Annotated in this window: 47 protein-coding genes and 1 pseudogene (1 of these 48 running past the window's edge); 11 read left to right on the top strand and 37 right to left on the bottom strand. The window is 36.2% G+C overall.

Annotated features, from left to right (window positions below; translation table 11 throughout):
- Positions 1-312 carry the start of a hypothetical protein gene (locus tag VB798_RS08180; RefSeq protein ID WP_323257795.1) on the bottom strand. The gene continues 585 nt to the left of window position 1, outside the view, so the window shows 312 of its 897 coding nt (coding positions 1-312); it begins with the start codon at positions 310-312; its stop codon lies beyond the left edge, outside the window.
- A gap of 105 nt (positions 313-417) precedes the next feature.
- Positions 418-1,680, bottom strand: coding sequence for a YdcF family protein (locus VB798_RS08175; protein ID WP_323257793.1), 1,263 nt, complete (start codon positions 1,678-1,680; stop codon positions 418-420).
- A gap of 424 nt (positions 1,681-2,104) precedes the next feature.
- On the opposite strand from VB798_RS08175, the gene VB798_RS08170 reads away from it, so the two are divergent.
- The 3 genes from VB798_RS08170 to VB798_RS08160 all read left to right on the top strand — a co-directional run bounded on the left by VB798_RS08170 (position 2,105) and on the right by VB798_RS08160 (position 6,196).
- Entirely contained in the window at positions 2,105-2,728 is a 624-nt protein-coding gene (locus tag VB798_RS08170) for a murein L,D-transpeptidase catalytic domain family protein (protein ID WP_323257791.1), read from the top strand.
- A 233-nt stretch (positions 2,729-2,961) separates the two neighbouring features.
- Entirely contained in the window at positions 2,962-4,641 is a 1,680-nt protein-coding gene (locus VB798_RS08165; RefSeq protein ID WP_323257789.1) for a L,D-transpeptidase family protein, read from the top strand.
- Between the two features lie 829 nt (positions 4,642-5,470).
- Positions 5,471-6,196 (top strand): hypothetical protein, encoded by a 726-nt coding sequence (locus tag VB798_RS08160; RefSeq protein WP_323257787.1) that lies wholly within the window; start codon positions 5,471-5,473, stop codon positions 6,194-6,196.
- 158 nt (positions 6,197-6,354) lie between these two features.
- Here VB798_RS08160 and VB798_RS08155 read toward each other — a convergent pair whose 3' ends face one another.
- The 9 genes from VB798_RS08155 to VB798_RS08115 form a co-directional block, all read right to left on the bottom strand.
- A complete protein-coding gene (locus tag VB798_RS08155; protein WP_323257785.1) occupies positions 6,355-6,621 on the bottom strand; it encodes a hypothetical protein in 267 nt (88 codons plus the stop codon).
- A gap of 300 nt (positions 6,622-6,921) precedes the next feature.
- On the bottom strand, positions 6,922-8,196 hold the full coding sequence (locus VB798_RS08150) for an MFS transporter (RefSeq protein ID WP_323257783.1): 1,275 nt from the start codon (positions 8,194-8,196) through the stop codon (positions 6,922-6,924).
- 19 nt (positions 8,197-8,215) lie between these two features.
- Positions 8,216-9,247, bottom strand: coding sequence for a glycoside hydrolase family 43 protein (locus VB798_RS08145; protein ID WP_323257781.1), 1,032 nt, complete (start codon positions 9,245-9,247; stop codon positions 8,216-8,218).
- A 284-nt stretch (positions 9,248-9,531) separates the two neighbouring features.
- The gene (locus tag VB798_RS08140) at positions 9,532-10,281 is read right to left on the bottom strand and encodes an SDR family NAD(P)-dependent oxidoreductase (RefSeq protein ID WP_323257779.1); all 750 of its coding nucleotides are present in this window, start codon (positions 10,279-10,281) and stop codon (positions 9,532-9,534) included.
- Positions 10,282-10,511: 230 nt separating this feature from the next.
- Positions 10,512-12,620: an alpha-glucuronidase family glycosyl hydrolase gene (locus tag VB798_RS08135; RefSeq protein WP_323257777.1), complete on the bottom strand. Its 2,109-nt coding sequence runs from the start codon at positions 12,618-12,620 to the stop codon at positions 10,512-10,514.
- Positions 12,621-12,663: 43 nt separating this feature from the next.
- Positions 12,664-13,872, bottom strand: a complete 1,209-nt coding sequence (gene uxuA / locus VB798_RS08130) for a mannonate dehydratase (RefSeq protein ID WP_323257775.1) — start codon at positions 13,870-13,872, stop codon at positions 12,664-12,666.
- Positions 13,873-14,077: 205 nt separating this feature from the next.
- Positions 14,078-15,238, bottom strand: coding sequence for a Gfo/Idh/MocA family protein (locus tag VB798_RS08125; protein WP_323257773.1), 1,161 nt, complete (start codon positions 15,236-15,238; stop codon positions 14,078-14,080).
- A gap of 15 nt (positions 15,239-15,253) precedes the next feature.
- On the bottom strand, positions 15,254-16,636 hold the full coding sequence (locus VB798_RS08120) for a putative oxidoreductase C-terminal domain-containing protein (RefSeq protein ID WP_323257771.1): 1,383 nt from the start codon (positions 16,634-16,636) through the stop codon (positions 15,254-15,256).
- A gap of 190 nt (positions 16,637-16,826) precedes the next feature.
- Positions 16,827-18,224, bottom strand: coding sequence for a Gfo/Idh/MocA family protein (locus tag VB798_RS08115; RefSeq protein WP_323257769.1), 1,398 nt, complete (start codon positions 18,222-18,224; stop codon positions 16,827-16,829).
- A gap of 408 nt (positions 18,225-18,632) precedes the next feature.
- On the opposite strand from VB798_RS08115, the gene VB798_RS08110 reads away from it, so the two are divergent.
- The 6 genes from VB798_RS08110 (at position 18,633) to VB798_RS08085 (ending at position 24,219) form a co-directional block, all read left to right on the top strand.
- Entirely contained in the window at positions 18,633-19,661 is a 1,029-nt protein-coding gene (locus tag VB798_RS08110) for a LacI family DNA-binding transcriptional regulator (protein WP_323257767.1), read from the top strand.
- Between the two features lie 65 nt (positions 19,662-19,726).
- Complete coding sequence (locus VB798_RS08105) at positions 19,727-21,451, top strand: GMC family oxidoreductase (protein WP_323257765.1); 1,725 nt, start codon at positions 19,727-19,729, stop codon at positions 21,449-21,451.
- A 4-nt stretch (positions 21,452-21,455) separates the two neighbouring features.
- Positions 21,456-22,052, top strand: coding sequence for a gluconate 2-dehydrogenase subunit 3 family protein (locus VB798_RS08100; protein WP_323257763.1), 597 nt, complete (start codon positions 21,456-21,458; stop codon positions 22,050-22,052).
- A gap of 75 nt (positions 22,053-22,127) precedes the next feature.
- A complete protein-coding gene (locus VB798_RS08095) occupies positions 22,128-22,460 on the top strand; it encodes an L-rhamnose mutarotase (RefSeq protein WP_323257761.1) in 333 nt (110 codons plus the stop codon).
- Positions 22,461-22,617: 157 nt separating this feature from the next.
- A complete protein-coding gene (locus VB798_RS08090) occupies positions 22,618-23,529 on the top strand; it encodes an NAD(P)/FAD-dependent oxidoreductase (RefSeq protein WP_323257760.1) in 912 nt (303 codons plus the stop codon).
- Between the two features lie 63 nt (positions 23,530-23,592).
- A complete protein-coding gene (locus tag VB798_RS08085; RefSeq protein WP_323257759.1) occupies positions 23,593-24,219 on the top strand; it encodes a class I SAM-dependent methyltransferase in 627 nt (208 codons plus the stop codon).
- A 112-nt stretch (positions 24,220-24,331) separates the two neighbouring features.
- Here the strand turns inward: VB798_RS08085 and VB798_RS08080 are convergent, their stop codons facing one another.
- A complete protein-coding gene (locus VB798_RS08080; RefSeq protein WP_323257757.1) occupies positions 24,332-25,228 on the bottom strand; it encodes an SDR family oxidoreductase in 897 nt (298 codons plus the stop codon).
- Between the two features lie 214 nt (positions 25,229-25,442).
- Between VB798_RS08080 and VB798_RS08075 the strand changes: the two genes are divergently transcribed.
- Entirely contained in the window at positions 25,443-25,778 is a 336-nt protein-coding gene (locus tag VB798_RS08075) for a winged helix-turn-helix transcriptional regulator (protein WP_323257756.1), read from the top strand.
- Positions 25,779-25,944: 166 nt separating this feature from the next.
- Here VB798_RS08075 and VB798_RS08070 read toward each other — a convergent pair whose 3' ends face one another.
- The 7 genes and pseudogenes from VB798_RS08070 to VB798_RS08040 all read right to left on the bottom strand — a co-directional run bounded on the left by VB798_RS08070 (position 25,945) and on the right by VB798_RS08040 (position 32,899).
- Complete coding sequence (locus tag VB798_RS08070; protein WP_323257754.1) at positions 25,945-26,703, bottom strand: cyclase family protein; 759 nt, start codon at positions 26,701-26,703, stop codon at positions 25,945-25,947.
- Positions 26,704-26,833: 130 nt separating this feature from the next.
- Positions 26,834-27,739 carry a fumarylacetoacetate hydrolase family protein gene (locus tag VB798_RS08065; RefSeq protein WP_323257752.1) on the bottom strand — a complete coding sequence of 302 codons (906 nt, stop codon included), beginning with the start codon at positions 27,737-27,739 and terminating at the stop codon, positions 26,834-26,836.
- A 128-nt stretch (positions 27,740-27,867) separates the two neighbouring features.
- A complete protein-coding gene (locus VB798_RS08060; protein ID WP_323257750.1) occupies positions 27,868-28,998 on the bottom strand; it encodes an FAD-dependent monooxygenase in 1,131 nt (376 codons plus the stop codon).
- A gap of 214 nt (positions 28,999-29,212) precedes the next feature.
- Positions 29,213-30,325 (bottom strand): alpha/beta hydrolase family protein, encoded by a 1,113-nt coding sequence (locus tag VB798_RS08055; RefSeq protein WP_323257748.1) that lies wholly within the window; start codon positions 30,323-30,325, stop codon positions 29,213-29,215.
- A 245-nt stretch (positions 30,326-30,570) separates the two neighbouring features.
- Positions 30,571-30,939 (bottom strand): annotated as a pseudogene (locus VB798_RS08050) (four helix bundle protein).
- A gap of 110 nt (positions 30,940-31,049) precedes the next feature.
- Positions 31,050-32,030, bottom strand: coding sequence for a catechol 1,2-dioxygenase (locus VB798_RS08045; protein ID WP_323257746.1), 981 nt, complete (start codon positions 32,028-32,030; stop codon positions 31,050-31,052).
- Between the two features lie 101 nt (positions 32,031-32,131).
- Complete coding sequence (locus VB798_RS08040) at positions 32,132-32,899, bottom strand: SDR family NAD(P)-dependent oxidoreductase (RefSeq protein ID WP_323257744.1); 768 nt, start codon at positions 32,897-32,899, stop codon at positions 32,132-32,134.
- 22 nt (positions 32,900-32,921) lie between these two features.
- On the opposite strand from VB798_RS08040, the gene VB798_RS08035 reads away from it, so the two are divergent.
- On the top strand, positions 32,922-33,527 hold the full coding sequence (locus VB798_RS08035) for a Uma2 family endonuclease (RefSeq protein WP_323257742.1): 606 nt from the start codon (positions 32,922-32,924) through the stop codon (positions 33,525-33,527).
- Between the two features lie 2 nt (positions 33,528-33,529).
- Here the strand turns inward: VB798_RS08035 and VB798_RS08030 are convergent, their stop codons facing one another.
- The 18 genes from VB798_RS08030 to VB798_RS07945 form a co-directional block, all read right to left on the bottom strand.
- Positions 33,530-34,300 (bottom strand): SDR family NAD(P)-dependent oxidoreductase, encoded by a 771-nt coding sequence (locus VB798_RS08030; protein WP_323257740.1) that lies wholly within the window; start codon positions 34,298-34,300, stop codon positions 33,530-33,532.
- Entirely contained in the window at positions 34,297-35,460 is a 1,164-nt protein-coding gene (locus VB798_RS08025) for an SMP-30/gluconolactonase/LRE family protein (RefSeq protein WP_323257738.1), read from the bottom strand. The genes VB798_RS08030 and VB798_RS08025 overlap by 4 nt, the downstream gene beginning before the upstream one ends.
- 169 nt (positions 35,461-35,629) lie before the next feature.
- Positions 35,630-35,926: an antibiotic biosynthesis monooxygenase family protein gene (locus VB798_RS08020; protein WP_323257737.1), complete on the bottom strand. Its 297-nt coding sequence runs from the start codon at positions 35,924-35,926 to the stop codon at positions 35,630-35,632.
- A gap of 171 nt (positions 35,927-36,097) precedes the next feature.
- Positions 36,098-36,835: an SDR family NAD(P)-dependent oxidoreductase gene (locus VB798_RS08015; RefSeq protein ID WP_323257735.1), complete on the bottom strand. Its 738-nt coding sequence runs from the start codon at positions 36,833-36,835 to the stop codon at positions 36,098-36,100.
- Positions 36,836-37,046: 211 nt separating this feature from the next.
- Complete coding sequence (hisD, locus tag VB798_RS08010; protein ID WP_323257733.1) at positions 37,047-38,324, bottom strand: histidinol dehydrogenase; 1,278 nt, start codon at positions 38,322-38,324, stop codon at positions 37,047-37,049.
- Between the two features lie 227 nt (positions 38,325-38,551).
- The gene (locus VB798_RS08005) at positions 38,552-40,840 is read right to left on the bottom strand and encodes an NADP-dependent malic enzyme (protein ID WP_323257731.1); all 2,289 of its coding nucleotides are present in this window, start codon (positions 40,838-40,840) and stop codon (positions 38,552-38,554) included.
- Positions 40,841-40,932: 92 nt separating this feature from the next.
- Positions 40,933-42,357, bottom strand: coding sequence for a glycoside hydrolase family 1 protein (locus VB798_RS08000; protein WP_323257729.1), 1,425 nt, complete (start codon positions 42,355-42,357; stop codon positions 40,933-40,935).
- Positions 42,358-42,544: 187 nt separating this feature from the next.
- Positions 42,545-44,572, bottom strand: coding sequence for a glycoside hydrolase family 3 protein (locus VB798_RS07995; protein WP_323257727.1), 2,028 nt, complete (start codon positions 44,570-44,572; stop codon positions 42,545-42,547).
- Positions 44,573-44,922: 350 nt separating this feature from the next.
- Entirely contained in the window at positions 44,923-47,241 is a 2,319-nt protein-coding gene (locus tag VB798_RS07990; RefSeq protein ID WP_323257725.1) for a glycoside hydrolase family 3 protein, read from the bottom strand.
- 217 nt (positions 47,242-47,458) lie between these two features.
- Entirely contained in the window at positions 47,459-48,643 is a 1,185-nt protein-coding gene (locus tag VB798_RS07985) for an MFS transporter (RefSeq protein WP_323257723.1), read from the bottom strand.
- A gap of 73 nt (positions 48,644-48,716) precedes the next feature.
- Positions 48,717-51,563: a TonB-dependent receptor gene (locus tag VB798_RS07980; RefSeq protein ID WP_323257721.1), complete on the bottom strand. Its 2,847-nt coding sequence runs from the start codon at positions 51,561-51,563 to the stop codon at positions 48,717-48,719.
- A gap of 131 nt (positions 51,564-51,694) precedes the next feature.
- Positions 51,695-52,603 (bottom strand): helix-turn-helix domain-containing protein, encoded by a 909-nt coding sequence (locus VB798_RS07975; RefSeq protein WP_323257719.1) that lies wholly within the window; start codon positions 52,601-52,603, stop codon positions 51,695-51,697.
- A 136-nt stretch (positions 52,604-52,739) separates the two neighbouring features.
- Entirely contained in the window at positions 52,740-53,618 is an 879-nt protein-coding gene (locus VB798_RS07970; protein WP_323257716.1) for an AraC family transcriptional regulator, read from the bottom strand.
- A gap of 152 nt (positions 53,619-53,770) precedes the next feature.
- Positions 53,771-54,259 (bottom strand): DUF6691 family protein, encoded by a 489-nt coding sequence (locus VB798_RS07965; RefSeq protein ID WP_323257714.1) that lies wholly within the window; start codon positions 54,257-54,259, stop codon positions 53,771-53,773.
- Between the two features lie 4 nt (positions 54,260-54,263).
- Positions 54,264-54,830 carry a YeeE/YedE family protein gene (locus VB798_RS07960; RefSeq protein WP_323257712.1) on the bottom strand — a complete coding sequence of 189 codons (567 nt, stop codon included), beginning with the start codon at positions 54,828-54,830 and terminating at the stop codon, positions 54,264-54,266.
- Positions 54,831-54,848: 18 nt separating this feature from the next.
- Positions 54,849-56,261, bottom strand: a complete 1,413-nt coding sequence (locus tag VB798_RS07955) for an MBL fold metallo-hydrolase (protein ID WP_323257710.1) — start codon at positions 56,259-56,261, stop codon at positions 54,849-54,851.
- A 60-nt stretch (positions 56,262-56,321) separates the two neighbouring features.
- Positions 56,322-56,960 (bottom strand): DUF1275 family protein, encoded by a 639-nt coding sequence (locus tag VB798_RS07950; protein ID WP_323257708.1) that lies wholly within the window; start codon positions 56,958-56,960, stop codon positions 56,322-56,324.
- Positions 56,961-57,012: 52 nt separating this feature from the next.
- The gene (locus tag VB798_RS07945; protein ID WP_323257707.1) at positions 57,013-57,339 is read right to left on the bottom strand and encodes an ArsR/SmtB family transcription factor; all 327 of its coding nucleotides are present in this window, start codon (positions 57,337-57,339) and stop codon (positions 57,013-57,015) included.
- Between the last annotated feature and the right edge of the window lie 332 nt (positions 57,340-57,671).

Raw genomic sequence — 57,671 nt, 5'->3', positions numbered from 1 at the left:
ATGAAATGCAATGCCCGTTGGATGATTAATCACATCTTTTCCCGCCAAACTCAACTGCATTTCTTTGCCAGTATATATCAGTGAATCATTGTTCAAGACATATTCACGAATCATTCCTACTTCACGGTCGCCATAAATAAAGGCTTTTTCGTTTTGAATACTGATGCCTTGCCCAGCACCAAGAGAATCAATCGAAAACTCTTTTTTTAGCCTAAACTCAAGGTCTTTAACAGTAACTTGTTGTGATAAAAAACAAAAACTCAAAATACCTGAGAGGACAAGTCCGCTCATTTCAATGATAGTTTTTTTCATGAGTAAGTTGTTAGTTGTGAATTTCTAATTGTGAATTGCGAATGAGTAAATTGTGAGTTTTTATTTACATTTTTAATTCACAATTAACTAACTCACAACTAACATTTATGGATCAAGTGGTTCAAGTGCGTTGATTTGAAGTGCTTCAATAAGCGGATAAAATTCGGCTTCGGTTTCAGACAAGCGTTTGCCTTTTCGGTAAGGCACATGGTTTAATTCTTTCTCGCAACGTTTATCCAAATTCAATTCTTGGATATACATACTTTGTGATTTGGAAGTAGAAGTAATACAAGCTTTGTCGAAAGGAATTCCATAACGGAAAATCAAACGAGCCGTATTACGCATATTGGTTGTTGTATGGCGGGCGTGTGGTTCTACAATAATGGCATTGGCTGGTACTTTAAGTTTTTCAACCATGAATTTTTTCATTTCAATGGCTTCATTAAATTTCGTTTTATAAGGATGAACATTTCCGCCAGAAACCACCACAAAAGGGGCTAATCCTTCAAAATAACGTAAAGCAGCCACTCTGCAACGCAACATTCCTCCTGCACTTAAAGTTACTTCTGGCTCTTCTGGACCAGCACCTGGTACAAGAATTACTGAGTATGGAAAGGCTTTCCAATTAATTGTTTTGATTCTATCGAATGCTAATTTATTGACCGTAGAAGCCATTGGCTCAAAATCAGCTACTTGTTCACGCTCATTGATTTCTAATGCCAACAAAGCAGCAGTAATCGATGGCACAAAAAACAAATTGGCTTTTTTACTTTCTTCATGAACTGTTTTATGCAAATCCCCAACTAATTGTGGATAGCTTTTATGAGTAACTTTAAAACTGATGGAATCTATGTTTGGATAATTTGGTTTTTGTCCAGCAACATAAACCCCAATCGTGAAATTAATTCCACGGGCATCTTGCTCCCAAGCTTTGATTAATTGCTCTTTTGGAGTAAGTTTTTGCGCTAAAATATAAGTGCCTGAAGGAATTAAATGTTCTGAAACCAATTTCCCCAAAGCATTATTTTCTTCATATAGTACTCCCAAACGATTACCGATTTCCTCAATTTCAGTTTCAGAAAACTGCATACTTTCACTGAGACAGCTAACTTTATTTTGACATTGTTTTGAGGCATTATCCAAAGCTTCTATTTTTTTTGCTGTAATACTTTTCAAAGTAGCATCATTGCTCAAAAGATGTTTGACTTCTGGTAAATTTTGAAATAAAGTAAGGAGATAATAATTTTTAGATTGGACAAAACTTTTGCCTTTAATGATGGCATAATTGGCTTTCGCATTTTGTGCTTGAGATTGGGAGACAATTCCCGAAATCAGCCAAAAAAGGAATAAAAAGTATATTTTTTTCATCAATTGTATATTTCAACAAACAAGTACTCCTTCCACAAAAAAAGAGGATACTTATTCATTATTGGATAAAAGTTTAGTGAATGAAGGCGTCTATTTTTATTAGACTTGTTTGATTGTATCTTTGAGTTGATTTTCAACTCGGAAGGTGTTCATGAAAAATTAAACTTTGCTGAAGCGTTTTTCTGACACAAAAGTACATTGACTGTTTAACCTGAAAATAATTCTAATAATATCAGTTTGTTAACAAAAAGCTCTGTTTAGAATCATTTTATGATAATTTTGTATTAATTATTGCCAGTATGCTAATTCAGCATATTTGAGTTGAGGGAAGTCTAGGTTTTAATAAAGATTTCTCTGACGAATTGCAATGAAAACCGAGGCGAAGCTGTTAGTATAGAAACAAAACACAAGGCAATAAAATAATATGACTTTCACTTTCCACGCAATTGTACTCTTGCTAAATCTTTGTTTAGCAAAACCAATTCCCACAAAAACGGCTGTTGTACTGGATGAAACGCAGACACTTTATGCCGATTGCCAGTTAAATGGAGTGGTAAGCTACAATGCTTTCAAAGAATCTGTTGATGGTTATCAAACTTTTCATCCATCAAAACCCATCGTTACCATTGTAGATTTTTCTCTACCTTCCAACGTGGAACGCTTTTTTGTGATTGATTTATCAAAAAAGAAATTATTGTTCTCTTCTTTGGTGGCACATGGTAAAAAATCTGGCGAAAATCTGGCTCGTTCTTTTTCAAATAAAATAGATTCACATCAAAGTAGTCTTGGCTTTTATTTGGTTGGGAATAAAATCACGAGTCCAAAACATGGTCTCGCATTACTTTTATATGGTTTACAAAAAGGAATTAACGATAATGCTCGTCGACGAGAAATCATCATTCATGGTGCATCGTATGTCAGCTCAACTTTTATTCAGAAATTTGGTCGTTTAGGCAGAAGTTACGGTTGTCCTGCTTTACCAAATGATTTGATTCCAAAAGTAATTCCAGTATTGGCAAACGGTAGTTTGCTTTATATTCATTCTTAAAGTAAGTAAAAAGAAGTTATCAGTTAATAGTATATCTGTTATCTGTAAATTCTCAAAATCAAACAGTTACTTATCAAATATGCTTATAAAGTAATGTCTATTTAATCTTTCTTTATACTTAAGTAATCGTGCAATATAAGTTTAGATTTACAAATTGCCCAATAAGTTGATATTCAGATACTTAATCTCATAATTCAGCATTCGCAATTCAGCACTCATACTTATATACTCCTATGAAAACAATTAAAAAAACATATCCTTTATTTTTGAGCTTATTCTGTGCTTTATTTTTCCTGATAATCATTCAGAGTTGTAATAAAGAGAAAAGGAAAAAGAGAGGTATTTTGCCAGATTCAAGCATTTATCAATCACAGAACTATAATGATTTAGTATTAGATTCTGCTTCTATTACTGCTTTTCTTAAAACTTTCCCTGTGTCAGATACCATTCAAGAAGAAATTCATGAATTTTATACAAGAAGGAACTACCAATTGGCATGGATTACTAAAAATGGATTAACAAATTCTGTTTCTATTTTTTATAATCAATTGCAGGCTTATCAAAAAGATTTTGATGATAACAGCTTTGATAATGCCCAAATGGAAAACTTAATATTAGCGGCTCAGGCTGATGAAAAAAAGTTTCAAACTCAAAAAAGCGAAGTACAACAATTAGAATTATTATTGACTGCCACTTTTTTTAAATATGCCGAAAAAGCATACAATGGCATCACCAAAAATCCATTCGATTTAGAATGGTTTATTCCCCGAAAAAAGAAAAACTATCAAACTTTACTGGATTCACTTGTATCGCTTTCTAAAGGTGAAAAAATACAAGAACCTGTTAATCAATACTATATTCGTTTAAAAAAGAAGCTCCGAGAATATCGTGACATTCAACAAAAAGGCGGTTGGCAACAAATAGTTGCTAACAAAAAAGTAATCGCACTTGGCGATAGCGACTCTTGTATTGTCAATGTAAAAAAACATTTATTACTCACTGGCGACCTCCAAGAAAATGATGGAAGCATGGCTTTTACAGATTCGTTGGCAAAAGCAGTAAAAAGGTTTCAGTTTAGAATGGGTTTATCCAAAAATGGAGAATTAGACCTTGCTACTATCAAAGAATTGAATCAGCCTGTTGAAGCCAGAATCAAACAAATCATGATTAATATGGAACGCCTCAGATGGGTTCCTGTTGAACTAGAAAAAGATTATTTGTTGATAAACATTCCAGAATTCAGATTACATGTTTTTGAAAATGGCAAACAAGCTTGGGCGATGAATGTGGTCGTTGGAAAAACCGCTACACAAACAAGTATTTTTAAAGGACATTTATCGACCATTGTTTTAAATCCATACTGGGGAATTCCGACGAGTATTGTAAAGAATGAAATATTACAGAAACTCAAACGAAATGCAGATTATTTGTCTGATAATAACATGGAAGTACTTTCAGGCAATACGGTGGTGAATCCGAATAAAATCAATTGGAAAAAATATAAAGACAATGAAAATGTGCCTTTTACTTTCCGACAAAAACCCGGAGACGACAACGCACTTGGAAAAATAAAGTTTTTGTTCCCTAACAATTTCAGTATTTATCTACACGATACACCATCAAAAGGATTGTTCAATGAATCGAAAAGAGCTTTTAGTCATGGTTGTATCAGAGTAGCCGAACCCAACCGATTAGCCCTTTATTTATTAAGAAAAGATTCTACTTGGAATGAGAATCGAGTTAATAAAATTCTAAAAACTGATAAAGAATACGGCATTCGTGTTCGTCCGACTGTACCCGTTTACATCGTTTATTTTACTACTTGGGTTGACAGCGCTGGACAAATCAATTTCAGAAAAGATTTATACGATTTAGATACGAAGCTTTCGAAAGAGATTTTTGGGAGTATGTAAGCGATGCCTTTATAACAGCATTTTATCTGGATAATTGTTTGCTCGCTTGGAGTTTTGAAAACACAAGTCCAAGTGAGGAAAATCTAAGTAATAGCTCGCTTCAATTGAGCTCCAATACAGAAAATCTGAGTAATAGCTCGCTTCAATTGAGCTCCAATACAGAAAATCTGAATAACAGCTCGCTTCAATTGAGTTACAACACAGAAAATCCGAGTAACAGCTCACTACAATTGAGTTCCAATACAGAAAATCTGAATAACAGCTCGCTTCAATTTAGTTACAACACAGAAAATCTGAGTAACAGCTCTCTTTGATTGAGTTCTAATACAGAAAATCTAAGTAATAGCTCCATCTAGTAGTAGTTTAAGCGAAGTGTTCCTACGACCCCAAAAGTAAAAAAAAGCCTCACGCTCGGTCTGGTCGTTAGGTTAGCGAAGCGTTCTTACGACCATAATTGCTCCCGAGAGTGTTCACTGAACCTCATCTCGTTCAAGACTGTGTCTTGGACGTTTTTTTTAATTCAGTTTCAAACTGAATTAAAGTTTAGCACAAGTGACGCTTTGCTTAACACTTGCGCTAGTTGGGGCTTAAAGGTTTAGACATTGAAACGATTTCAGAGTTTGCAGATGTTTCAATAGAATTTGTGCATTCGGTTCAGCAACAACTTTCTGGAAGCTAACGTAACGTATAAAATTTATAAAAATTTACGATACATTCAACAAAAGCCCTAAATTGGGCTTTTGTGCTTTCTAAGACTTTCTTCATAAATAATACTCGACGAGTGGTCATAACTAACGACAACCTTAATTTTTAAATCTGACAACTTTTTATGGGTTTTTTGTATTCAAGTAACGACAAAGAAATTTACGCAATAAGAAGGAAAATTTTTACAGAGAAAGGACTTCCATTGTTGTTCAATATTGGTTTTGAAAAATCGCCATTTTCTGGGGCTTGCTTTGGAAGGTACAATAACCAACTTCATAGCTATGATTTGTGTAGGTTGACTGAAGATTCAATGTTACAAAAGATAACTGTACATATCAGCAGAAGCGATAGGTGGATTCAAATTAGTCTGAATATTTTTCAGTTAGATAAAACGATTAACTCTTTACTACAATTAAATAGTGTTGATGGGATTAAGTATAGTCTCCCCCCTAATAGTATTTCTAACATGCAACTAAATGTTGACGATTTCAAAGGAATTCCTTTATTGAATTATGATTTTATGTTTAGGAGTCATAAACTCGCTCATTTTTGGACAAAGAGAGGATTTGAAAAAAGTTTAAGAAAACTTGAATTCAGAATAGTAGAAGATTTGAGCAATTTTGAAAAATATATTGACAGATGGCACAAAATGTATAATCCATTAAATACTACAATTGAAGGTAATATTATTGGATTTGAAAAAATGACAATTAATGAAAGACTTGAAGCTACACGTTTAACTAAAAGGTTCAATGACACAAAATACAAGAACAATGCCGAAGCTATGTATATTTTAAAGTGGTTAGATGTTGATGATTTGACTATACAAAATATTTTAGGATTGAAGTAAGTTAGTAATTAACACTCGGTCTGGTCGTAGGTTAAGCGAAGCGTTCCAACGACCAGATAAAGCCAAAGTTGTGTTTAAAAAAGTCGCCCGAAATATCCAAAAAACTGTCCAAGAAGCGATAAAACTCAATCTAAAAAATTGCTTGAAATGTCTAATTATCAACTTTGATTCCTACTTTTCAATTCTTCTTTGATTGTCTTGATGCTGTTATAATTTATAAACAAGATAGGCGAAAGTGAAAGTGCAACAGCAATAAGGCTTACTCCTATGAATCCTTGTGTAATTGCCAATAAGGTAGCCATAATTAGTAACACAGTAAGTAAACCCGCTAGTACGCCTGTTACCATTGTTGTAGCTTTTTTCTTTTTGATTAAGTCCTCAGCCGATAAATCACTAAAATTTTCCTTTGCTATTTTTATTGCCATTTTTTTCTCTGTTTTGATTGTTATTGTTTTTATGCTTACCGCCAACTACTAAATATACGAATGTTTGCGGTTTTTTCTAAAATTAAATATTTGTTACAAATAAAGAGCTAAACTGTTTTTAAACTACTTATTTTCAATTAAATACCCAATTCATCCGTTCCAGTAATCAGTTTCTCGGTCTGATCGTTGGTTAAGCGAAGCGTTCCAACGACCAGATGGTCTGCTACCCCAGGAAACTACCCAAAAATAAAAGCTATCAATCGTCGATTGATAGCTTTTATTTTTAACATTAACTCTTACTTACAAATCCACCTTCTGCATTTTCGGAGTAAGTAAATGAATTATTCCCCAAGCCAACAAATAAGCAAATCCGCAAACTAAAAAGATGATATTATAGCCGCCGTTAAGGTCGCCCAATAATTTATATTTATCTAAAATAATTCCGATAAAGTAGGGAAACAAAACGCCACCTAATGAGCCTGCCATGCCACCAATGCCTACGACTGAACTAATGGCTTTTTTCGGAAACATATCTGAAACGATAGTGAAAATGTTCGCACTCCAAGCCTGATGAGCCGAAGCTGCCAAGCTTATCAAAAATACTGCTACCCAAATATCAGACGCATAACGAGCCAACATAATTGGTGTTACGGCAATCGCAAAAATCAACATGGCAGTTTTTCTAGCTTTGAAAACCGTCCAGCCTTTCTTGATAAAATAACCCGACAAATAACCGCCTCCGATACTTCCAATAGTTGTACAAGTATATAAAACAGCAAGATGTAAACTTGGCTTTTTTAAATCTAAAGCAAAAGTTGAAGAAAAATAAGAAGGCAACCAGAATAAAAAAAACCACCAGATTGGGTCGGTCAAGAATTTCCCAACTACAAAAGCCCACGTTTGTTTGTATTGAAACAATTGAAGCCAAGGAACAGAAGCACCTGTAATTTCTTCTTCGTTATCGCTATGAATATGTTGAAATTCTGCTGCTGAAAGATTTTTCTTACGAGCAGGCAATTCATAAATAAACCACCAAAAAAGTAACCAAACAAAACCAATTGCACCAGTAATGATAAATGCTTCTTCCCAACCGTAAGCACCCAAAATCCACGGTACCATAATCGGTGCGACCACCGCCCCAATGTTTGCTCCAGAATTAAAAATCCCTGTGGCCAAAGCTCTTTCTTTTTTAGGAAACCATTCCGCTACTGATTTAATGGCAGCAGGGAAATTACCCGCTTCGCCAAACCCTAATGAAGCTCTAGCAATACTAAAGCCTAAAGTAGTTTTAGCCGCAGCATGAAAAATAGCAGCGATACTCCAAATAATAATGGAAATTGTATAGCCTAATTTCGTGCCGATTTTATCAATAATTCTTCCAAAAATCAATAAACCAATAGCATAAGCTGCCGTAAATGCCATTACTACTTTAGAATAATCACTTTCTGTCCAAGATAATTCTTTTTCGAGTGTTGGTTTCAACAAGCCAATTACTTGTCTGTCAAGATAATTGATGGTTGTGGCAAAGAATAATAAGGCGACAATCGTCCAACGGTAAGTACCTGAATTTTTCATAGTTAATCGTTAAAAAGAATCATTTATATGCGGTGATTGTCTGAATACTTCCATCTGAATTGTGTTTTAATTCCGTCACTTTTACATTTCTTAAATGTGTTTTTCCAGAAAGTTGTACATCATGATAGAACAAGTACCATTTTCCTTCTACTTCAACAATTGAATGGTGATTTGTCCAGCCCTCAACAGGATTCAAGACTACCCCTTGATAAGTAAAAGGGCCATAAGGATTATTTCCCGTGGCATAATTGATAAGATGCGTATCGCCCGTTGAATAAGAAAAATAATATTTCCCTTTATATTTATGAACCCAAGAAGCTTCAAAAAAACGTTTGGAATTATCACCTGCTAACAATACTTTCCCATTTTTATCAAGGATTTTTACGTCTTTTGCTTCTTCTGCAAAGCTTAACATGTCTTTACTTAATTTCGCAATTTTGGGTGCTAAAGCTGGCTGATTATCATTTTGCAATTTCCCTTTTGGGTCATAAGATCCTGTTTTCCAGCGTTGTAGTTGTCCACCCCAAATTCCACCGAAATACATATAAAAATTTCCATCTGTATCTTTAAACACACTTGGGTCGATACTAAAGCTTCCTTTGATAGGCTCTTTCTCCGCTTTAAATGGACCTACAGGACTTTTGCTTGTGGCTACACCCATTCTGAAAACATCTTTTTTGTCTTTCACAGGAAAGTACAAATAATAAGTACCATTTTTGAATGCTGCATCTGGCGCCCATAATTGGCGACCAGCCCAAGGAATATTTTTAATATCTAAAGCTACACCGTGATCAGTTACTTTTCCTCCAATTTTATCCATTGATAAAATATGATAATCTTTCATATCAAAATGCCCCCCTTCATCATCTTGTGGCACACCCGATTCAATATCATGTGATGGATAAATATAAATTTTGCCATTGAATACATGTGCAGAAGGATCGGCAGTGTAAATATGCGAAACCAAAGGTTTAGAAATAGGCTTTTTACTTTGTGCAAACACAGCCAATGAAGTGGCAAGAAATAAAGCAGTTAAAAATTGTTTTTTCATGGAAATTAACATTAGGAGTGTTGAAAATTCAAAGCTATTCAGCTACGAATTTTCCAGATGGATTCAAATTATTTAAGACAAATTTATAATAATATCCATCTTTTTCAAGATTATTACAATAAAATCATAGAACACATCGGAACACCTGATTGACTTAGGCTTTCATTAAGATGCGACTAAAGTCACACCCTAATGAAAGTAAGATTTGAGCCATCGTTTTTATACCTGAAAACTTTTACTCATTTACTTAAAGTTGTACTTATCTAAAGCTTATGGACTAAAGCCTAAAACCCAATTGAATTACCACCATCTACAGGAAGAGAAGCACCAGTAATATACTTTGCTTCATCAGACGATAAAAATACTGCCGCCATGCCAATATCTTCTGGCTGACCAAAATAGCCCATTGGCGTTCTGTCGAGGGCTTTGTGTTTTCTAGCAGGGTCGGAATTCATGGCAGTTTTTGACATTGCCGTTTCGATAAACCCCGGTGCAATCGCATTTACACGAACATTTTCGGTAGAAAATTCCATTGCCAGAGCTTTCACCATGCCTTCAACGCCACATTTTGAAGCCGTGTAAGCGACTACTCTGTCGATGCCATAATAGGCAGCCATTGAGGAAATCATCAAAATTGAACCGCTTTTTCGTGGAAGCATTCGTTTAGCACAAGCACGAGTCAGGGCAAAAACGGCATTCAAATTGGTATTAACAACTCTACTAAATTCTTCGTCTGTTACTTCTACCGCAAATTTTTTCATATTAATTCCAGCATTATTGACCAAAATATCAATCGCTCCAATTTGTGATTCAATTTGTTCAACTAAATCTTCTAAATGCTCTAATGCCGTTACGTCGTTGACAAAGTAAAAGGCATTTTCGCCCAATTCTGCCACGGCATCTTTTAGCATTTGTTCACGTCTGCCAGTGATGACCACTTTCGCTCCTGCTTTAATCATGCACTGAGCAATGGCAAAACCAATTCCACTTCCGCCCCCAGTAATTAGGGCAATTTTTCCTTGTAATGAAAACATAATTTTATTTAAGCTGTAAGCTATGAGTTGTGAGCCATCAGCTTTTTAATGTTATTGTAAATCTAAAGTATTTAAGGACATATTTTTGACACAGAGTTTAGCAGAGCTTTGTCTTTGTAAGAGTTCCACAGAGTGTTGTATGGTAATATTTCTCTATGAAACTCTTTATATTCTCTGTGTTACTCTGTGTCAAGCTCTCGACTCAAAGCTCATCGCTCACAGCTAAAAAGCTACCTCAACTGATAAATCTCCACCAATTTTTTTACTTCTTCCAAACTCCTTTCTGGTTTCGGGAATTGGGCAGGAATTGGCATTTTTGAATATTGTTGGAAGTACAAAACACAAGCATCTCTCCACCAAATGGCTTCTCTTTCTTGTACTGCCAAACGACCTGCAACGTCTTCAAAAATCTCTTTATCAATATTGGGTTTCTCGGAATTCCATTCTTTACGCATGTCTTTTACAGATTGTAAACCTGTATAATAGCGAGTACAGAGTTCATCCCAAAGTGTATTTCCTGTTGATAATTTCGTTTTCCAGCCTACGTGATGAAACCATAATAAATACGACAATGGCGTTTTGGCTGGGTCATTCCATTGATTTTGTACTTCTTGCGTATAAAGTAAAAGTGCTTCAGAGCCTTTTTTTGTTCTGTCGAAACCAATCCCCAAAGTATCAGCACGATGATAATATGCCGAAGCCCAATCGGGACGGTCGCTTTTCATCAACCAAGGTTCTGGGCCAAAGTGAATGCCTTGTCCCATGATGTGATGTAAACCCAAAGGAGTGGTGAAATTCACATAATTTTCACGAGATTCTGTTAAAATTTTTGTAACCGTTTTAACTGTTTTTGGCTCGTGACTCAATGTCATTTTCACCCATTCATCGGCAATTTGTTCAGATGATAATTCATGATTCCAAGCCAAACGACCAAAAGCATACCAATTGGCTTGCGACATAAAATGTCCTGTCCAATTTCTATCCGAACCCGTATTAGCAACACCAGCGATTGCCGTTAAATGATAATCGTGTAAAGAGCCATCTACCACTTTTGCTACCGTCGAACCTTTTCCATTCACATAAGTATCTGATTCTAAGCACTCTTTAAACAATGGAGCTAAATACACTAAGTTGGTAGTAAAACCCAAGTACTCTTGCGTAATCTGAAATTCCATTGCCAAAGGCGTTTTGGGCATTGCTCCAAAAAGCGGATGAAAAGGCTCACGAGGCTGAAAATCAATCGGACCATTTTTTACTTGAACGATTACTTTTTTATCAAACTGTCCATCCAAAGGTTTGAAATCATTGTAAGCTTCTTTGTAGCGGTCGCCTTTAGGGTCATCTTTCGAACTTGGTTTATAAACAAATGCTCGCCAAATCACTACGCCAGAGTATGGTTTCAGGGCTTCTGCCAACATATTGGCTCCGTCGGCATGAGTTCTACCAAAATCTTGTGGGCCGGGTTCGCCTTCTGAGTTGGCTTTTACCAAGTATCCTCCAAAATCTGGAATAATGCTATAAATTTCATTGGTTTTAGCTTGCCACCAAGCACGTACTTGTGAGTCGAGCGGGTCGGAAGTTTTTGTTCCTTTGAGAATTTTCGGAGCAGCAAAATTGATAGATAAAAATACTTTGATGCCATAAGGACGAAAAACATCTGCCAAAGCTTTTACTTTCAACAAATACTCTTTTGTCATAAATCTTGCACTGGCATTTACATTATTTACCACAGTGGCGTTGATACCAATTGAAGCATTCGCTCGAGCATAATCTTTATAACGTGGGTCGATATTTTCAGGCAATTCATACCATTTCCACAGAGAAGAACCTGCATAACCTCTTTCGATTGTTCCGAGCGGATTATCCCAATGATTCAACATTCTATATTGAATTTTAGGATTACTTACTATCGAAATATTCGATAAAGATTTTCCTGTTTGAATACTTCTCAGCAATTCAAAAGTACCGTACAAAATTCCTTTTTCAGTATTAGCATTGATGACGATATTACCATTTTGACTTGTAATCGAATAGCCTTCTTCATTCAAATCTTTGTTGAGAGACAATTGAAAAACTATTCCTCCAGTACTTTTTGAAGAAGCAATTACAGGAACAGATTTTCCTAATAAGCCTTTTAAACCCGATTGCAATTCAATGGAAGCCGTTTTTACGATTTCAAGTTGAGAATTTACAACGATAAATTTTGTCAGACGAGCATAGCTTTCTCGTTCTTGCTGATTCTTAATTAAATCATATTTCAGCCACAAACGATAGCCATCATCTGCAAAGGTTTTTATGCTTAGAAAAAGCAACAAAAGGCAAATTATTTTTTTGAACATTTTAGATAAATTTTCTTGAAACAAATACTGATGACATAAAACCTTACTCCAAACTTCGCTCAATTCCCAATTGTAAACCTCTTAATTCAGCTAAACCTTTCAATCGACCAATGGCTGAGTAACCCGGATAAGATTTACTTTTCCCTGTTTTGTCCAAATCATCCAGCATTAAATGTCCGTGGTCTGGTCGCATCGGAATTGAAATTACGCCTTCGTTTTTTGCTTTTCTTCGCTTCTGTTCCAACACAATTGCCTTCACTACTTCGTACATATCCACATCGCCAGTCAAATGTGCGGCTTCATGAAAATTGAGTGGATTTTCTTCTCTTTTGGTTGTACGTAAATGAATAAAATGAATGCGTTCGCCAAAGCGTTGAATCATTTTTGGTAAATCATTGTCTTCTCGCACGCCCAAAGAACCCGTACAAAAAGTAATACCATTTGCCACCACATCACAAGCATCCATGAGTTGTGCCAAATCATTTTCTGTACTTACTACTCTGGGTAAACCTAACAAAGATTTTGGTGGGTCGTCGGGATGAATACATAAATTCACGCCTAATTCCTGAGCAAATGGAGCAATTTGTTGCACGAAATAATACAAATTGGCTCGCAGTTCTGCATCACCAATATGTTTGTAATTATCTAATAAAGCTTGAAAATTACTGAGTTCAAAAGCTTCTTCCGAACCGGGTAAACCCAATAAAACAGTATTCGTCAACGAAGCAATTTCTTCGGCAGTCATTCGTTCAAACTTCTGTAAAGCAGATGCTTGTACTTCTTCTGTATAATCTAAAGGTGCATTGAGTCTCTTCAGAATATATAAATCAAAAAGAGCAAAATCTTCCCAAACAAAACGCAAGGCTTTTGAGCCATCAGGCATTTCATAATTTAGGTTTGTCCGTGACCAATCAAGTACGGGCATGAAATTATAACACACCGTTTTGATTCCACAAGTCGCCAAATTTCGGAGTGAAATCTTGTAATTTTCAATATAAATTTCTCTTGAAGGCAATCCTTTTTTGATGTCTTCGTGAACTGGCAAACTTTCTACAACCGCCCAACTAAGGGGAGTATATCTATCATTATCCGCTTCAATAATTTGAATACGCTCTTTGATTTTTTCAATCGTCCATATTTCCCCAACAGGAATTTGGTGCAAGGCTGAAACTACACCCGTACAACCTGCTTGGCGAATGTGCATCAAAGAAACTGGGTCGTTGGGACCAAACCAACGCATTGTGTGCATCATAGGAGTTGTGAATTTTGAATGATGAATTATTTTAATCTGATTGCTGGACAATTTTCTTACACAGAGATAAGCAGAGTCTTTATTATAATCTCAGTGAAACTCAATAAAAACTCTATGGCTCTCTGTGTCTTTCATAAAACGTCCATTAATCAGCATCATAAATTTTTAATAAAAAAGCTCGAAGCTCATGGCTCAAAGCTGATAGCTAAACCAAAATGCGAGCAAACTTTTGTGCTTTTATTGATAATTTCGTTGCTAAAAAGCAGTGTTCTTGGGTCATTGCAGTTTCTGTACGGTTCACAATATCGTTTACTAATTGTTCACCATAAGGCAATACTTCATTGCTACAGTCGATGTATTTGGTTTCTTTGTTGTTCACCAAGTATAAATTATTGCCATGATCACGACTGGCAATATCAATATTTTTACGGATTTCAATATAACCTTCTGTTCCAAGAATCGTCAAGCGACCGTCGCCCCAAGTTTTTAAGCCGTCTGGTGAAAACCAATCTACTCTTACATAACCTGTTCCTTCATTTCCACGCAAAACCATATCGCCAAAATCTTCAAACTGAGGATATTGTTTGTGGGTATAATTCGCTACTTGCGAACTTACAACTTCCGCTTTAGTTGAACCTGTAAAGAATAAAAATTGGTCGCACTGATGAGAACCAATGTCGCAAAGGATGCCACCAAATTGTTTTTTATCAAAAAACCAAGCAGGTCTCGACGCAAGATTGATTCTATGTGGCCCCATGCCAATCGTTTGAATTACTTTGCCAATAGCTCCTGCTTTTACCAATTCTCCAGCCTTTACAGTAGCCTTATTTTCAAAGCGTTCACTGAACATAATAGAATAAATTCTCTTAGTCTCTTTTTGTACTTTTCTTACTTCTGCTAATTGCTCAAGTGTAGTAATACCCGGTTTATCCGACATAAAGTCTTTTCCGTGTTTCATTACTCTAATACCCAAAGGAGCTCTTTCGCTGGCAATCGCAGAACTTAAAACCAAGTGAATTGATTTATCTTCCAAAATTTCTGCTTCGCTTGATGCCTGTTTTGCATTAGGATATTTTTTGGCAAAATTGCTTAATAAATCAGCCTCTTTAGCAAAGAATGAAACCAATTCTCCGCCACCACGAATTACGGCTTCTACTTGTCCATAAATGTGAGTATGATTCATCCCAATCACCGAAAATTTGATTTTTGGAGCAATATTTTGATGAATATATGGAGCAATAATTGTTTGATTTTTTGTTGTTCCTGCGATAATTTCTTGTGAAATACTTGGTAATAATACCAAACCAGTGGCTGACGTAATTGTATTTTTAAGAAAATCTCTACGTTTATTTTGTTCGTTCTTCATCGTTAAAATACGGTTTTATCTAGTTGATTTACTTTTTTTAGCAATTTCCAATGCTTTAGTTGTGGTATAATATTTTGAAATCATATTGGGAACTTCCCAAGCTGGCAATTTACCCACTTTCAAAAATTCTAAGTATTTTTCAGTTACTCTTCCAAAATGTGCTTCATGTCCTTCTTTGTACTTTTCTGGGATAATTACTTCCCAGCCTTTTGTATTTTTTTTCACCGAAACACCCGCAAAATCTTTTTGTAATTCTGCTATAGCTTTTTGAATTTCTGCTTCATAATTGCCAGAAACATTCACAGGCTCGATGTATAAAGTAGGTTTGAAAGCTTGTTCCGCTCCTTGACGAATGATAAGATTTGCTTTCGTACCACGCATGATTGAATAATGCATATCGCCACCACCTTCGGGAGCTTTATAAGCCCAAATCACAGAAGCTTTGGCATGAACACCTTTTAGCTGATAATTGATTTCGCCGTTGGCATAGATTTTCAATGTAGTATCATTGGCTAAATCTTTCTTTAAAAAAGTTGGAAATCCATCTGTTTTGGTGATGGTTTTAAACTGATTTAAAGTCATATCAGTCGTCCAACGCTTGGCATTGATGATTTTGATGTCTTTTTTGTAGTCAATTACTTGTTCAGGAAAACATTCCCATTGAATCAAATCGACCAAATGCGTCGTAACGTCCACAATTCCTTCGCCTTGCTGGGCTACGTCCATAAACCAATTAGGTCTTGTGAGTACACTTCCAGAAACGTATTTATAGAAATGATGTACACTTTCTTTGGTTACGGCAGGATTATCTGGCGTACCTTTTTCAAGTTTTCCAAAAACCGATGGAATCAATGAAAAAGCTCTTTGCAACATCGTACTGATTTCATAACGCTCCGTCATAATATCATAAAGCAGTACTTTCTTTTCAGATGCTTTTTTAAACGTTGCTTGTAGCTTGGCAAAATCTTTTGAAGCAATAATCATCGGTTTATCTGAAAGTACATTGAAACCCGCTCCGACTGATTTAGCCAAATAATCTGCCTTAATTCTGTTATTTCCAGCAATTACAACTACATTTCCTTTTTTTTCTGCCAGCATTTTTTCCAGATAATCATTGCCTGCATAGATTTTTTCATGCCAATCCGTCGGCTTATCAGCTCTTGAATTGTAGGAATTAATTCTATCTAAATGATAATGAAGGTCGTTGCCTACTGGCGCATAAACATGCACCGTTGAACTTACTTCAGGGTACATATTTTTTTGGACCAATGCTGCATGAAAGTGTCCTGGGTCAAGTGTGATGAGGTTTACTGTCTGTTTCTGACTTTGTGCAAAAACAGTAGAAGACAAACCTAATCCAATACTTAACAGTGTTTTATTGATATGAATAAATTTCATGGTATTTTTTTTAGCTGTGAGCTATGAGCCGTGAGCTATGAGCTTTTTTTATTTGCTTTATTAATTGATTTTGGGTCAATTATACACAGAGTTTAACAGAGTTTTTAATGAGTATCACAGAGTATTTTCGCTAATCTCTGTGATACTCTGTGTCTTATTCCGAAATCTGAAATCCGACACCCGAAATCCGTTATATCTTTATCGCATAAGGTTTTCTTTGTTCTCTGGCTAATAATAAATTCGCTTCTGGGTCATTAATAAATCTTTCTTGTTTCGGATTCCAGAATAATTTACGATTCAATTTCATAGCAGCGTGATGCAACAAACAAGCCGAACATGAACGATGCCCAACTTCGGCAGGTGCAATCGGTTCTTTTCTGGAAACAACACTTTCCAACCAGTTTCCATGATGGTCTTTACTGACTGGCAAGTGAATTTCGTTTTCACCAATCACTGAAGTAATGATTTTCGAGTCGCTGGCATCAAGGGCTTTAGCAGCCATTTGTTTGGCAATTGGGTCGCTGGCTGTAACAGAAGAATCACCTCTTGAAACAAAAATCCAGCCTTCTGTTCCTTCAAATTTTATTCCGTTTGGCAATTCGTTACTTACTACCATTCTTACACCATTTTCATACATGGCTTCCGTCGTGAAAATACCGTGAACATTCCAAAGTCCTTTTTTAGGAAAATCCGCTTTTCCCCAAATTTCAATTGGTCCCGTATGTTCTGTATTCATTGCCCAGTGCGCACAGTCGATATGATGCGAACCCCAACCTGTAATCATCCCCGCTCCAAATTGTTCGCAACGCAACCAACCCGGACGGTCGAAGCCTACTTGTGGATGTACTCTTTTTTCGGTATAATATACTTCGGGCGTTATGCCGAGCCACATATCATAATTTAAGTTTTTCGGAATTGGCATCTGCGCTTCTTCATCGCCAGACGGGTCGCCCGGCAAGCCTACATAAACTGTTTTCAAAGTACCGATTCTGCCATTTCTCACCAATTCAGCAGCATATCTAAATTGATTAGACGAACGCTGTTGCGAACCTACTTGTACGATTCTTCTCGATTTTTTTACAGCATCCGCCATCATTCTTCCTTCTGCAATAGTCAAAGAAGCTGGCTTTTGCATATAAACATCTTTCTTCGCACCAACAGCATGAATCACAATCGGAGCGTGCCAGTGGTCAGGCGTACTTACCAAAACGGCATCAATATCTTTATTCAATAATAATTCTCGGTAATCTGTATAAGTTTTTACCCCGTCAAAGTCTTTTCCTGATTTTTTGGTATAATACTCATTCACTAATTTTTTTGCTAAATCAGCACGATTGCCGTCCACATCGCAAACCGCCATAATTTGGGCATTATCGTGTTTCCAAACACCTGGCATATCATGTCCTCTGGAAATTCTTCCAGTTCCAATCGCCCCAATATTGATTCGATTACTTGGAGCATTTTTCCCAAATACTGAAGCAGGAACAATCGTTGGAAAACCTGCAATTACGGTACTTGCCAAGGTTCCTTTGATACCTAAATCAAGAAATTGTCTTCTTGATATGATGTTTTTCTCTTCTTGTGACATAGCATTTATCAAAATTTAAAATAATTTTCATAGTCTTCTTTTCAAAAAGTATCTTCATGACAGAGTTCTACTTATCTGAATCGTAAATAATTTTGAAATGACGATGTAAAGATGAAAATTAATTTTTATTATGCAATCGGTTGCATTAATTTTTTTACAATTATTATTTGAAATATATTATTATTACAACTAATAAAATTAACTTAAATTGCCTATAATAAACGCTTTAGCCATTTATTTTAACAAACAGGTTAAGTAAGGGTAAAGCTTAATAAACATTTATAAATGCAATTATTCTAATTGTTGCATAAAATTGTTTTATACTTGTAACATAATTATTCAATCTAAAACTCAGATAAACATATTTTCTAATTTCTAGAATATGATGCTGATTATAAAACTTATATCATGGGCAAAGAAATAACCATTTATGACATTGCTAGTCAGCTACAATTATCTCCCGCAACTGTTAGTAGAGCTTTAAATAATCATCCAGCCATTAATGAAAAAACAAAGGTTTTGATTAATGCAAAAGCAGAAGAATTGGGTTATCGTTCAAATAAATTTGCCAGTAATTTGCGTAAGCAAAAAACCAATACTATTGGTGTAATTGTACCGAGATTGAACAGTTATATCATGTCAACCGTCATTGCGGGCATGGAAAAAGTTGCCAATGATGAAGGTTTTAATTTAATCATTAGTCAATCTTTAGAATCTCAAAGAAAAGAAATCGCCAATACTAAAACCATGTTTAATAGTCGTGTAGATGGCTTGTTGGTTTCAGTAGCTTTTGATACCGATTCTTTTGAACACTTTCAGCCTTTCTTGAAAAAGAAGATTCCCTTAATTTTCTTCGACCGTATTTTTGAAAACAGCGATTGCCCCAATATCGTCATTGATAATGCCAAAGGCGGTTATGAAGCCACGAAACACCTGATTGAACAGGGTTTTAAAAATATCATACACATTACGGGTAATTTAAAAAGAAACGTGTACTCCGACCGTTTGAAAGGCTATCAACAAGCCCTTTCTGAATTTGAAATACCTTTCAAATCTGATAATGTTTGGGTTACAGCTTTGAGTCTTGAAGCTGGGAAAGAAGTAGCTCATCGCATAAAAGCCCTTCCTATTAAACCTGACGCACTTTTCGTTTCCAGTGATTTGTGTGCCGTAAGTTGTATCGCTACTTTAAAAGAATTGAATATTACAGTGCCAAATGATATTGCCGTGGTTGGCTTTAATAATGACCCTGTATCCCAAGTAATTTCTCCGAAACTCACTACAATTCATTATCCCGCTAAAGAAATGGGAGAAATGGCGGTAAAAAGTATGATTAATCACCTGAAAGGTAATTTTAATTTGGATGCAACCAATACCATTACTTTACGCTCTGAGCTGATTGTACGAGAGTCAAGTTTGTTTTTGACACATTCTTGATAAGGCAAATTGCATTTCTAAAAAATAAATTCGACCTTAGAGGAATACAATTTAATAATTAATTTATGCCAAATCTTAACACAAAAATCAATAAAGATTATAGCTATGATGCCATCGTGATTGGCTCTGGCATGAGTGGCGGTTGGGCTGCCAAAGAACTTTCTGAAAAAGGCTTGAAAACCTTAGTCCTTGAAAAAGGAAGAATGGTCAATCATGTGGAAGATTATCCAACCATGATGTTAGACCATTGGGAATTTGCCCATCGTGGCGGACTTAGTTATGAAGACCAGCAAAAACAGCATATTCAAATTAGAAGTGGTTTTGTGGGTGAATCGGTAAAACACTTTTTCACCAACGATATTGATAACCCTTACCAAGAAAAACAACGTTTCGACTGGATTCGAGGAAATCATGTTGGCGGTCGCTCGCTTACTTGGGGAAAACACGTGTATCGTTGGAGTGATTTAGATTTTGAAGCCAATGCCAAAGAAGGCATCGGAATAGATTGGCCCATTCGCTACAAAGATTTAGCTCCGTGGTACTCGTATGTAGAAAAGTTTGTAGGCGTAAGTGGTGAAAAATTAGGTTTAGACCATTTGCCCGACGGCGAATTCCTTCCTCCTATCGAACTGAATTGTTTGGAAAAACACTTTAGAAAAGAAGTAGCACAAAAATTCAACGGTCGCCCAGTAACCACAGGGCGAGTTGCCCACCTCACCGAACCACAGCCACAACATTTAGCATTAGGGCGTGGGAAATGCCAAAATCGTAATCGTTGTTCAAGAGGATGTCCATTTGGAGCATACTTTAGTAGTAATTCTGCTACTTTACCAGCGGCAAACAATACAGGAAACTTCGCTATTCGTCCAAATTCTATCGTTCATTCTATCATTTATGATGAAAAAACACAAAGAGCCACAGGAGTAAGAGTCATTGACAGTGAATCAAAAGAAGAAATTATTTTCAAAGCAAAAATCATTTTTAGTTGTGCTTCCACCTTGGCGACGACACAAATTTTGATGAATTCTAAATCCAATCGTTTCCCCAATGGCATGGGAAATGATAGCGGAGAATTAGGACATAATTTGATGGATCATCATTACAGAACTGGCGCAATGGGTTCGCATGAAGGTTTTGAAGACCAATATTATAAAGGAAGAAAACCAACGGGCTTGTTTATTCCAAGATTTGTGAATTTGGATGAGGCTTCTAAAAATCCAAATTTCGTGCGTGGCTACGATTATCAGGGAGCAGGTGCTGGCAGAGGAAGCTGGGGAAGAGGCGTAAACGAAGAAGGCGTTGGGGCAAGTTTTAAAGAATCGCTTTTCAAACCGGGCGGATGGGGAATGGCTTTGATGGGCTTTGGGGAAGTACTGCCATATCACGAAAACAAAGTAACACTAGACCCAGAAAAAACTGATAAATGGGGCATTCCACAATTAGTTTTTGATGCAGGTTTGAAAGAAAACGAAATGAAAATGCGTGAACAAATCAGAATAGATGCCGCTGAAATGTTGGAAAAAGCGGGATTCAAAAATGTAAAAACCTTTGATAATGCAGGCGGTTTGGGCGTTGGCGTTCACGAAATGGGAACAGCCCGCATGGGTCGTGACCCAAAAACTTCTGTACTGAATGGCAATAATCAAATTCATGGAGTTCCTAATGTTTTTGTAACGGATGGAGCTTGTATGACGTCTTCTTCTTGTGTAAATCCTTCTATTACTTATATGGCATTGACCGCACGAGCTGTTGATTTTGCCGTAAGTGAGTTGAACCGTAAAAATTTGTAGCTTTATGAACCGCAGAGAAGTCCTTAAAAATACTACTTTATTTCTGGGTTACAGCCTGTCGGCTGGCGCCTTGTCAGAGCTTTTTATTGCTTGTCAAAAAGAAGCTCAATTGAATTGGCAACCCGTTTTTCTTACCAACAATCAAGCAAATTTGATTGCTGAAATTGCCGAAACGATTTTACCCAAAACAGAAACGCCCGGAGCAAAAGAATTGGGCGTCCCTCAGTTTATCGATAAAATGTTGAAAGAAATGCTTTCGGAAACAGACCAAAAGGCTTTTCTTGAAGACTTAGAAAAGTTCAATGAAGCTTGTGAAGAAGCCAATAAAAAGTCTTTTATTGAATGTAATCAACAAGAACGAGAAGCCTTTTTACTGAAAGCCGACAAAGAAGCTGGTAAGCTTCCGCCTTCGGCTTGGGGTATTACTTTGGTCGCAAAACCCGACCCTGTAGCTTTCTTTAGAAGGTTGAAAAGCCTTACTCTTTTGGGCTATTATACCTCTGAAAAAGTAGGGAAAGAAATCCTTTCTTATGACCCAATTCCCGGAGAATTTATTGCTTGTATGCCTTTGAGCCAAGTAGGCAATGCTTGGAATGAGTAAGATTCAGCCAACAAAAGAGTATTCCATTACTTTTTTTACTTTTGGGTATATCATTTAAAAAATATAAAATAAGCAATGAAGAGATTTTGCCTTGCGCTTGACTTAGTAGATGACCCAAGCCTTATCGCTGAATATGAAGCCTATCATCAAAATATTTGGGAAGAAATCAGAGCGAGTATTTTAGGTGCTGGAATTATTGATATGGAAATCTATAGAATCATGAACCGATTATTTATGATTATGGAAACCGAAGACGATTTTTCATTCACTAAAAAAGGAGAAATGGATGCCAGTAATCCAAAAGTACAAGAATGGGAAACCCTGATGTGGAAATATCAATCAGCATTACCCATCGCCAAAGAAGGTGAAAAATGGCTTTTGATGGATAGGATTTTTAAGTTGGCATAATCATTTTTAATAACGCTTAATCCTGTAAGGTTTTAAAAAACTTTACAGGATTTTTTATGCTCTTTTTTCCAAAAAGCAATCATATATTTATTTTATTATGCAACAATGTTGCATAAATACCCTACTTTTGTTCTATAAAAAGATAAAACACACTTATATGACAAAGGAAAATCAATTTGACGTAATTATTATTGGAGGGAGTTATGCAGGGCTTTCAGCGGGTATGGCTTTGGGGCGTGCGCTTAGAAAAGTTTTAATCATAGATGGCGGAAAGCCTTGTAATATCCAAACACCACATTCTCACAATGTCATTACACTGGATGGAGAAAGTCCAAGTGCTATTACCGAAAAAGCTAAAAACCAAGTATTAGCCTACAAAACCGTTACTTTTTTAAAAGGATTGGCAACAAAAGCAAGTAGAACGAATGATGGAACATTTGAATTACTAACAGCTGAAGGAGAGACTTTTATCGCTAAAAAGCTTTTGTTTGCCACAGGTGTTTCGGACATCATGCCTGATATAAAAGGCTTTTCGGAATGCTGGGGTATTTCGATTTTACATTGTCCGTACTGTCATGGTTATGAAGTAAAAGAACAAAATACCGGTATTTTGGGCAATGGTGAAATAAGTTTTGAATTCAGTAAACTCATCAGTAATTGGACAAAACAACTTACTCTTTTCACAAATGGCAAAGCGACTTTAACTGAAGAGCAAAATCAAAAACTTTCGGCACATCGCATTAATATTGTGGAAGATGAAATCGATAGTTTTGAACATGAAAATGGTGTAATTAAACAGATTGTTTTCAAAAATGGCACGAAACAAAGTATAGTAGCACTTTATGCTAGAATCCCGTTTGAGCAACATTGTAAAATTCCTGAAACAATGGGTTGTACTTTGACAGAACAAGGTCATATACAAATAGATGATTTTCAAAAAACAAGTATTGCAGGAATCTTTGCCGCTGGTGATAATACCACGATGTTTAGGTCGGTAAGTAATGCCATCGGAGCAGGAAGTAAGGCTGGCGCTTTGATTAATCATGAATTAATTAATGAAGCATTTTAGGTGATTAAAATCTGTGAGATTAGCCTTATTTGAAAAAAATGATAGCCCTTTTAGAAAAATATCATGATAAATGAAAAAGAAAAACCAGAATTTTGGGAAGTCAATTTTATTGAAAAGCATGAAATGTGGGGTTTTGAGCCTTCTAATTCTGCTATATTAGTAAAGGATTTCTTTGATCAAAATTCAGTAAAAACCATACTTATCCCCGGCATTGGATACGGTCGGAATGCTCAAATCTTTAAAGATAACGGAATCGCCGTAACAGGAATAGAAATATCTAAAACAGCTATTGAAATGGCAAGAAAACATTATGGCTCAGATATGACTATTTATCATGGTTCTGTAACTGATATGCCATTTGATAATTGTCAATATGATGGCATATTTTGCTATGCTTTAATTCACCTATTGGATGATAAAGAGCGAGAAAAGCTAATCCGTGACTGCTATAACCAACTAACAGATAATGGCTACATGGTTTTTACAGTTATTTCAAAAGAAGCGCCTACTTATCGCAAAGGCAAATTCATCAGCAAAGACCGCTACGAAATATTTGAAGGAGTGCAAATGTATTTTTATGATATTGCCTCAATCAACGACGAATTTAGTAAAGCTGGATTATTTGAAATCACTGAGGTTAGCGAGAATTTTCCATTCTATTTAATTAAATGCAAGAAAGGCAGTAGCTAGAAAACTATATTTATACTTGTATAAAATATAGCTTTTGAAACTGAAATATTTATAAAGTCAAAGCCAAAGGCTTGAAACCCTAAGTAACTTTGACTTTACAAACTTTAAGTTATTAGTTTAAAAAATATACCTTATTATTCTTCGTCCATTGTGCTAATGAAGTCATTTGAACAGGAAGTTTTTCTAATACTTCACTCATATTAGGATTGAATTTTGGTGGAAATTCTGTTGCGTTTTGAAGACCTTCATAATAAGAAGCAACACCTTTTGCACCAGCCTCACCTACAAATGGTTTAAGTATATCGCCAAATTCTTTGGCAGGTTGTGTATAATACACTATTTTTTCACCTAAACCTTTAGAAAACTGTTCCGCTAAATCATTTCCTTTTAGGTTTTCTAATCCACTAATCTGGAAAGAATCTGCTTTAAGTTTGTCATTGTAAATTGCTTCAACAACAAAAGCACTTACATCTCTGGAAGCTATCCAACCAATAGGCATTGCTTCTGGAGTAGGGTAAGCCAACTTCTTTTCGTTTTTCACAAAAGGTGCACAAAATGGTCCAAGCATATTTTCCATATAAATAGTGGGTTGGATGATTACATAATTCAATCCACTATTTTTTAAATAATCACTAATGTCCAATTTCACATCTTCACCGGGTATTCCAATTTTTTGGGGTGCTAGCCAGCCACTTGTGTTCCATACGATTTTTTTGACACCATTTGTCTTAGCTGCATCAATCACATTTTTGGCATATTGTAAGCCATCAAAAGGATTGGGTAAAGAAACAGGAACCATAAAAGCTATCGCATCTATACCTTTGGTGATTTCCTGCATTATATTTGCATCATTCATATTTGCCAAAATAGGCATTGCCCCTGCTTGTTTTAATTTTTCAAAACTTGTTGCAGAAGTTGTTGTAGCAATTACTTCTGCTCCTTTTTTTTTACCTTCTAATATTACATTGAATTGTTGTGAACCTGTGGCTCCGAATACTAAAATTTTCATTTTTATTCCGTTTTTAAATGTTATTGAATTGATTTTTCAGAACACTGAATTGTTATTTACACTTTGATAGCTATTTCCCCTTTTTTTCTGGTTGTGATATATTTCTTATTTAATTCAAAAATTATTTGTACAAAAGTATCTATCTACTTACTTTTGTACAAGTACTTACCTTAAAGTAAAGTACCTACTAAAAAGTTAGAATAGTTGAATATCAATGAATAAAAAATCTAAAATAATTTCGCCTTGTGATGAAAAATGTCCTGTGAGAGCCTCTTTAACTCTGCTAAGTGGTAAGTGGACTTTGTTAATATTGTTTCAAATCAACGAAAATGTGATACGATATGGCGAGCTAAAAAGGGCTATTCCAGGCATTAGCGAAAAAATGTTGATACAAGAACTGAATATGCTTGTAGAAAATAAATTAGTCAGCAAAAAAGTCTATCCTGAAATTCCACCAAAAGTTGAGTATAGTCTGACTGAATTAGGATTGAAAACTTTACCTGTTGTAGATAAATTGGCTGAATTCGGTTTAGAGAATTTAGTTTCATGAACGCCCTCTTTGATACCGCTAAGTCTTTGATTTTATGAAGTAAAAGGAAATGAAAATAAATGTAGCGACAATCCTTGCGGTTGTCGTTTTGTGTTTAATATTTCGGTCAAAAAGCAAACAGTCGTTCGTAAAATACAAACGACTGTTATTATTCTATACATAAACTCTATTCAAATATCGCTACAGCTCTTGTCCAGCCAGCACTGGCAGCTTGTATTTTAGCAGGAAAACAAGCCACTTTGAAACCGAAAGGTGGCAATTGTTCAAGGTTTGCCAATTTCTCTATCTGACAATATTCTTTTTCAATTCCTACATAATGTGCTTGCCAAATCACTCCGTCTCTTGGATTAGCTTTATAGTCCTCTACTTGTAGATGCAAAGGAATATCCCATCCCCAGCCGTCTGTTCCCATTACTTTAATGCCTTGGTCGATAAGCCAATGTGTTGCTTTAGCAGATGCTCCCACGTGGATTTTCACAAAATCAGGATGATGCAAACGCTTATCGGCATCGCAACGAATCAAGACAATATCAAAAGGTTTTAAAGTATAGTTAATGGAAGCCAATTTTTCTATCAAATCTTCGGGCTCAAACATATAGCCATCAGGTTTATCAGTAAAATCTAACACTACGCCATCACGATAAAACCAATCTAAAGGCATTTCATCAATAGTTCTCGATGGCTTTCCTTCACAAGTTGGATAATAATGATAGGGAGCATCCACGTGCGTTCCGCAGTGACTTGTTACCGTTAAAAATTCTCCTGCTGGACCATTTCCATTGATAAAAACATCTCCTTGAATTCCTTCAAAGAGTTTTCCACCCATTTTCTTTGCTCCTTCTTTATGGTCTTCATACACAATTTTGGTAGGAAGTGGCTCTTTTATGTCTTCAGAAATGGTTACTGAAAGGTCTATTATTTTCATTTGAATAAACTATTTAAAACATTTATGCTTAATAATGAATGAATTATACAGACAAGATTTAACCCAATAAAAGACACAGATTTTTAAAATCTGTGTCTAAGTACTATTAAATCATTGTGTATTTTGAATACTAAATCACTTTATTTCTTAAAACGCCAATTCCTTCTATTTCTAACTCCACTATATCACCCGGCTCAAGCGGACGATGAACGGTAAAATTATTTTCAATCAAACTACCCCAGCCTACTGTTCCCGAGCCTAAAATATCACCCGGCATCATGGTTACATTATTTTCAGAAGCACGTTCAATCATTTGTCCGAAAGTATAATAAACAGTATTATAATTACCATCGCATACTTGAACACCATTGATTTTGGATGTCATTCGTAAATTGAAACGACCATTTTCACCCATATACTGCTCCATTTCGTCTTTGGTTACGATACATGGCCCAATAGCATTGGCGAAATCTTTGCCTTTGTGTGGCCCAAGTGGAATCATCATTTCACGACGCTGAATAGCTCTTGCCGTCCAGTCGTTGAAAACAGTATAACCAAAAATATAGTCTTGAGCTTCTTCTGCTTTGATGTCCTTGCCTTTTTTACCGATAATACAAGCGATTTCTAATTCAATGTCCATTTTGGTTTCTCCTTCTGGACGCTTGATTTCATCATCTGGACCATAAATGCCATGATGATTGGTAAAATAAAAAATCGGCATTTCGTACCATTCTTGTCCGATAGTATGTCCGAATGATTTTGAAGCATTCAACATGTGCATTTCAAAACCGATATAATCTCTAAAACTTCTCGGATTAGGAAGTGGAGCTAAAAGCTGTACTTCTGATAATGGATAATGTGGCAGTACTTCGCCCAAAGACTTAATTACCTCGAAGTATTCTTCGTGATGATCGATAAACGTAAGCATATCTGTTGGCAATTTTATACTTGCCAAATTCATATCCACCACACCATCGCCTTGAAGCCAACCTGTACGGCTTTCGCTATTTGTATTTTTGAAAGTTACTAATTTCATGTTTTAGCTGTCAGCTGTCAGCCATGAGCTAACAGCTTTTAAATGAATCTATGAATGATGTTCTATCTCTACTATTTCAAATTATTAAAAAAGCTCAAGGCTCAAAGCTGATAGCTTTCAGCTAAATCCTAAATCGGCTCTGTTAATGCCATTCCTGTTTTACCCATCAACATTCCCATATTTGCTCCCTCAGGAAGAGCTTGGTCGTTGTATTCAAGTAATTCCCAAGCACCTAATGTTTCAGATACATCAACTACCATTTTGCAACGTTCATAACGACGTTTCATGTAGCGTTCAAAGACATCAGTAAGCTCTCCCTCTTTTTGTAATTCCTCAACTAATACAACGGCATCTTCAATCGCCAACGCTGCCCCTGAACCCAACTGAGGAATAGTTGTATGAGCTGCATCTCCCAAGACAACCACGCTGTTTTTATACCAAGGTGCTGGCATTTTGAGTGTTTCTAATACTCGATAATTAACCAATTTAGCGTCGGTAACTTGTGGTATTAATTCCTGAACAAGTGGAACAGGATAAGCCGACATATACGTTTTTAGCTTTTCAACCAATTGATTTTCAGGAATCAACGGATTATCCCCCTCAGCAGAATTTAAGAATATGTAACAAGTATCGGCTGTCATAGGAATGACACCCATTTTATGTTTTTTATTAAAGAAGATATAACCCGTATCTAAATTAGCAGGACGCTTAAAGGCATATCGCCACACAGACAAGCCAACATAGCTCAATTTAAAGTCACCAAAAATAAGCTTACGTACTTTTGAGTTTACCCCATCAGCCGCAATCACAACATCATAGCTATCCTTTGTACCATCGGTGAACGTAACATGAGCAGCATTTGGCTGGTTATCAATGGATTCTACCGTTACTCCCATGCGGTATTTTAAACCAACTTTCTGAGCTTCTTCAAATAATACATCGTGTAAAATTTTACGAGATATTCCATTATGGCTCGGAAATTTACCGATTGGTGGAGTACCAGCTTCACCGATTTGAATCCCATGCGGCAAGCACAATTTTACTTTTCCATAAGGAGAACCCCTTCGCATTGCTTCATCCGCCACACCGATGGAATCTAAAGCTCTTAAAGCATTGGCTTGTTGTATGATACCTACTCCATAAACATTAAATTCTTTATGTAGCTCTATTAAATCTACCTCAAAACCAGCTTTTTTTAAACCTATAGCAACAGACTGCCCACCAATGCCAGCCCCTACTACTAAAATTTTCTTTACCATCTTTTTGATATTTATAAGATTGTTTTTGGACATGTATCAGGTATGAAACCGTACAGCAAGCATTAAGTGGGCAGTTTAATTTTAAAACGCTTAGCAATCAGATTTTACAAGAATAGCTTCAGTAATCTGATTAAGATGACTAAAACGCCTTAAATACCTTTATTTTATCTGAAAGCTGATGCCCGAAAACTAAGTCAGCTGGGTTACTTAATACTTAAGCCTTAATTTTCTTAGCTATCCAGTCGTACATATTAAATGATTTTGTAAAATCATCTACAGAGCAGTGAGCCGAACCACTTTCATCTTTTGGCACAATTTCCAAGACGTGTTCGCAAGTAAGTGCCTCATTTACTTTGTAAGCATTTTCTACGAAATTCTGACGGTCGTCCTCTCCATGCAAAATATAGGTAGGACATTGAATTTTCTCAGCAACGCCCTCCAATGTAAAGTTTTTCAATTTTTCACGAGCCTCTGTCATATTATCTGCACCCACAATGTGCTGTACAATTTCAGCTAAAGGGTGGTTGTCAGGACGATTTTTCCAAATATCATAATACGACCAAACCGCCCCAAAAATCATACAGACCTTAAAACGTGGCTCAAATGCTGCACAACGAGCAGCCATATATCCACCCATTGAAACTGCTCCAATACCTACACGAGAAGTATCAACGTGTTCACCAAGATTTTCTATGATATAATCTAAAACAGCTGTTCCGGGGACATTGTAGTCATAACGAGTATGCAAATGGTTCAATCTAAGTGCAGCTCCTTGTCCAGGGCCATCCACCGCCAACATAGCAATACCACGTTCGTTGAGGTGTTGTGCAATACCAAAATATAACTCTTCTGCCAAACTATCCAGCCCGCCAAACATCACCATCACTGGAGGATTTACAACACCACTTGGTTTAAATAAATAAGCAGGTAAGAAAGAACCTTCAAAAGGGATTTCTAATTGCAATGGTTTCTCATCAAACAAATGAATCGCTTTAATGAAAGCATCACGGCATTTTAAGTAATAAGGAATTTTACGTTCATCATGTAAAGTCATAAAAAACTCACTTGTACGTAAATAATTGAAAGCCCTCAAATAAGTTCTACGAGCAGAGACACTATGCCCTTCTTTTGCATAATTTTCGGCTAATTCATAGACTTTATCACCCATTTTAACCCAAGCTTTATTGAAACTTTCACGGTTAGCAGGGTCAATTTCACTTGCTACTTGTAATATTTCTGCAAATTCTCCTCCCCCATAATGAGCCTGCGTTAACGCACGGTTCACTTGGTAAGAAGGCATATATTGATTAGGGAAGTAATGCCACATTTTAATTATGAGTTATAAATTAATAATTATGAATTAAATGAGTACGAATACCAAATAATCTTTGGGTTTCAATTTTTATAAGGTTATTCTTTCGTAGATTCCCTAAAGAGTGATTCGAAGAATCAGCCAAATTTTATACCTATAAATTGAATTCTACCCAATGTTTTTCAATCATTCGTACAGTTGTAAGTTGTAATTATGAATTGTTTTGAAAGATTTGTAAACGAATTATTCATTCATTTGAGTTATTTTTCTTTCTTTTTCTTCATGGTAATGACAATACTTTTTAAGATTTTTAGGATTTCTAAAGCTTCTGAATAAATTGATTGAAAAGCACTCTCACTCAAGTATTCACTTTCCTTTAGTAATTCCAACCAGTAAAGTGTTTCGTCACATTCTTTTTGTGCAATACTTAATTTATGAATAAAGTCTGCTTCTCATTCAGCATTATGAGCTTCTCTCACATTTGCTCCTATCGAAGTACTTGCTTTTAGAAACTGCTTTGAAATGACAAATTCCTTATGAGTATCTGTTAAATATTTATAAACTTTGACAGACCTAACAGCAAACTGAAAAGACTTTACTTTGATTACACTTTCTTTCTTTAGTTCCATGATATTCAAATTGATAGATTATGAGCCATTTATATTAAAGATAAAATCTTATTAAGTTTGAGCAAAACAAGACTCTATTTTAAAATTCATAACTCATAATTCATATCTACCTAAATATCCACCGGTTTATCCAACCCACCAACTTTACCTTTTGCCATTTCAGCAAATGGGTTAGTTAAGCCCCAAGCGTCGTTTGGATTGTCTTTTAAGTAATGTACATCTGGCCCGTGGTCTGGTGCGAAAACTAATCTTGCACAAGCATAAATTTCTAACAATACGCCTGTGTGAGGCTCCATGATATAGAAGAAAAACCCTTCATCTGCTTTGTGACGGGTAGGCGCTCCCCAAACACTTTTATATCCTTTTTCCGTGAACCAATCTAAAGCCAATAATACTTCTTCACGACTGTCAAGATTATAACAAAGATGGTTTACAACGCCTTGACCAGGTTCTAAATTCGGGTCAGAGAAAATCGCAATATCATGCGAAAGATTCCCCAAAGTCCACAAGCCACCGATTGGAGGAATATTATCATCTAAACGAATTTCGTCAGGGTTTTTAAAGCCCATTGCTTGCCAGAAAGCCTTCTCTTTGGCATACTGGAATTTAGCAACCAAGTAAGTAAAGTGGTCAATTCTACGTGGATTCGCCCCTTTTCTACGATTACTTGCATATCTATCAGCGTAAATACTACCTTTTTCGCCCTTTTCTCTCAACCATGTTACATCCCAAAAAACCTCGTGTTTATGTCCGTCGGGCGACTGGAATTTAAAAGCTTTTCCTCTTCCTAAATCAGCTTCCAACCAACCTCTCCCTGAACCGATACTTTCTAAGTAAGCAACACAATCGTCAAATGCTTCTGCACTGTCTGCTCTCCAACCGATACCACCCAAACCTTTTACATCCGAACGAGTAATTTTGAGCGTATGGAAGAAATAATCTCCCCAAGCTCTTAAATAAACAGAGTTTTCATCCTCGCCAGTTTTGTCCATCCCGACAATATCTGTGTAGAATCGAACAGTTTCTTCCAAGTTTGTACTGAGCAATTCAACATAAGCCAATTGCGATAAATAATGCGGATTCTTTGCCATTCTAATATTTGTATTATTTTAATATTATTTGTTAAAATTACTTAATGATAGCTTACATTTATGAATCAAAAACAGGCTAATCACATTCAAAATCAATCATTTTATGCAAAAGCACCACCATCAACAGGCAAAGCGTGACCCGTCATAAAGCTGGCTTCGTCTGAACACAGCCACATTGCCACATCTGCTACTTCCGAAGGCTGTCCCATGCGTTTCATTGCTTGGTAATTTTTGGCTGCTTCCAAGGCTTCGGGGTTATAAGCCAACTTCCTTCTACCTTCCATAATCATCGGCGTTTCGATGGCAGTTGGACAAATAGCGTTGATTCTGATGTTTTTGGTAGCATATTCGATCGCTGCCGTTTTTACTAAACCCACTACTCCATGCTTAGAAGTAGCATAAGGAGAATTGTTTGGCTGACCACGTAAACCTGCTGCCGAGGCAATCGAAACAATATTTCCGCCACCTTGTTTTAGCATCTCTTCTAATAAAAATTTGATACAATACCACGTACCAATAAGGTTTACATGGATTTGATTCAACCATTCATCTTCGGGATATTCGTGCGTTGGCAAGGAAAGTCGTCCAGCAATTCCTGCTGAAAGTACAGCACAATCAATCCGACCAAACTTTTCAATTGACTGATTGATAAGGCTTTGTACTTCTGCTCTTTCTGCGATATTACATTTTACAAAAATGGCTTCCGCTCCCAGTGCTACAAGTTCAGAAACAGTAGCTATACCTGCCGTTTCGTTGACATCCGATACAATCACTTTTGCCCCTGATTCAGCAAAAGCCACAGCCGTTGCTTTACCAATACCCGAAGAAGCCCCAGTAACCAAGCATACTTTATTTTGAAATTTTTTCATTATTTTTGTCAAAAATGATGTTATGGAAGCCGTATTAAACTACTCTGATTTAGATACTGTTAATGGTATTTACTCGTATGCCGACTATTTAAGTTGGCGGTTTGAACAAGCTGTTGAATTGATAAAAGGTAAAATTTTACCAATGTCTGCTCCAAGCAGAAAACATCAAGCGATTTCGAGAGAACTCAACGGGCTTTTTTATACACATTTCAAAAGCCATGCTTGTCAATTCTACGCCGCCCCTTTTGATGTTCGTTTGTACGATAAACAAAAATCAGAATTGGCAAACAAAGATGTATTGACCGTGGTACAACCTGATATTTGTATCATTTGCGACCTTGAAAAATTGGATGATAAAGGTTGTTTGGGTTCACCTGATTTGGTCATTGAAATTCTTTCTCCCGGCAATTCTTCTAAAGAAATGAAACTAAAAAAGGCTCTTTATGAAGAAAATGGCATCAGAGAGTACTGGATTATAGACCCTGAACACGAAACTGCTTTTCAATTCCATTTATTAGAAAATGGCCTGTACAGTCCCGCTTCGATTTATGCCAGTGATGATACTTTTGAAAGCGTCATTTTCCCCAATCTTTTTGTGGATTTGAACGAAATTTTTAGCAATGTTTAGTCTTAGTTTCCATCGCTAATCGTTGTTCCTCCATCCACAATAATATTCTGACCCGTTATAAATCCACCCGCTTTTGAAGCCAGAAGAAGTGCAACGCCTGCTACTTCTTCTACTTTTCCAATCCTTCGTAAGGGAGTAAGTAATACTCTTCTTTCCATCACTTCATTATTGGAAGTCAGTGGTTTGGCAAAAGTAGTATCAATCACCCCCGGCGAAATGGCATTTACTCTGATGTTGTCAGGACCAAATTCTACGGCAAGATTACGAGCCAATTGAGCCAATCCTGCTTTTGAAATGCCATACATTCCCAAAGATTTATTACCTCGAACACCCGCAATACTTGCCAGAAAAATGATTGAACCTTCTTTGCGTTGTTGCATCTGAGCAATCACCAACTTACTTAGATAAATGGTACTTTGTAAGTTGATTTGCATGGTTTTTTCAAAAATGTCTGCACTCATTTCTAAAAAAGACCCTGCCAATGCTACGCCTACACAACTCACCAAAATATCAATTTTGCTAAACTTTAGTATTGTTTCTTCAAAAAGGAAATCTATTTCTGCTTTCACTGCAACATCGCATGGAATAGCGATTGCTCTAATATTTCTTTGTAAAAAATCCTCACAAGTATCTTCGCAAGCCTTTTTGTCGTTGCTCGAAATGATAACAGTAGCCCCATGTAAACCCAAGAGTTCGGCAATGGCTCTGCCCATGCCACTGCTCGAACCTGTGACAAGGGCTACTTTTCCTTTTAAATCAAATAAATCTTTCATCGCCAGTGAATCATTTTTTGTCCTGCAACTGGACTTTGGAAATAAGGTACTCTTGTTCCTCGCAAACTTCCTAAATACACCGTTTTCATATCTTTTCCTCCAAAACTTAAACTCGCCATCCACGGACAGAGTGTCCCTTGTACCGAAGCCAATATTTCTCCCGTCAAAGTTCTGTTTTCGTAATGTTCAAAAAGAAGTTTTTTAGTAGCTGGATTGCTGTCGTCCAACAAAATCAATTCTTCACCTTCGGGTGTAATCGCCGCTAATTGGTCTGTAAAAATCAAGGTTGTCCAAAGATTTCCATAAGTATCAAAAGCAAAACCATCTGGGAAACCGCTCAACCGGGCATATACTTCTCTTCCGTACAAATCCCCATTTTCTTTCACTCTTAATCTTGAAATTTGGTGTGCCGTACTTTCTACCACATACAACCATTCTTCGGTATCATCAAAACGGATTTCGTTTGTTCCACAAAAACCTTCGGCAACAATTCTTACACCTTTTTCGTCTATCAAAGCTATATAACCATCTGTTGCTCTGCTATTTAATTGTTCAGTCCACGGATTTGTACGAGTGGTTACTGTAAACCAAATTCTTCCTTTTGAATCTCTGAGTGGGAAATTGGCTTTTCCCAAAGCTTTTCCTTCAATCTCCGTTACCAATGTCGTCAGCTTGCCTTCTGGTGTCATCATTTCGATGTGGTCAGTTCCCCAATTGGCAATGATAAAATTACCTTTAACATCAAAACACAAACCGTTTGGTAATGAACCTTGAGCCTGCACATAACGACTGTTGTAGGATTGTAGATTTGGGATTTCCGATATTGGATTTGTTTGATTTGACAACTTTTTAAAAGTTGTCAAATCATCAGATTCTTTAAATGGCGTAATCAATTTCTGACTTCCGTCAGGATTTATTTTCATTACTCCGCCTCTGGCATCTGCCGTCCAAATAGTACCGTTTGGTTCGGTCAGAATACATTCTGGACGTTGAAGGTCATGTCCAAGAAATTGAATCTCTTCACGGTTAACCTTCCAGTTTTTAATCGGATTTATATTTCTATGTTGAATATACATTAATAAATATTCTAATAATTTATACAACAAAACTACGTTAGGATAATAATTTTTGTTAATCAAAATAAAGCCAATAGTATTCAATAACAATACATTTTAACTAATTTAAGATTTTTTAGTACATTTCTATATTCAACTTGTTTCGAATTTGCCTAGATTAAGGATTTCAGAAAAATTGACTTGAAAAAATTGAAGACACAAAAAAATGCTGTCAGAATTATCTCCAACAGCATTTCACACTATTAACCTACTATTATCCTATATTTTTGATTGAAAAATGTTGTACAAAAGGCGGATTTTCAAAGAATGGACCAATCAAAGCACGCCATTCTGTGAATAATTCTGAAGTTCTAAAACCAACGGTATGGTCTTCAAGCGTTTGCCAATAAATCATTAACGTATAACGATTGTGCTGTTCGATACAATGTTGAACATCAATCTTTTGAAAACCTTTCGACTGACTAATTACTTGTATTGCTTTGGCTAAATTTGCTTCAAATTCAGCATTGTTATCAGCCTTAATATCAATTGTTGCGAGTTCTAAAATCATATTCTAAATAAGAGTGATTGGTAAATAGTGATTGGCGACTATGATTTTAACTAATTAATTACCACTATTTACAAAAATATTTATTTGAATTATATTCTTAACTTTAAACCAAAAATTGTAATTCCAAATTGATAATTTCTAAACTCATAATTCATATTTCATAACTCATCATTACAAAAGCCTTCCTCCATCTACAGGAATTATACTTCCCGTAGTAAAAGTAAGATGCGTTGTTAAAACAAAAATCGTATTGGCCACATCTTCAGCAATCGCCAAGCGACCTAAAGGCGTTTTGTCGATTTGAGTTTGTAAATATTGAGGGTCGATATTTTTGGTGTATTCGCCCAAAACCCAACCCGGAGAAACCGAAACAACTCGAATGTTGGGTGCTAAAGCCCGAGCCAAAGAACGAGTAATGCTATCAATCGCCGCTTTGGAGGCACAATAAGCAACATTACTTCCAATTCCTGAAATCGCAGCTACCGAAGAAATATTCACCACCAAAGCTTCTTTACTTTTCAATAACAAAGCTTTGCAAGCTCGAATCATAGCGAAAGTACCACGTACATTGGTTTCGAAAATTCGGTCAATCCATTCATCCGTCAAACCGTCTAAATCATCGTGTGCTACGGGTGTTGTAATACCTGCATTGTTCACCAAAACGTCTAATTTTCCATACTCACTTTTAATGAAAGAAGACAATTCCGACAAACGCTTTGCATCATTCACAGGAGCATGAAAAACGGAATGTCCCACTCCTACCAGCGAATTACAAAGCTTTTCAGCCTTTTCAAGATTTCCGTTATAAGTAATAATAACAGCGTAACCAGCCTCAGCAAATTTTCTACAAATTGCCGAACCAATACCTCCTGCTCCACCTGTTACTAAAACTGTTTTATTATTTGTCATTGAAATATGTAATGATTGTTAATCTTGTTAATACACTATCATCTGATTGCTGGACGTTTTTTTCACAGAGTTTAACAGAGCTTTTATTGAGTTTCACAGAGTATCTTTTCAATATTTCTCTGTGAAGCTCTTTGTATTCTCTGTGTTCCTCTGTGTCATTTATAAGATTGCCAACAGACTAAATTTCAACATCCGAAATCCGATCTCGAAATCATTTCCCATATCTTCTTACTCTTAAATCGGCTTGTTCTTGGTGTCCTGCAAAGTTTTCAATCGCACATAATCTTGAGCAGTATTCGCCAATTAAAGCACTGGCTTCATCCGTTTTAATTTCTTGATAAGTACAAGTTTTCAAGAATTTTCCAACCCACAGACCGCCTGTATAACGAGCTGCCTCTTTCGTTGGTAAAGTATGGTTTGTACCGATTACTTTATCGCCAAAAGCTACGTTGGTTCTTGCTCCTAAAAACAAACCACCATAATTGGTCATTTTTTCCAAGAACTCACGAGGGTTTTCCGTCATTACTTGTACGTGTTCGCTGGCGATGCGGTCGGCTTCTGCAATTAATTCTTCTACGGTATCTACTAAAATTACTTGTCCGTAATCTCTCCAAGAAACACTCGCAATATCAGCCGTTGGCAATACTTTTAGTTGTCTCTGGATTTCCTCTTCAATACCATAAGCAATTGTTTTACTGGTAGTTAAAAGTACAGCTGGTGAAGTTGGGCCATGTTCTGCTTGTCCTAAAAGGTCAGTAGCACACATTTCTACGTCACAAGTATCGTCGGCAATTACTAAAGTTTCTGTCGGACCAGCGAATAAATCAATTCCTACTTTTCCGAATAATTGTCGCTTCGCTTCGGCAACATAAGCATTTCCCGGACCAACCAGCATATCTACTGAAGCAACGGTTTCAGTTCCCAAAGCCATCATCGCAATTGCCTGAACACCGCCCAATAAATACATTTCATCAGCACCAGCCAAATACATTGCGGCAATAGTTGCTTTCGGAATTTCGCCGTTGATGGGTGGTGTACAAGCAATTACTCTTTTTACGCCTGCGACTTTTGCCGTCAGGACGCTCATGTGTGCCGACGCAACCATAGGGTAACGACCACCTGGCACATAACAACCTACTGAATTTACAGGAATATTTTTGTGTCCCAAGAAAACCCCTGGCAAGGTTTCTACTTCAACATCCTTGATGGCTTCACGTTGAATTTGGGCAAAATTTCTGATTTGCGTTTGAGCAAATTTGATGTCATTAATTACTTGTTCGGGTAAACTCGCCACAATAGCCTCAGCTTCTTCTGCACTAATTCTGAATTTTTCGGGCGACCATTTATCCAATTTTTTAGAATATTCTCTCACGGCTTTATCGCCATTTTGAGCCACATTTTCCAACATGGATTCTACCAAAGCACGTACTTTTAAGTCGGCTTCTTTACTTTCGGCATAAGTAATGCCTTTCTTAATTTGCTGTATCATTCTATTATTTCTTTCAAATTGATTGAAAGCAGATTGTTTAGGGATAAATCTTCAATAAAAACCTTTTTCTTTCCTCCTATTTTTAATACAACAAATTTATGGTTAAATTATATTTTAGTGTTATTCAAAAAGAAGCCAATATTGTTCAAAATCAATACAATTCTGTATGAATCTAAAATAATTATACAGAATTGTATTCATTAGGTTTTTTATCTTGCACAAAACGATTATTTGTTCGTTTGAGCGTCTACGACCGAAATCGCAATCATATTCATAATTTCACGAGTTGTACTTCCCAGTTGAAGTACATGAACTGGCTTTTTGAGTCCTAATAAAACGGGACCAATTTTCTCAATATCAGCCACTTCTTTTACTAAGTTATAGGCAATGTTAGAAGCAGAAAGATTTGGGAAAAGTAAAATATTTGCTCCGCCATTGACCAAATCACAGAAAGGATGATTTTCTTTCAACAATTCAGTATCAAAAGGTAAATGTGCTTGCATTTCGCCATCAACAATCATTTCTGGATGTTTCGCTTTCAACATGGCTACGGCTTTTCGCATTTTAATAGCATCTTCGCCATCAGCACTACCAAAATTTGAATAAGTTAGTAAAGCGATTCTCGGTTTAATGTTGAATTTTTCCACTTCTTTCGCCGCCAATTCTGCAATTTCTACAATTTCTTCTGCTGTCGGATTAAAATTCACAGTGGTATCCGCCAAGAATAATGGACCAAAACGACTCATTAAAATATACATTCCTGATACTTTTTTTACGCCAGCTTGTTTGCCAATCACTTGCAAAGCTGGTCGAATGGTATCAGGATAATTCCGAGTTGTTCCGCCAATCATGGCTTCGGCTTCGCCAGCTTCTACCATCATCGAACCGAAGTAATTTCTTCTACGAATGGCATCAAAAGCTTCGGCTTTGTTGAAACCTTTTCGCTGACGTTTGGCAAAAAGTAATTCTCCGTAATTTTCAAGTCTTGCTTTTTCGGCTTCATCTTGCGGTAACATCGGGTCGATTATGGCTACATCACTTAAATTCAGCAAATTATCTTGAATCAACTGTTTGATTTTAGAAACATTTCCCAACAAAATTGGCGTAGCAATTCCGTCCTCTTTTACTTGTTGGGCTGCTTTTAAAACAGCTAAATTTTCCGCATCAGCCAACACTACTCGCTTCGGATTTTGCTTTGCTTTATTGATAATTACTTTGGTCAAAGTATTATCCAAGCCCAAACGTTTTGATAATTGTGTTTCGTAAGCGTCCCAGTCAGTAATCGGGAATTTTGCCACACCCAAATCCATCGCCGCTTTTGCTACGGCTGGGGCTACCGTCGTTAATAAACGTGGGTCAACGGGTTTAGGAATGATGTACTCTTTGCCAAAAACCAAATTGTCTTTGCCATAAGCCATATTTACAATATCAGGAACAGGCTTTTTCGCCAAAGCAGCCAAAGCTTTCACGGCTGCCAATTTCATTTCTTCGTTGATTACTTTTGAACGAACATCTAAAGCACCTCTAAAAATATAGGGAAAACCCAATACATTATTTACTTGATTGGGATAATCACTTCTACCTGTGGCAAAAATTATGTCTTCACGGGCAGCCATTGCTTCATGATAAGGAATTTCAGGCGTTGGGTTTGCCATTGCAAAGACAATACAGTCTTTCGCCATCGGTTTTATCATTTCTTGTGTCAAAACATTGCCTTTCGACAAGCCTACAAAAACGTCTGCTCCAACCAAAGCTTCTGTTAGAGTAATTTCAGCAGGAAAGTTTCCGTTAGCAAATTCTTTTTTCTTTCCGTCTAAATTGGTTCTACTCGGATGAATCAATCCTTTTGAATCGAACATCAAAATATTTTCTTTGCTCGCTCCCAAACTGACGTACAATTTTGTACAAGAACTTGCCGATGCACCCGCTCCGTTAACGATAATTTTTACTTTGGCAATATCTTTTCCGACCAATTCCAAAGCATTCAACAAAGCGGCGGCTGAGATAATTGCCGTGCCGTGTTGGTCGTCGTGCATGACAGGAATGTCCATTTCCGCTTTTAGACGTTCTTCAATTTCAAAACATTCTGGCGCTGAGATGTCTTCTAAATTTACGCCTCCGAAAGTTGGTTCTAATAATTTAACGGTTCTGACAAACTCATCTACGTTTTTGGTATTGATTTCTAAATCAAAGACGTCAATATCAGCATAAATTTTAAAGAGTAAGCCTTTGCCTTCCATCACAGGTTTACTTGCTCCCGCACCGATGTCGCCTAAACCTAAAACCGCCGTTCCGTTTGAAATTACGGCAACCAAGTTTCCTTTGGCGGTGTATTTATAAATGTCTTCAGGATTTTCAGCAATTGCCAAACAAGGTTCGGCTACGCCCGGCGAATATGCCAAGGTTAAATCTCTTTGCGTCGCTGTTTCTTTAGAGGGAATTACTTCAATTTTACCGGGGCGACCTTTGGCATGATAATGAAGGGCTTCTTCTTTTAGGGTTTTGTTGGTGGTCATTGTAGTTTAATTTATAAGCTGTGAGCTTTGAGCTATGTGTCTTGAGTTTAATTAATCATGGTAGAAAAAAGCTCAAAGCTCATCGCTCACAGCTAAAAGCTCCTATTTTCTTTAATTATTTTTTGATACTCGTAAAAGCTCTGTTTTGGCGTGCGTTCTTGGGTGGCGAAATCTACGTAAATCAAGCCCAAACGTTTAGTATAACCCGAAACCCATTCAAAATTGTCCCAGCCGCTCCAAACGGTGTAGCCAAAGAGATTTACGCCTTCTTTTTTAGCTTTCAAAGCCCATTCTACATGGCGTTTGATATAATCAGTTCTCAATGGGTCGTTAATTTTTCCGTTTATTTTCACATCTTCTGACACAAAACCAGTCCCGTTTTCTGTAATAATTACTTGTGGATTGCCATAATCATTTTTTAAACGCATTAACATTTTGTATAAATACTCTGGTCTGACAGGCCCAACATTTGATTTTACTTCATCAGGATTATTGTCCAACCATTTCAATGACATGGCAGAATCTTCGCCTTTTACGATGGCTGGAGCGTAAAAATTGATTCCTAAAAAATCAGGTTTATTTGCTCCAATGAATGCCATATCTTCCGTACTTGGCTTGAAAGTTGGATTATACTTCGCCAAAGAATCTAATGCCATTTTGGGATATTTGCCTTTGTAAAGTGGATCTAAAAACAAGCCATTTATCAGAACATCCTGAAAATCAGCCGCTTTTTGGTCGGCTACTTTTTTCTCGTCCCACGGAGCAGCAGGATTTACATTCAATACAATCCCAATTTGTCCTTTCAGTTTTAAATCATGGTAAAGTTTTATCACTCTGGCATTGGCAATCAACTGGCGATGTGCTTTTTGCATTTGGCTCATATAATATTCTTTTTCTGGCAATTTATTATTCTGAGCATTCAGCATATTTTCTACCAGAAAAAACTCAATATAAGGTTCGTTGAAAGTAATGAAATTTTTAATTTTCTTTCCAAAGCGATTAATTACCACAGAAGCATAATTATAATACCAATTTTCCATCTCAGGATTTCCCCAGCCACCTTTTTGCAATAAAACAGCAGGATAATCGAAGTGATAAATCGTCACTAAAGGTTCGATGCCAGCGGCAAGTAAATCATCAAAAAGTAAATCATAATGCGCCAAAGCCTTTTCATTTACCGCTCCTACTCCATCTGGAATAATACGTGACCAATCCAAAGACATCCGATAAGCATTTACGCCCAACTCTTTCATCAATTGAATATCTTTCAAATACTGCGTGCGGTCGTACATATTAATTGCCACATTTCCCGTTTGTTTTTCACCAATCGTAAATTGTGTAATGCCTACTTTGTTGGTTAGAAAATCCCATTTAGATTCCCCTTTTCCATCTACTTGATAATTGCCATCTACTTGATAAGCGGCAGTAGCAACGCCCCATAAAAAGGGCTGTTTCTTTTGTGCATTCACAAAATGTACTGCCAAACAGAGCAATAAAAAGAGTTTTTTGTTCTTCATGATTGATAATTTTTAATTGAAAATTGATTGTGATTGATTAAGTAAGGACAAGGCAAAGCCAAGATGACATCTGTTGAAAGACTCACAATTGACTTCGTTTTTACGATAAAATTTTAAATACTTTTAATAAAGATTTGTATATTTTGGGACTCAAAACGGGTTTGTTTTGAGTCCCTTTTTATTTCAATTAATAACTAATTCCTTCGCCAAACTTAAATAAAGCATAGCCTTTGGGTTTCAAATAACCCGGTACATCTGATTGATTTTCTGCAACTACTTTTTCAGAAACAGGTGTTGTAAAAGGCATTTTTCCTGTTGGGTTGAAAGCTCCAGTCACAACGTCAATCAAAGCTTCGCTTGTTGTGCCAAAAGTGGCTAAAACTGATTTCAGATTGCCCCCTCCTATTTCGTCAATTACCCATGGATTTGTAAAATTGATGGCTACAATCGTTGGTTTTGCTTGAATAATTTCGTTGACATGAGCAACATCAATTTTATTTTTCGATAAACTCAATTCAATAGGCTTGCCTTGTGAACTAAACAAACTTCCACCATTCGGAATCAACCAAAGTAACACCACATCCGCTTCTTCTTTACTTCCTACAAATTCAATATTAGCATTCTGGATATTGGGTTTATTGACAGTTATAGGATTTTTGGTTCTTCCATTATCATAATATGTTTCAAAATATACTTTCGTTGGATTCGCCGATTTCTTAGCAATTGGCAAAAGTTTGTCCTCATTACGCAACAAAACGATTGATTTTCTTAATGCTAAATCGCCTTTTTTCTGAAAATCAGCATTGCCAACGGTTTTTACAGCCACCTCTACGTCCACATAAGGGTTTTCAAACAGCCCCAATTGAAACTTTTCACGAAGTAAACGAGTAATTGATTCATTGATTCTTTCTTCCGAAACCAAGCCTTTTTTCACAGTCTCTAACAATAACGAAGGGTCAGCACTTCCAGAAAAAATATCTACTCCTGCATTAATCGCTTTTTGATAACGTTCCAAAATTGTCAGATTCTCAACACCCCAAGGCATCATATCAATTGGCCCCGTATCAGAATTGATAATTCCTTTAAAGCCCAATTGTTTTCTTAGCAAATCTTGAATAATGGCTTTGTTGTATGAAAAACCCACTTCTTCAAATTCTTTGCCTTTTGGAGCAGAGTAATAAGGCATGATAGAAGAAGTACCTGCCGCAATAGCCGCTTTGAAAGGTTTCAAATGATATTCAAACATTCCACCCGGATAATGAGCATTTTTTCCCCAATCAAAGTGCGAATCCTGCCCTCCTACTTGTGGCCCGCCACCCGGAAAGTGCTTGGTCGTCATTGCAACTGAGTTTTTGCCCAATTTTACTCCTTGAAAACCCAGAACAATTTCACGAATCATATCAGAAGTTAAATCCGCATTTTCGCCAAAAGTACCTTCAATTCTTTGCCAACGAGGTTCGGTCGATAAATCTGCCATGTACATATAGCCTTTGCGTAAACCAACTGCCGACCACTCTTTCCCAGCAATTTCTGCAAATTCACGAGTAAGTTTTAAATCACGCATGGCGGCTAAACCTAATTCTCCGGGCCATTTCGAGAAAACCGTTGTACCAACACTCAAGCCAATAGAAGCATCAACAGTAACATGGTTTCTTGGATTGGAAGCGATAACAGCTGGAATTCCCAAACGTGAACTTTCGCATAAAGCCTGTAAATTATTCGACCACTCAGCCATAATTTTGGCACTTGTATTCGCTCTTAAAATAAAGTGACGCAACTGAAAATTCATGATTCCTTTGGTAGTTCCAGCCGCCGACATCGTAGGAACAGGCAAAGGTTTACGAGTAAACATATTGATGGGTTGCATCAAATCTTCCTCGTTGAAGCCACTTGAAATTTCAGCTTTGGGTGCATTCGGCTGAAAAGAGTAATCGCCCGCCAAACGAGTAGTACTGATAATCATAAAGCCGATTTTCTCTTCTAAAGTCATTTGGTTCACCAAATCCTTTACTCTTACATCAATCGGTAAACGCCAATCTTCGTAATGGTCTAATTTACCATTTTTGTTTAAATCTTTAAATTCAAAATTCTTCACTTTCAGCGTAGCAATATTACGCTTTCCGAGTGTGGGCTGAACTAATTTTTGAGCATTTAAACTTAATGTTAGCAATACTTGGAGTAATAAAATAGCGCCGAATCTTAAACAAGTTCTCATATCTTAACATTGGTTTTTTAAAAACAATCGATTTTTTGGAAATATCTTTCTAATTATCTAAAACCTTGAAAATAAGGTTAATTAGTAAAAAGGATTATTTCACAAAGCCATACAGAATAAGATTATACTTATTTTTTCTCGAAAAAATCATATTAAATACTTTCGTAGATTTATTATTATCTAAAAGTTATTAACGTTTGTCTTTCAATAAATTGACAAAAAAGGATACTTGAAAACAGTTGACAAATACTTAAATAGCAATAATGCTCTTGTGATGGACAAAAGAAATGACAACTTGCGGAATCCAATTATTCCGCAAGTGTTTTAAATTTTTATAACCTAATGTTTATTTACTTAAATCTAGTCGTTCTAGCGTCTTTGATGACACCTTTCCAATTTAAGCCAAAACCAAAATCATACAAATTTCCTGCTGAATCTTTGTGTGGTTTCATATCGTAAGGTACATCTTCTGCTTGTTTTTCAACAGTCGCCATATCGGCTGGCATTTGCATGGGTAAAAGCGCCGAAGGTTCTGATTTTCCTGAAATAATATCCAAAAGAGCTTGGTCTTGTACGCCAAAGTTCACCAAAATAGCTGTAGCAGATTGTTCAATTTCAGAGAAAACCATTGGATTTGAAGTATTTACCGACACAATCACAGGCTTATTTTTCATTTTAGCCTTTGTTTCTACAACCAATTGTGCATCAGTAACATTGGCAGTTTTAGCTGTTTTATTTTTGTAGCCACGGTTAGTAAAGTTTTCCATTGGGTCGCCACCAGCAATACTTTTTTCACGTGCTTCCGTAGCTGTATAATCGTTGTACTGCAAGCTGATTGGAATATATCCATTTCCTCCGTTTTTCAAATCTTCTTTATCATAGCCCATCGTTGCCGTTGGATTTTGAATAAATACTACTGCAAAATCAGCTTCATCAGCATTATCAGTTACGTTGAAATACTTTTTCACCAAGTCTAAACTTACAGGATAATCCGTCGAAGCGGGACTTTCCATGCCTAAAAAATTACGGCTTGCTGGCGTATAACGCTTAGGTATATACACCGTTTTTTTCGTTGTAATTGGTAAAGTTTGACTTTGGTTTTTCAAGAGTACCACAGATTTCAATTGAGTTTCATAACCCGCTTTCATAAATTCAGGATTTCCGACAATCGCTTTCGTTTCTTCTGGAATCAAATAAGGATTTTCAAAAACGCCTACTCTAAAAATATTACGCAACAAACGAACGGCTGATTGTTCCATTCTTGCTCTCATTTTTGCCTCTCCATGTTCTTTTACGCCCATTTGATAAGCGTCAATCACAGGTTTAGCGTCGTTGTTTCCACCAAATTGGTCAACACCAGCCATTAATATTTTGTAGTGACGTTCAGCAAGCGAAAGGCTTTCAACTCCCCAAGATTTTCCATCAATAAAAACATCCATTGCTTTGTGGTCGCCAGTAACTAACCAGTCAGTACACACAACGCCATCGTATTTATACTTTGTTCTTAATAAATCGCTGATGATATACTTGTTGTAATTATTCGCAACGTTTTCACCATTCTTTTTATCTTGATTCCAAGAAATCGTATAATAAGGCATCACAGCCGAAGCCATCAATGTTTTACCTTTTAATTTGAAAGCCCCATTGATAAAAGGAATCATGTGAGCATCAAAATTATTGCCCGGATAAACGGCATACTTACCATTTGCGTAGTGAGCATCTCTTCCAGCTTCACCAGAACCACCGCCCGGCCAGTGCTTCACCATCGCATTTACGCTACCAAAACCCCAACCGCTGTTGCTTGAATTTTTACCTAAAGAAGTTTGAAAACCATCACAATAAGCTTGTGCCATCGCTGCTGATAATAAAGGACTTTCGCCAAAAGTACCGTTGAATCTTGCCCAACGTGGTTCAGTCGCAATATCTACTTGTGGCGAAAGTGCCGTAGTGATACCCAAAGCACGGTACTCTGCGGCGGCTACTTCACCAAATTTTTGCACGACCGAAGCATCAAAAGTAGCGGCTAAACCTAATGAACTTGGCCACATCGAAATTTCTCCACCTGAAGCTGCATCATATTCAGCTCTTGCCTTTGTACCGTGACGTGGGTCAGTACTGTTATTGGCAGGAATTCCAGCTCCTACACTTTCGCAATATGCTTGTAATTTATTATTCCATTCTGCTGCAATTTCTGGACTTTGAACTGTCGTAATCAACACGTGACGAAGATTATCATCTTTCAAAAACTTCTTTTGTTGATCTGTTAAATCACTTGGATTAACCTCTCCTTCTTTAAAAGGTTTTCCATTATAAGTACCCGCAAAATATCCACCCGCACGTGCAGGAATGGATTGATGAGCCGAATACAACATCAAACCTGCAATTTCTTCAATGCTGAGTTTAGTTGCTAAATCTTTTGCTCGTTCTTCATAAGGCAAACGCCAATCTTCAAACTTATCAAGCTTTCCGTTTTTATTTAAATCCTTGAAAGCCAATCCATTGACTGTTAATATTTTAACACCAGAATTGGGCGAATAACCAAGTGTTTGTCCTCCTTGATTTTGGATAAGGCTAAATGTGCCTTTTGAGGTTTCGCTCCATTTTTTTTGAGCAACAACCGACATCGAAGCACAAAGCAATACAGCTGAAGTAAAAAAAGATATTTTCATTGTAAGTAATTAGGATAATGTTAAGTATTAAAATAAGAACCCGAATGTAATTCTAAAATATTTTTTCGAATTCGCTATTCTTCATTTAAGCCGAAATACTCGACAAATGGGCAAATAGCACCAATAAGTTCCTTTTTTTCTTCGGTAAATACAATTATTTGGATAAAAATTAAAATCGTCAATCTCATCGCTGATAGCTCAAGGCTCATGTCTAAAACTATTTCTTCGTTTCCGTAAAACTGAAAGAAGCCAAAAAGGCAATCACAGCGGCAACCGCAGCAACATAAAATGGCATAGTCATTCCGTACTTATCTGCCAAAATTCCTGCAATCACTGGAGCTAAAACACCACCTACAAATTCGCCTGCACCAGCGATAAAACCAATACCTTTTCCTGTTGAATTAATCGGTAGCGTTTCTGAAGGTATTGCCGAAAACACCACTGGAACAGCCCCAAACATAGAATAAGTAAAAAACATAGCAGGAAGCTGAACAGATGAATTTTGTAAAAGAATAATAGATAATGGATAAAAAATGCCTATCAAACAAAAAATTATGACCAATGGCTTTCTTCCGAATTTATCCGATAAAGTAGGTACAATAATCCCTGAAAAAAGGGAAGAAAGCCCCATTAAACCTAGGATTTTCCCAACTTCACCTTCTGGTAAACCTTGTACTTCTACGATGAATTTTGGCAAAAATGCTATGCAACAATTCATCCAAACCATTAAACAGCAACTCAATAAAACAGCTACTTTGATATTCCTGAATTGCATGATTTCTCCGAAAGACAAACCTTGGTCTTCTTGCGTATGTGTACTTTCTGTTGTACTATTTTTTACAAAATTCCAATTGATAAAAGCTAAAATCAAACCCGGAATACCCACAATAAAGAAAGTGGAACGCCAACCTAAGTTTTCAGCCAAAGCCACTAAAAGTATTGGAGCAATCAAAAAACCGAAGAGTGTTGAACCAAAACTTTGAAGAAAACCCATGTTGAAACCCAAACGACCTTTTGAAGATTCTTTAGCGATAAACGACTGGATTAAAGGCAAAGTTGGTCCTTCCGAAAGTCCCATCAGCAAGCGAGTAAGTAATAAAATACCAAAAGAAGCTGTCAAACCAGAACTGATGGAACACAATGAAAACACCACGACAGACAATACGAAAACAACTTTTTTCTTATTATTCGCTTCTGACCAAGCCGTTAAGAAATAACCAGAAAAAGCCCAAGTAAAGGACAATCCAGAAACTAGCAAACCAATTTGCGTATTATTCAAAGAAAGGTCCTTGATGATAAAAGGCGAAAGGTACGCAACCGCCATTCTATCCATAAAAACCAATCCGAAAGTAACGCTCATCAGCGCCAGTAATTTATTTTCGTATGTTAGTAGTTTGTTCATTGTCAATACTTGTTAATTAGCGAATGAAAATACTTTCAGCGTTTGGCTTAATGCTGAAAGTATTTTCTATGATTTAAAACTTGTAACTCAACGTTAAGAAATACGAGCGTGGCATACTTCCTTGCGTGGCATAAGTAGCTGTAGGATTAGCCGCAATAAAATCTTTAGTAAAACCCTGACGATTCAAAGCTGCGGGGAAACCACCCGGACCAGACCAGCCCATTACTCCATAAGTATTTAAAATATTATTTACGTTTGCCTGTAAACGGACATTGTTCGATACTGCATATCCCAAACTTAAATCTGCTTGCCCGAAAGCTGGAAGTTTAAACGCATTAGGAACATTCGCTTGACGAGAACCCAAATAAGTATAATTTAACATGGCATTGAATTTTCCCAAAGTATAAGTTGGAGCTATACCAAACATCAATTTGGCATTATTGTCCGTCTCGTTTCCAGAGAAATCTTGGATGACATCATATTCTCGTCCTTTTCCACTAGCAATCCAAGTTTTGAAACTTACTGCTGTTGAATTTTGTACCGTAGCATGAGCTCTTAGGCTAAAATTGACAGAAAAGACATAATTTCCTTCAAATTCAACTCCATAAGTTCTGTACTTTGCATAAAGTGTCGTTGGGTTATAATTGTTTCCCGTAGCATCTTGAAACGCAAATTGTAAGTTAGGAACATTACTTAATGTACTGAAAAATGGCGTTACATTCAGCGTTAAATCATTTTTCTTTACTTTCAAAGCCGCTTCTAATTGTTGGATATTCTGAGCATCCGTATTCAATGAAGCAATTAAATTTGCATCTGTTGCTGAAAAGAAATTTGAAATATCAGGCGTTTTATTACCATTTGAATAACGAATATACACCGCCATTTCTTCGCTCATACGATAATTCAAACCTGCCGAGAATGATAAAGTTTTCATTGTTTTATCAAAAGCCAAAGGCGTTCCTGCAATTCCACCACCATTATCATAGACAGTCAAAGGGTTTCCGTCAGTTCCTCCATAAGTTGGGTCATAGGCTCTTGGGTTTCTGGTTGCTGGCGTATTCGTTCCTGCAATATTGGTTCTTTCATAACGTAAACCCCAATCAAAGTTCAAGGCTGGTGTAATCGACCAGTTATGTCCTAAAAATAAGGCTAACTGATTTTTGGTAGCTTTTGAAGTAGAGATACCACCTCTTCCCAAATCCATAAAACCATTTGGGTCGGTAATTTGGTACTTCTGTCCATCCAAGCCTACTAAAGAAATATCCACTAGATGTGGTTGGTCTTGTAAAGTGCCCACACCAACGCCCGAATCATCCTGCCCACCTACTCTACTTACATCTGAGTTGGCATAAAATCCGCCGAAATTAAAGCTCATTTTTTCTAACTTTTTAGAGAAAGAAAATTGATCCATAAATTCATTGATGCTAATGTCTTGGTAGAATAATGGTAAAAAGAACAATGAGTTTTTCTGAATATTACTTCCGGGAAAATTGTTATTTGCTCCTGGCACGAAATTAAATCCTGCGAAATGTCCATCAACAATGTTTGGAAACACACCAACCGTTCCTAACGTTTGTCCTGTTACTTTGTCTGTAAAAGTATAAGTTCCTAAATGTCCTGTTTGAATCAAATTTGGTAAACCATAAAATACGATGCCATCTGTAGCAAAAGGAGTTACAACTGCTGGCGCATTTCCGGTTACTTTTTTAGCAGAATATTTTCCATCATTTTTAAAAGTCCAACCCGAACCTAAATCTTGTGTCCAATTCAAACCAATCGTTTTATCACGGTTATAATATTTATCTTTTGAATTGAAAGTAGCTGTTCCTGTATTGTTAATAGGAATTTGCATCGAAAAGGCTGGCAAATTATATGAATCCGTCGTAGAAAGTCCAGATACAATTTTAGGGTCTGCCCAGCCTTGTGTTGGAATAAATTCTGCTTGCGCATTACGGTCGTCTAATAATTTAGCATAGATTTTCAATGAACCTGTACTATAGTTTTTAACAATATTCGCTTTTACTTGTCCACCATTGTTACTGGCATAACCAGGGTATCTCGCTCCGTCCGACTGGCGATAAAAACCACCAATATTATACGTTAATGAACCATCTTTGTTTAAAGGACCACCAAAATTGGCATCTGTTCTGTAAAAAGGATTTTTGCCATTTCCTTCTAAACCAACTTTTGCTCTTATTTCTCCTTGAAAAGTTCTCCCACCAGTTTTTGAAACATAATTAAAAATACCGCCCGGAGCGTTTGCTCCTAAAATAGAAGCTGTTCCACCTCTTACTGCTTCTAAACGTTCAGTAGTAATGTCGGCTCTTAAATAATTATCAGTTCCATAGTTTACATTCATTAAAGGTAAACCGTCTTCTTGCATCGAAACATAATAATAACCCGATGCATTATCAATAGAACCCGCCGAAATACCTCTTGAATATACTGAATTAGCAATTTCTCCACGGGCATTGTTGACATACACTCCCGGAACATTTCTTAATAAATCTGCCGCACTAGTTGGGGCAAGTAAAGACATTTGTTTAGCATTCAAAGTTGAAATCGCCACTGATGATTCCATTTTAGTTCGCTTGTCGAACACACCTGTTACCACTACTTCTTCTAAATCTTCTGTATCTTCTTCAAGCGAAACAACAAGATTTGTCGTTTGTGGAACTGTAATCGTGATGTCTTGATTTTTATATCCGATAAATGATACGACTAAATTATACTTGCCGTTCGCAAGGTTTGCGATTGAGAAAATTCCGCTTTTGTCTGTTGAAGCTCCTTTGTTTTGTCCTTTTACTAAAACTGAAGCACCAGCCAAAGGATTTCCTTTGATGTCTTTTACTTCGCCACTTACTTTGTTGTTCTGTGCTATCACAGACAAACTAAAAAATATCATTACGCTGAATGACATTAGTTTTTTTATTAGGATATGTATTCTCATAACTTTGTATATTGTTTTGTGATATTTCAATAAAAAACATTACAAAATTCATAATATAACAATCATTATGTGATTCAAAAACAACCTAATATCATTCAAAATCAATACATTTCTAAATATTGCTTAGGAGTGATGCCTGTTTGACTTTTGAAGAATCTAGAAAAATTACTGGGAGTTTGGTCGAAAAGCTTCACAGCGATTTCTGAAATTTGTAGATTAGAGAACTTCAGGAGTGTTTTTGCCTCTAAAGTGAGCATTTCATTCAATAAATCTTGCGCTGTACGATTTGTACTATTTTTCACGCACTTATTTAGGTAGTTTGGACTTATATTCAAAATTTGGGCATAATCAGTCACGTTCTGTTTTTGATAAATATGTTGTGATAAGGCATTTTTGAATTGCTCCGTTATCTGAAAATAAGCATTTTTGGTCTTTTTCTTCTCCGCTGGCAGTTCTTTTTTGATTTCTTCAAAAAGCACAAAAAGGTAAGTAGCCACCAAATTCAAATTAATTTCTTCTTCATCTTCATACAAATTAAGTAAGCGTTCTAAAATCTGCTCAATATAAATCCTCCCTTTTTCGCTGATAGAAATGACGGGGCTAGACTGAAGTTGAAAAAAATGGAAAGTATCGTTGAGGTAATTTTTAGGTAAAAAAGGGAATAGCTTTTCATCAAAGTGTAAGAAAAAACCTTCCACATCCACTGACATCGCCTCGTGTTCTGTAATTTGAAAAGCGGGCAAGAAAAACAATTGAGATTCATGAAAATCGTATTTATTCAAACCTTTACTTCTTCTGGAAGTACCTTTTTTTAAATAAATAATATCGTGCACCGTTTTGCGGTGCGGTGGCAATGGAAATGAAAATTTATGAATAAAATCTTCAATACGATTTACATGATAATGCTTATGCTTGGTTTGCGAAATGGTGGGTTGCCATTTAATGGTCTTGTAATGAAAATCATTTAAATCTTCAGGGCGAAGAACAGGTATTTTTTCTTGTCTATCCATTGAATGTTTCAACTGTTTACGATTGTATTTCCTACAAACGGGTATCAATGATATAAAATTATCTATAATTTTTGAGATTATTTATATAGTCAAGAATGAGTTGTGAATGATGTTGATGCCTCAGACAAGAAATCAATTACCGATTCAACAACCTAAATTGCTCTGGTGTTTGGTGAACATCTTTTTTGAAAACTCTGATAAAATAAGAACAGTCTTCATAACCAAGATGATAAGCGATTTCGCAAATCGACATGCTTGAATGTAACAAAAGCCTTTTTGCTTCCAGCACGATGCGGTCACGAATCAGTTCTCCAGCCGTTCTTCCCACAATTTTATTACAAATGGCATTCAAATAATTAGCTGTAATATTTAATTGGTCGGCATAATCTTTCACAGATTTATAATTTCTATGCTGTTCTTCAATCAAATTTTCAAAGTTTTTGATTTTAGAAATACTCGCTGTTGCGGTTTCGTCTTTATAATTTGGCTGATAAACCCGCACTGCCTGAATCAGAATTTGCTTTAAAATGGTTTTGATATAAGCTTCATAATTTGATTGTTTTGCAGAATACTCCTGAATAATTTCCTCAAAAAGATTTACGATTACTTTGCCCTGAGCTTCATCAAAAATGACCATTGGCTCATCATTTGGACTGTTATTAAAAAAAGGTAAAGCATTCAAAGCAAGACTTTTTTCATCTGTTTCATAAAATTCTTTTCTAAAGAAGAAAGAGTATCCTTCAATATCGTCACTCAATTCCCATTCGTGTACTTGTCCTTCGTTCATCATAAAAAGCTGATTCGGCACTACTTCGTAATGTCTAAAATCAATGTCATGTGTTCCTGAGCCACTTTTTATATAAATCAAATTATAGAAATCATGACGATGCGGAAAATCAGCAGGCGTTAAAGTCTTCGCATGAATTTCCAAACGCCTGATGTCCATAGTCATCAGAATATGTTTGTCGCAACAATTCAGTTGCTCGATGGTGATGATGGGAATTGGTTTTTTCATGTTAGACAAGAGATAAAAGATTAAAGAAGCAAGAGAAAAGACCTAGACAAAAGAAGCAAGAGAAAAGACAAAAGACTTAGAAACAACACAATTTGTATCTTGAATCTTAAGTCTTGCTTCTTGTCTCTTGCTTCTTTAATCTCTAAAAAATCTTAACTCGGTAATTTATCTTTAAAATATCCGTATATCCAAGTACCAGCGATGGCACTTGCTAAAGTAATGGTTACAACGATAAAGCCATTTCCGATTTGAGCAAATAATGGACCTGGACAAGCGCCCGTCATTGCCCAACCCAAGCCAAAGATTAAACCACCATAGATTTGTCCTTTGTTGAATACTTTGTCATGAAAAACGATTTTTTCACCTGAAATGGTTTTGATATTGAATTTCTTGATTAAGAAAACTGAAGTCATCCCCACTACAACTGCCGTACCAATTACTCCGTACATAAAAAATGATTGGAGGCGAAACATTTCTTGAATTCTAAACCATGAAATAATTTCAGCTTTAGTAAAGACGATTCCGAAAATTATCCCAATCAACATATATTTAAAATTCCCTGCTAAAGGTTCTTTCTTTTTTTGGTCGTTTGGTGCATCACACACAAACTCTTCATTGATTAAAGCATCTGACTTTTGCATTTTCTTAGAATAGTTTAAAGATTAAAGGTAAAAGTAATTGAGTCATCAAAAAGCCCCCAACCATGAAGGAAATCGTAGCGATTAACGATGGTAATTGTAAAGTTGACAAGCCCATAATGGCATGTCCTGATGTACAACCACCCGCATAACGAGTACCAAAACCTACCATAAAACCTCCGATTACAAAAAAGAACAAGCCTTTTAGCGTGAAAATATTTTCGACACTGAATAAATCAGCAGGCATTAAATTCGTAAAATCAGTAATGCCTAAAGCTTTTAAATCAGTAATTGTACTTTCGCTGATGACAATTGTATTGGGATTTGACAAAAATTGATTGGCGATAAATCCACCTATCAATACACCCGCAACAAAGAAAAGATTCCAGATTTCCTTCTTCCAATTATATTTAAAAAAAGGAATATCGGCAGGAAAACAAGCCGCACAAATATGACGAAGGGACGAAGAAATCCCGAATGATTTATTTCCAATAATCAGTAAAGTTGGAACCGTCAGTCCAATCAATACTCCTGCCACTGCCCAGTGCCAAGGTTGACGAATTAATTCTAACATTATATCTTTGTTTTAAGATTATTTTAATTTAGAAGGACAAACAAAATCTGTTTTTGGTACGGAGGTTTTAGCAATTTCAGCGAAGCCACCAGCCACATCAACAACATTATCAAAGCCACGAGCCTTCAAAATTGAACTCGCCATCATCGAACGATAACCGCCTGCACAGTGAATATAATTAGTTTCTGTTTTAGAGAATTCCGCCATGTTATCACTCAAAACTGCCAAAGGAATATTCATAGCTTCATCTACATGTTCGGCTGTATATTCTGTTTGCTTACGAACGTCTTTTACGACTAGATTACCTTCTGCTTCTTCAAATCTTTTAGCAAATTCTGTCGCTGAAATTGATTCAATGCTATCGGTTTCTTTTCCTGCTGCCACCCAAGCGTTTATTCCTCCTGCTAAATAGCCAATCACATTGTCGTAACCTACACGTGATAAACGAGTAATTACTTCATCAATGTTTTCTTCTTCAGCCACGAAAAGAATTTCTTGTTCAATGTCTGTAATCAACGTTCCAATCCAAGGTGCGAAATCGCCTTTAATACCAATATTAATTGAATTCGGAATGAAAGCATCTTTAAATACTTGTGCTGTGCGAGTGTCAATTACAATTGCTCCCGTTTCATTCGCAGCCACTTCAAAAGCTTCTGGCGATAAAGCTTGAACACTTTTTACAATCTCGTCCATCGTTTTTATGCCCGTTTTGTTCATCATCACATTTTTTGGAAAATAATAAGGCGGTGGTAAAAGTCCATCAGTTACGGCTGCAATAAAATCCTCTTTTGTTTGTTCTTTCAAGGCATAATTTGTCGCTTTCTGATTTCCCAAAGTATCAAAAGTTTCTTTACTCATGTTTTTTCCACAAGCCGAACCAGCACCATGCGCAGGATAAATAATTAAATCATCCGACAAAGTCATGATTTTGTTTCTAAGTGAATCGTACAAAAATCCAGCTAAATCTTTCGTGGTAATACTTCCTAATTTTTGGGCTAAATCAGGACGACCAACATCTCCAATAAAAAGTGTATCCCCTGAAAATAAACAATGTTCGTGACCATTTTCATCGATTAATAAATAACAAGAAGATTCCATCGTATGACCTGGGGTGTGAAGTACTTTAATACTTACTTTACCAACTTGAAATACTTGATTATCTTCTGCAACAATACAATCAAAACTTGGATTAGCATTTGGACCATAAACAATTTGTGCGCCTGTTTGACGAGATAAGTCTAAATGTCCCGACACAAAATCTGCATGAAAATGGGTTTCAAAAATATATTTAATTTTCGCTCCATTTCTAGCAGCCTTAGCGATGTAAGGTTGTACTTCACGAAGTGGATCAATAATGGCTACTTCTCCTTCTGATTGGATATAATAAGCACCTTGTGCTAAACACCCTGTATAAATTTGTTCTACAATCATTTTAAGATAAAAGTTAATGAAATGTTTTAATGATTTAGTCTATTGATTTTAAATAAATACTTACAATTTTTTCTTCAAAATAAGGATTGAAACAATACTATAAAATACGATTGGCAACCATAAAATATTGATTGAACTATAGAAAAAGGCTGTAATTCCTCCAACAATAAATCCTGTGATATTCAACATTTTAACAGCAAAGGCTTTTAAAAAATCCTTTTTACAAGTACTTGAAAAATCTCCAAAAAAATACTTGGCAATGTCTAATCCTGAAGCCATAACTACGCCTGTAATTTGTGAAGCTCTTATTTGATTTTCACTATGATTTGCCCCAAAAGCATTTTGCGTACTCGACACTAAAAAAAGTAACCAAACAATCAAATGTTGCGACCAAACAGCGTAAAGTAGAATAGCAAGATTCAATAAAATTGGTAGGACTTTTACATAAGCTTTATCGGTGCTTTTACCATAATAAAAGCAAGAAGAAGCCCAAAACGAACCAAACCAATACATGAAAATATAAGAACAAGTAAGAAGTATATCCTTCAACGTTACTGTTCCACTTGATATAATACTTGAACTATAATGCCCCGTTACATTTGTGACAACCAATCCTAAAAGGGTGATTCCTAAAATATTGATGACTCCCGAAACAAAGGAAAAAGAAAAGGAAGAAAGATATGTTTTTCGAGTAATCATCTAATTAAAAATTAATATATGTTGTTTTTATCATGTAATTAGGCAAAAAAAGCTACATGTTGCAATCGCAGTTTTCTATGCAGGCTAAAAGCTTGATAATTTCCTTCTCTTTTAATTCGTAATACACATTCAAACCATCTTTCTGTGATTTCAAAATACCTCTTAATTTCATGTTGATTAAATGATGTGAAACTAAGGATTGCTCGCAATCAAGTACTTTGCAAATATCATTTACACCCATTTGTCCTTCTTGGCTCAACAAATCAATAATCGCCAAACGAACAGGATGTGCAACCGTTTTCAGGATGTAAGCTGCTTTTTCCATTTTCTGTTTGCTTACCTGAAATCTCTCTTTGGGGCTATTTTCTAATACTTCCATTTTTTTGTGATTAATTACAATACAAATATATGATAATATTATCATATAACACTAACGAAAAATTCTATCAAGCTTAAAAATTGGTAATAATCAGTAAAAAGTACTGTACATAAACTAATTTGTCCGACAAAAAACGGGTAAAGACATGAGTTATTAGGAATTTTTCTTTGGAATATTGAGTTTTAGAGAATTTCAATGTATTATCGTATAGTCCTTACTTTTCTTGTCTCGTATGTTTGTCTTACTAAAAATCATGTTCAAATAGATTAAATTCCGAAATTAGCATTTGTGTGATGAGAGGAGATTCTTGTCTAAACAATCCATTTGGATAT

Source organism: Arcicella lustrica (genome assembly GCF_034930985.1).
Lineage (GTDB): Bacteria > Bacteroidota > Bacteroidia > Cytophagales > Spirosomataceae > Arcicella > Arcicella lustrica.
The sequence above is the reverse complement of the archived record's forward strand: the minus strand, read 5'-3'. Positions and strand labels throughout refer to the sequence as shown.

Bases quoted from the DNA above. Each gene is read 5' to 3' on its own strand.
- VB798_RS08160 (WP_323257787.1), top strand. From the start codon at position 5,471: ATGGGTTTTTTGTATTCAAGTAACGACAAAGAAATTTACGCAATAAGA.
- VB798_RS07945 (WP_323257707.1), bottom strand. From the start codon at position 57,339: ATGGAAGTATTAGAAAATAGCCCCAAAGAGAGATTTCAGGTAAGCAAA.
- VB798_RS08110 (WP_323257767.1), top strand. From the start codon at position 18,633: ATGGGCAAAGAAATAACCATTTATGACATTGCTAGTCAGCTACAATTA.
- VB798_RS07950 (WP_323257708.1), bottom strand. From the start codon at position 56,960: ATGATTACTCGAAAAACATATCTTTCTTCCTTTTCTTTTTCCTTTGTT.
- VB798_RS08150 (WP_323257783.1), bottom strand. From the start codon at position 8,196: ATGAAAAATTCAGGTACTTACCGTTGGACGATTGTCGCCTTATTATTC.
- VB798_RS08090 (WP_323257760.1), top strand. From the start codon at position 22,618: ATGACAAAGGAAAATCAATTTGACGTAATTATTATTGGAGGGAGTTAT.
- VB798_RS08125 (WP_323257773.1), bottom strand. From the start codon at position 15,238: ATGAAGAACGAACAAAATAAACGTAGAGATTTTCTTAAAAATACAATT.
- VB798_RS08070 (WP_323257754.1), bottom strand. From the start codon at position 26,703: ATGAAAATAATAGACCTTTCAGTAACCATTTCTGAAGACATAAAAGAG.
- VB798_RS08040 (WP_323257744.1), bottom strand. From the start codon at position 32,899: ATGAAAAAATTTCAAAATAAAGTATGCTTGGTTACTGGGGCTTCTTCG.
- VB798_RS08000 (WP_323257729.1), bottom strand. From the start codon at position 42,357: ATGAAGAACAAAAAACTCTTTTTATTGCTCTGTTTGGCAGTACATTTT.
- VB798_RS07985 (WP_323257723.1), bottom strand. From the start codon at position 48,643: ATGAACAAACTACTAACATACGAAAATAAATTACTGGCGCTGATGAGC.
- VB798_RS08015 (WP_323257735.1), bottom strand. From the start codon at position 36,835: ATGACAAATAATAAAACAGTTTTAGTAACAGGTGGAGCAGGAGGTATT.
- VB798_RS08115 (WP_323257769.1), bottom strand. From the start codon at position 18,224: ATGTCACAAGAAGAGAAAAACATCATATCAAGAAGACAATTTCTTGAT.
- VB798_RS08045 (WP_323257746.1), bottom strand. From the start codon at position 32,030: ATGGCAAAGAATCCGCATTATTTATCGCAATTGGCTTATGTTGAATTG.
- VB798_RS07975 (WP_323257719.1), bottom strand. From the start codon at position 52,603: ATGGATAGACAAGAAAAAATACCTGTTCTTCGCCCTGAAGATTTAAAT.
- VB798_RS08175 (WP_323257793.1), bottom strand. From the start codon at position 1,680: ATGAAAAAAATATACTTTTTATTCCTTTTTTGGCTGATTTCGGGAATT.
- VB798_RS08065 (WP_323257752.1), bottom strand. From the start codon at position 27,739: ATGAAATTAGTAACTTTCAAAAATACAAATAGCGAAAGCCGTACAGGT.
- VB798_RS08060 (WP_323257750.1), bottom strand. From the start codon at position 28,998: ATGGTAAAGAAAATTTTAGTAGTAGGGGCTGGCATTGGTGGGCAGTCT.
- uxuA (WP_323257775.1), bottom strand. From the start codon at position 13,872: ATGATGCACACAATGCGTTGGTTTGGTCCCAACGACCCAGTTTCTTTG.
- VB798_RS07960 (WP_323257712.1), bottom strand. From the start codon at position 54,830: ATGTTAGAATTAATTCGTCAACCTTGGCACTGGGCAGTGGCAGGAGTA.
- VB798_RS07970 (WP_323257716.1), bottom strand. From the start codon at position 53,618: ATGAAAAAACCAATTCCCATCATCACCATCGAGCAACTGAATTGTTGC.
- VB798_RS08120 (WP_323257771.1), bottom strand. From the start codon at position 16,636: ATGAAATTTATTCATATCAATAAAACACTGTTAAGTATTGGATTAGGT.
- VB798_RS08170 (WP_323257791.1), top strand. From the start codon at position 2,105: ATGACTTTCACTTTCCACGCAATTGTACTCTTGCTAAATCTTTGTTTA.
- VB798_RS08145 (WP_323257781.1), bottom strand. From the start codon at position 9,247: ATGAAAAAACAATTTTTAACTGCTTTATTTCTTGCCACTTCATTGGCT.
- VB798_RS08005 (WP_323257731.1), bottom strand. From the start codon at position 40,840: ATGACCACCAACAAAACCCTAAAAGAAGAAGCCCTTCATTATCATGCC.
- VB798_RS08165 (WP_323257789.1), top strand. From the start codon at position 2,962: ATGAAAACAATTAAAAAAACATATCCTTTATTTTTGAGCTTATTCTGT.
- VB798_RS08140 (WP_323257779.1), bottom strand. From the start codon at position 10,281: ATGTTTTCATTACAAGGAAAAATTGCCCTAATTACTGGGGGCGGAAGT.
- VB798_RS07980 (WP_323257721.1), bottom strand. From the start codon at position 51,563: ATGTCATTCAGCGTAATGATATTTTTTAGTTTGTCTGTGATAGCACAG.
- VB798_RS07995 (WP_323257727.1), bottom strand. From the start codon at position 44,572: ATGAGAACTTGTTTAAGATTCGGCGCTATTTTATTACTCCAAGTATTG.
- VB798_RS08105 (WP_323257765.1), top strand. From the start codon at position 19,727: ATGCCAAATCTTAACACAAAAATCAATAAAGATTATAGCTATGATGCC.
- VB798_RS08095 (WP_323257761.1), top strand. From the start codon at position 22,128: ATGAAGAGATTTTGCCTTGCGCTTGACTTAGTAGATGACCCAAGCCTT.
- hisD (WP_323257733.1), bottom strand. From the start codon at position 38,324: ATGATACAGCAAATTAAGAAAGGCATTACTTATGCCGAAAGTAAAGAA.
- VB798_RS08035 (WP_323257742.1), top strand. From the start codon at position 32,922: ATGGAAGCCGTATTAAACTACTCTGATTTAGATACTGTTAATGGTATT.
- VB798_RS07990 (WP_323257725.1), bottom strand. From the start codon at position 47,241: ATGAAAATATCTTTTTTTACTTCAGCTGTATTGCTTTGTGCTTCGATG.
- VB798_RS08020 (WP_323257737.1), bottom strand. From the start codon at position 35,926: ATGATTTTAGAACTCGCAACAATTGATATTAAGGCTGATAACAATGCT.
- VB798_RS08085 (WP_323257759.1), top strand. From the start codon at position 23,593: ATGATAAATGAAAAAGAAAAACCAGAATTTTGGGAAGTCAATTTTATT.
- VB798_RS07965 (WP_323257714.1), bottom strand. From the start codon at position 54,259: ATGCAAAAGTCAGATGCTTTAATCAATGAAGAGTTTGTGTGTGATGCA.
- VB798_RS08080 (WP_323257757.1), bottom strand. From the start codon at position 25,228: ATGAAAATTTTAGTATTCGGAGCCACAGGTTCACAACAATTCAATGTA.
- VB798_RS08075 (WP_323257756.1), top strand. From the start codon at position 25,443: ATGAATAAAAAATCTAAAATAATTTCGCCTTGTGATGAAAAATGTCCT.
- VB798_RS08055 (WP_323257748.1), bottom strand. From the start codon at position 30,325: ATGTGGCATTACTTCCCTAATCAATATATGCCTTCTTACCAAGTGAAC.
- VB798_RS08030 (WP_323257740.1), bottom strand. From the start codon at position 34,300: ATGAAAGATTTATTTGATTTAAAAGGAAAAGTAGCCCTTGTCACAGGT.
- VB798_RS07955 (WP_323257710.1), bottom strand. From the start codon at position 56,261: ATGATTGTAGAACAAATTTATACAGGGTGTTTAGCACAAGGTGCTTAT.
- VB798_RS08135 (WP_323257777.1), bottom strand. From the start codon at position 12,620: ATGTTCAAAAAAATAATTTGCCTTTTGTTGCTTTTTCTAAGCATAAAA.
- VB798_RS08155 (WP_323257785.1), bottom strand. From the start codon at position 6,621: ATGGCAATAAAAATAGCAAAGGAAAATTTTAGTGATTTATCGGCTGAG.
- VB798_RS08100 (WP_323257763.1), top strand. From the start codon at position 21,456: ATGAACCGCAGAGAAGTCCTTAAAAATACTACTTTATTTCTGGGTTAC.